Consider the following 56,288-nt stretch of genomic DNA (forward strand, 5'->3'; position numbering starts at 1 on the left):
GAGATCACGGCGAGCACCGCGCAGGCGCCCATGGCGGCCGCGAGCGCGGTCCACGGCATCTCGATGGACGTCCCCACCGAGAGCAGGCCCAGCGCGGCCCACATACCCGTCAAGTTGAGCCCGGCGGCCAGTACTCCCAGCACTCCGCCGACCGTGACCACCATCAGCGCCTCGGCGCCGACCAGCCGCAGCACCTGCCACGTGGTGGCCCCGGCCAGCCGCAGCACGGCCAGGTCGCGGACCCGGTCGGAGGTCGCCATGACCATGGTGTTGGCCAGTGAGATGCCGGTGTAGAGGAGGGCGATCCCGAGGACCAGGAAGAAGCCCGTCCGGGTGGTCCGGTCGCTCTCGGGGTACGTCTGCCGCACCCAGGCGTCCCGAGTGAGGACCTCCCCACCCGACGCCCGCACCGCCTCCCGAAGACCGGCGGCCACGGTGCCCGTACCGGCAGCGTCCACGAGACGTACGTCGACCCGGTCGACGGGCGCCGCGGGGGCGTTGCGCGGGGTGACGTAGACGCCGTTGTCGCCGGTGCCGACGGTCATGACCGCGGCGATCTTCAGGGACTTCTTCGTTCCGTCGCCGAGCCACACGTCCACCCGGTCCCCCACGGTGTGCTTCTCCCACTCCTCGTTGACGATGATCGAGTCGTCGTCCAGGTCGCTCACGTTCCCAGCCGCGAGCGGGAGACGGGCCGTTGCCACGAGCGGCCCCGGGTCGACGGCCCTGGCATCGGACCTGATGAGCGCCACGCCCTCCTCCAGGACGTACACGGCGCTGGACGAGCTCGCAAAGACCTCGGCACCGGACACGGCCGCCAGTCGGTTCAGCGTCGCGTCGTCGAAGCCGGCATCGCCCGCCGGGGTGACCACGAAGTCCGCGGCCGTCTGCTCGCGGACCTCGGTGGCCTTCGCCTCGTCGAGGGTGGCGGTGGCGCCCAGCAGCGAGCCGGCCAGCGCGACCGTGACCAGTACGGGCGCCGCGACGGCGGCGGTGCGGCGCACCCCGGCCGTGGCGTTCTCCCGAACCAACATCCCGCTGGCGCCGGGCAGTTGGGCAGGCAGCCAGGCGATCAACCGGACCAGTGGCCGCACCAGCACCGGCGCGAGCAGCGCGACCGCGGTGATCAGTAGCATCGGCCGGCTCACATAGATCTTGCGCTGCAGCAGATCGCTCGGGTTCGTCACCAGGTCCAGGACAAGCGTCACCGCGGCGGTGATCAGCAGGGCGGCGCCGAGCAGCCAACGGCCCCGGGTCATCGCCCGGGTGTCCACGGCCGCCTCGCGCAGCGCCTCGGTAAGACCGGTGCGCCCCGCCCGCCAGGACGCGGCCACCGCTCCGCACAGGGCCACGAACAGGCCCGTCCAGAACGCCATGTGGTAGGGCCAGGTGTAGTCGCCGATGCTGAACCAGCGGGGCGCGAGCCTCTCGTCGACCGCCCACTCGGCGAGCATCGGAGCCCCGTAGGAGCCGAGCACACAGCCGGCGGCCGAGGCGAGCAGACCGACCATCAGCGCCTCCGAGACGACCATGCGGCGGATCTGCGCCGGGGTCGCCCCGGCCGTGCGCAGCAGCCCGAACTCGCGGCGCCGCTGGGCCACCGCGAACGCGAAGGTCGAGGCCACCACGAACACCGACACGAATCCGGCGACGCCGCCGGCTGTGCCGAACATGGCGTTCATCGCGGTGAGCGCCTCGCTGTCCCGGTCGGGGTCGGCGTCGGCGTACCGGCGCGCGTCCCCGGTGAGGACCTGGACGCCCTCGCGGCCACGCACCGTCTCGCGCACGGCCGCCGCGTCTGCGTCGACCACGAGTTGGAGGCTGCGCGGCGACAGTGCGGCGGCTCGGGTGTCGGTGTAGAACACGGCGTTCTCGAAGCCGAGTCCGGCCACCGTGCCGACGACCCGCACGGTGCCGCCGTCGGTCCGCACCCGGGTGCCCGGACGGGCCCAGTCACCGCTGACGACGACCTCGTCCGCGGCCTCGGGCGCGCGTCCCGCGTCGAGCTCGTACGGCGCGAAGGCCGAGGTGGACCAGGGGTGGCCCACCAGATCAGCGGGCCCGCCCGCGGCCCGCACGGCGAACGACCGGTCCTCGACGACGGTCCCGAGGTCCCGCAGCTTCGCGACCGTCGCGTCGGGCACGGCACGCGGCTGCGCGAGCTTCTGCGTACGGTCGCCGATCGAGGTGGGCACCTCGAAGGTGTCCTGGCCCCTGACGACGACCGGCGCGGCGGCGAACCGCTCCGGCCCCCGGTCGGGTGCGTCCAGCGAGGACGCCAGGGCCAGCCCCATGACGGCGATCAGTGCCACGCCCAGGGTAAGGGCGACGAAGCTGCCGGCGAAGGTGACCCGGCGGGTGCGCAGCGTGTGCAGGGTCGTACTCAGCACGGCACGGCCTCCAGCTTCGTCATGCGCGCCGCGATGTCCTCGGCGGAGGCACCGATCAACTCGCCGTTGACACGGCCGTCGACGAGGAGGACGACGCGGTCGGCGCAGGAGGCGGCGACGGGGTCGTGGGTGACCATGATGATCGTCTGGCCCTCCCGGTCGACTATGCCGCGCAGCAGGGTCAGCACCTCGCGGCTGGTCCGCGAGTCGAGCGCGCCGGTCGGCTCATCGCCGAACAGCACTTCGGGCCGGGTGATCAGGGCGCGGGCCAGGGCAACCCGCTGCTGCTGGCCGCCGGACATCTCCGGCGGCCGGTGCCGCGCCCGGTCGCCGAGTCCGACCTGTTGGAGCACCTCACGCACCCGGGCCTTCTTCGGGCGGCGGCCGGCCAGCCGCAGCGGCAGGGCCACGTTCTGCTCGGCGGTCAGCGAGGGCAGCAGGTTGAACGCCTGGAACACGAAGCCGATGCGCTCGCGGCGCAGCAGGGTCAGCTTGGTCTCGCTCAGCCCGGTCAGCTCCGTGCCGCCCACGGTGACCGAGCCCGACGTGGGCCGGTCCAGGCCCGCGGCGCACTGCAGCAGGGTCGACTTGCCGGACCCGGACGGGCCCATCACGGCGGTGAACGTCCCCCTCGGGAAGGCGAGCGACACCTCGTCGAGGGCGGTGACGGACGTGCCACCCGCATCGAATCGCCTGGTCACCGATCGCAACCGGATCGCGTCGTCGGTCATGTGTCCGCCCATCGTGTGTCCCCCCACCAGCACCTGCTCCTCGGCTCGTTGGTGCCTCCACGAAACCGCGGAAGCCCCTCGTGACGCAGTACGGCCGGACCGAGACCTGGGGTAGGGCCAGGCCTACCCCCGATACGGGCTCCGGCACGATGGCACCGGCCCGTGAGGCCCCTTACCGTCATGCACATGCACCCTCGGAACGTGTGGCAGGCCATGGCCCGGCCGGGATTCCTGCTGTCGGCCTGGCCCTGGCGCTCCGCCGCGTATCTGCTCACCGGCGCGGTGACCGGCGTCGCCGCTCTTGTGGGAATCGTGACGGTGGTGGCTGTCTGCGGTGCGCTCGTCATCGTCCTGGTGGGGCTGCCGCTGCTCGTCCTGGTCGCCCTCAGCGGGATCCCGGTGGCCGGGGTGGAGCGGCGCAGGCTGCGCCTGATCGACCGCGTCCCGGTGTCCGGCCGGCGCCAGGTGCCGGCCGCGGCGGGACCATGGGCCTGGCTGATCACCCGGCTGCGCGAACAGGCGACCTGGCGGGAGCTCGGGTACGCGCTGCTGTTCGCCGGGCTGTTGTGGCCGGTCGACGCCCTGGCGCTCACGGTCGCCCTGCTCTTCCCGCTGTCCGTGGCCGCCACACCGCTGGTGATGGCCACGGTCGGCGACGGCCACGAGGCGAAGGTGCTCAAGCAGTGGACGGTCACCACCTGGCCGACCGCTTTCGCCGTCGCCGTACTGGGCCTGCTCCTGATGGGCCTGGGCGCTTACGTGCTCGGCGTCACGGCAGGCGCCCGCGCCGAGCTTACGCGGCTGCTGATCGCCTCCCGCGAGGGCGATCTCGGCGCCCAGGTGGTCGAACTGGCCCGCTCCCGCGTCCGGTTGGTGGATGCCTTCGAGGCCGAGCGGCGCCGTATCGAGCGCGATCTGCACGACGGCGCCCAACAGCGCCTTGTGGCCCTGATGATGACCCTCGGGCTGGCCCGCCTGGACGCAGCGCCCGGCCCGCTCGCCGACCAGCTCACCAAGGCCCACGAGGAGGCGGGCACGGCCCTCGCGGAGCTGCGTGAGCTCATCCGCGGCATCCACCCCAAGGTCCTCACGGACTACGGCCTTCACGCCGCGGTCGCCGACGTCGCCGACCGCTGCGTGGTCCCCGTCGACGTCGATCTCGAACTGCCGGGCCGGCCAACGCGGGCCGTCGAGTCCGCGGCGTACTTCGTGGTCTGCGAGGCGCTGGCCAACGTCGCCAGACACAGCGGGGCCGACCGTGCGCGGGTGAGCGGTGGTCATCGCGACGGACGCCTGTTCCTGGAGGTGCGCGACGACGGCCGCGGCGGCGCGGACGCCTCGGCGGGCAGTGGCCTCACCGGTCTCGCGGACCGGGTGTCGGTCCTGGATGGCAGACTTGCCCTGACCAGTCCGCCGGGTGGACCGACTCTCTTGCGTGTGGAGTTTCCTTGCGAGTTGACCGAGGCGGCCGACCGCTCCGCGTAGTGCTGGCCGAGGACAGCGTGCTGCTGCGGGAAGGGCTCATCGTCCTGCTCAGCCGCTGCGGCCACGAGGTGGTGTCGGCCGTCGGGGACGCGAAGGCACTGGTCGCCGCGGTCGAGGAGCATGCCCCGGACATCGTGGTGACGGACGTACGCATGCCGCCCGGTTTCCAGGACGAAGGCCTGCACGCGGCGGTGAGTCTGCGCGAGAAGAACCCCGCACTGCCGGTCCTGGTCCTCAGCCAGTACGTGCAACGGACGTACGCCGCCGAACTCCTGGACTCCGGCGACGGATCGGGCGTCGGCTATCTGCTCAAGGACCGCGTCGGCCAGGTCGAGGAGTTCGTCGAAGCGCTGCAGAAGGTGGCGGCCGGCGGGACGGTGATCGACCCGGAGGTGGTGCGCCAGTTGCTGCGTCGCCGCCGCGACCCGCTGGAGCAACTCACCCCCCGCGAACGCGAGGTGCTCGCACTGATCGCCGAGGGCAAGTCCAACGGCGCCATCGCCGAGGAGCTGGTGGTCTCCGAAGCCGCGATCGGCAAGCACATCGGCAACATCCTCACCAAGCTGGACCTGCCTCCCACGACCCAGACCCACCGCAGGGTCCTGGCCGTCCTCACTTACCTACGGGCCTGACCCCGATCGGGCGCTGCCGCGCCGCGGCCGGCGGCCGTGGGCTTGGTCTGCGCGATGCACCTGGAGCGCCTGCGGAGCGATCGCAAGGCGGCGATCGCGATGCTGCGCCGCTGCGTCGAGCCGGGTGTCGACCACATCGCCACGGCCCAGTTCTACGGCCACGGCTTCGTGAACGAGGTGATCCGCGAAGCCGTCCGCCCCGAGGACGATGTCATCGTGGTCAGCAAGGTCGGCGCCGAGCCCGACCCCGACGGCCCGCTTCCCCTCCGCCTCGCGCAGCGCCCCGAACAGCTGCGGGCCGGCGTCGAGGACAACCTGGCGACCCTCGGGATGGAACAGATCCCCTGGTCAACCTCCGCCGTACGGACACCGGCCCCAGGCTGCGCGCCGAAGGGGACCAGATCGTCGCCCCCGACGATCAGCTCGCCGTGATGACCGCCCTGCGCGACGAGGGCAAGATCGGCGCGATCGGCCTCAGCAGCGTCTCCCTCGACGTCCTGCGCGACGCCCTGCCCGCGGGCATCGCGTTGGCCGCCTCTCGCCACGGCGGGATTGTGCCGGTCTGTGTCACCCGCACAGAACTCACGTCCCTCGTGTGCATCGCCACACTCCAGGGCGTTCTCAAGGCACGTGTCCGACCCGTTCTGGGGCCCATCGGGCCCCCAGAACGGGATGAGTAGCGGTACTCATGCCGCTGTACCAGCGCCGCGCCAGGATGAGGGCTCCTGTCACGCTCCTGCGGCCAGGAGCGCCCTACGGCGAGGAGTCCGCCCATGTCCGCCCCGCCCCTGTCCGCACCGGCACGCTCCACCCCCTGGCGCGTTCCGCCCCTCCTGCTCGCCGGGATCGTGGTGGCCGGGATGATCGTGTCGGGCTGGGCCCCGCGCGACCGCGTCACCTGGCTGCTGGAGACCGTGTGGGTGATCGTCGGGCTGCCGATGGTCATGCTGGCCTGGCGGCGTTTCCCGCTCACCGACCTGCTGTGCTGTCTGCTCGCCGTGCACGCGCTGGTGCTGGCGACGGGCGGCCACTACACCTACGCGCAGGTGCCCCTCGGCGACTGGATCCGGGACACCTTCGGCCTCCACCGCAATCCGTACGACCGGCTGGGCCATCTGATGCAGGGCTTCGTGCCCGCGGTGCTGGTACGGGAACTGCTCAGCCGCACCTCCCCGCTGCGCGGCAGCCGCTGGCTGGCGCCGCTCACAGTGTGCGCGTGTCTCGCGTTCAGCGCGCTCTTCGAGCTGTTCGAGTGGGCGGCGGCCGTGATCGGCGGCCACGGCGCAGACGCGTTCCTCGCCACTCAGGGCGATGTGTGGGACACCCAGTGGGACATGTTCTGCGCCTTGATCGGGGCCACCGTCTCGGTGCTGGTGCTCAGCCGCTTCCACGACCGCCGGATGGCGGCACTGGAGGCCGCGGCGCGATAGCTGTATCAACGGTGCAGGTCGTGGCCGGTGCCGGGGATGCTCGTGGCCGGCCGCCACGCCTGCCGGGATCCGGTGCGGCGCGGACGCAGAGACAGACGTACGGCTGCGCATGGTCGCCGACCACTTCCGCACCGCCCTCATGCCCCTGGCCGACGGCACTTCCCCCAGCAACGAGGGCCACGCCGGAGGACGACTAACCCCCGTGCCGGATCCGACGGTGCCATCCATAAAGTGCGGCTTGGGGTGTTTAGTACGGGTTCTTACGGTCACGTGAATGGAGGCGTGGAAGACCGGCACAGCGAAAGGGCAGACCTATGACGGAGTTCCATCCCGCCACCACGACGGACTCCGGCGCGCCGGTGGAGAGTGATGAGCACTCTCTCACCCTGGGCCCGGGCGGGCCGGTCCTGCTGCAGGACGCCTACCTGATCGAGCAGATGGCCCAGTTCAACCGGGAGCGGATTCCCGAGCGCCAGCCGCATGCCAAGGGGAGCGGCGCCTTCGGCCACTTCGAGGTGATCGAGGACGTCAGCGCCTACACCATGGCAGCCGTATTCCAACCGGGCACCCGCACCGACCTGGTCATTCGCTTCTCGACGGTCGCCGGCGAGCGGGGCAGCCCCGACACCTGGCGTGACCCTCGCGGCTTCGCGGTGAAGTTCTACACCGCCGTGGGCAACTACGACATGGTCGGCAACAACACGCCGGTGTTCTTCATGAAGGACCCGATGAAGTTCCAGCATTTCATCCGCTCTCAGAAGCGCCGCGCGGACAACAACCTGCGCGACAACGACATGCAGTGGGACTTCTGGACGCTCTCGCCGGAGTCCGCACATCAGGTGACCTGGCTGATGGGAGACCGTGGCATCCCCCGCACCTGGCGCCACATGAACGGCTACACGTCCCACACCTACATGTGGCTCAACGCCAAGGGCGAGCGGTACTGGGTGAAGTACCACTTCAAGACCGACCAGGGGATCGAGTTCTTCACCCAGCACGAGGGTGACCAGATGGCCGCCGTCGACACGGACTACCACATGCGCGATCTCTTCGAGCACATCCGTGACGGCGACTTCCCCAGTTGGACGCTGTACGTGCAGGTCATGCCGTACGCGGAGGCCGCGCACTACCGCTTCAACCCGTTCGACCTCACCAAAGTGTGGCCGCATGGTGACTACCCGCTCATACCGGTCGGCCGGATGGCCCTGGACCGCAATCCGACCGACAACCACGCGGAGATCGAGCAGGCGGCGTTCCAGCCCAACAACTTCATCCCCGGGATCGGGCCGAGTCCGGACCGCATGCTGCTGGCCCGGCTGTTCTCCTACGCGGACGCCCACCGGCACCGCATCGGCGCCAACTACCAGCAGCTTCCCGTGAACGCGCCCATCGTCGACGTCCACACCTACTCGAAGGACGGGGCAATGGCGTACCGGAAGACGACTGATCCGGTGTACGCCCCGAACTCCAAGGGCGGTCCCGCCGCCGAACCTGCCCGCTTCGGCCCGCCGCCCAGCTGGGCGGCCGACGGCGAGATCACCCGTGCCGCGTACATCTCCCACGCCGAGGACGACGACTGGGGGCAGCCCGGCGCACTGGTCCGGCAGGTCCTGGACGATGCCGCCCGGGACCGTCTTGTCGACAACGTCGTCGGGCACCTCCTCAACGGGGTCAGCGAACCGGTCCTGGAGCGCGCCTTCACGTACTGGTCGAACATCGACGAGGCGATCGGCAAGCGCATTGCCGACGGCGTACGGTCCAGGGCCGCTGAGCAGGGAAGCCCCGCACGGCGCAGCATGCAGCACAAGGCATGACGTCGGGCGACTCTCCGTCCAGGACGCAGCCTTGCGGGGCTGCGTCCTGACCGAGGCCAGTGGGGCCGACCCTTATCCGTGTCCGTGTCACCGGACGGTGAAGTCGGCTGCCTCGGTGTCCAAGGTCGTGGTGCCGTTCTGCGCGGTGGCCAGGACGGCGAGGTGCCAGGCACCGCGCGGGGACGACTCGACGTCGGCACCGGTGACCTCGGCGGTGTAGGTGCAGCGCACGGTGTTCGGCCCGGAGGGCTTGCAGACGGCCGGCTCCGCGGCGGCCATGTCCTTGGCAGTCAGCCCCTTCTCGGCGAAGGACGAGCGCTGCGGCCAGGCCAGCACCTTCACGTTCGTGACACCGGAGGGCACCGTGACGTCGGTGACGAAGACCAGCGAGCCGTCGCGGTCCCCTTCGGGAGCGGAGTAGCGGGCAGTGCTGTGCGCCAGCGCCGGAGTCTGCTCCCCGGCCTGCGCGAGAGCGAAGGCACCAGCACCGCCAAGGAGAACGACACCGGCGACCACGGACAGAGCAACACGTCGGGACATGGGAATCTCCTTAACTGTCTCACCACTGGATCGGGTCGGCGCCACGCGACTACGCCGCTGCATCGATACTCGCCGCGCGAGGACTCGCCGGACATGAGCACGCATACTCAAGCCGAGCTGAGTGATGAGAAGGAAGAAAGGGCTCAGTCTCAGCAGGTGCTCAGCCCCGGCTGATCATGCCGAGGCCGATCCGTGCCACCATCTGACCAGACCGAAGCCGGCGGCTTGCATACCGCGATTCAATGCCGCCATCGTCGGTGACTCGATCAGCTGGGTGCCCGACCGAGTCCAGCACCACCGCGAGGGCCCGCGACCGCTGCACGAGCCCCTGGTAAAGCAACGCCACACATACGATCAACCCGAGCCACCACAGCCAACTCGCGCGCAGCGCCGGCGTGGTGACAAGCGCGACCACCGGCAAGAACATGTTGATGCGGATTGACGCCTCCGCAAGCAGCCGATCGTAACCAGCCCAGTTTTGGCCGCTGCTCGCCCAGTTGTCCGCGAACCCCCCCGGAAGTGTCCGTGATCGGTAACGGACGCATCCGGTGGCCGCCGCCCCTCGTCCTGCCAAGTGGTCGGAAGACGGCCAAGGATCGGCGAGGAACTGCGGGAAAGCGGGGCGGACATGGCACGGCACGGCGGCGGGCGGGGCTGGTACGGCAAGGTGGTCGGGGCGGCGCTCGGGGTGACGGTACTGGCCGCCGGTGCCTCGGTGTGGACCGCGCAGGCCGGTGCCGTGGGCGGCTCGTCGCCTCGGACGGCCGCGTCGGCCACGCCGGGCAGTGACGTCAATCCAGTGGAGGTGACCATCGCGCACGCCTCGGACAAGGGGGAGCGTGGCGTCAACATCACCATCGACGACGGCCCCGACCCCGTGTGGACCCCTCAGGTCCTCGACGTGCTGCGGGAGTACGGCGTGAAAGCCACGTTCTGCATGGTGGGGACACAGGCGCAGGCCCACCCGGACCTCGTGAAGAAGGTGGTCGCGGCCGGGCACCGGCTGTGCGACCACACGGTGTCGCACGACACCACCATGGACACCAAGTCCCAGGCCTACCAGTCGCAGCAGATACTCGACGCCGAACGCATGATCACCGAGGCGGCCGGGGGCGTTCGGCCGATGTACTACCGGGCGCCCGGCGGGGCCTTCACCCCCTACAGCCGCAAGTTGGCGGCCTCCCGGGGCATGCGCCCGCTGGGCTGGAACGTGGACTCCAAGGACTTCGAGCGGCCGGGCACGGACGCCATCGTCGCCACCGTCGAGCGGGAGGTGCCCAACGGGCCGACGCTCCTCTTCCACGACGCGGGAGGCGACCGCTCCCAGACCGTCGAGACCCTGCGCCGGATCCTCCCCTGGCTCAAAGAGCAGGGCTACTCCTGCGGCTTCCCGGTGCGCTGAGCCCCGGCCCTGGCCGGCCACGGCGTTCGAGGTCGGTGCAGCCGGAGGCAACGGCGTAGATCACCGCGGCCGACACGTCGCAGAGGCCAGTCCGTCCCCAGCAGGCGGCAGGCCACGACAGGCCACGACTCGGACGCCACCCGGGGGAAGAGCCGCTGCACCGAGGTTCACCGCTCGACCAGGCTCCGCCTGCCCGGGCCGGCAGGTGCAGGCGGACCCTGAGAAACGGCCGGTAGGCCCGGAGGCACCCGTTCTCTCGTTCGCCTGACCGGATCTCTTGAGCGCAAGCCCCGTCCTTCAGGACGGGGTTAGCTCATCCTTGGCGCGGAGCCGCGCAGCGGCGGAGTTCGCTGCGTTGTCAGTGGCGTGCACTATGTTGATCGCACCAGTCGAAGGGGGTGTTTTCATGCTGTCCGGTCGCCGCTACCTGCTCCACCTCTCGCCCGAACAAGAGGAGATGTGTGAGGAGTTCGGCGCTATCTGCCGGTCGGTGTGGAACACGGCCCTGGAGCAGCGTCGGGCATACCGGCGGCGCGGGGCGTGGATGAACTACGCGCCGCAGTGCGCCGAGCTGGCTGACGCCAAGCGTGAGCACCCGTGGTTGAAGGCGGCACCGTCGCACGCGTTGCAGCAGACGCTGAAGGATTTGGACCGGGCCTGCCGGGTTCACGGCACGTTCAGGGTGCGGTGGCGGTCGAGGGCACGGTGGTCGCCGTCGTTTAGGTTCCCCGACGCGAAGCAGATCAGTGTGGAGCGGCTGGGGCGCAAGTGGGGCCGGGTCAAGCTGCCGAAGCTGGGCTGGGTCCGCTTCCGCTGGTCCCGCCCCCTGGGTGGTGAGATCCGTTCCGCGACCGTGTCCCGCAAGGGCGGCCGGTGGTTTGTGTCGTTCCTCGTGGACGACCAGGCCGCCACTCCCGCGCAGCACGCCATGCCCGGTACCGCCGTGGGCATCGACCGGGGGGTCAAGACCGCCGTCGTCACCTCGGACGGCGACTTCCACGACCGGCCGTTCATCACGGCCGGCGAGATCGTCCGGTACCGGCGCCTGCAACAACGCCTCGCCCGGTCCAAGCGCGGCAGCGCGAACCGGCACAAGACGATCACAGCCATGGGCCGCATCATGTCCCGGGTGTCGGACCGGCGTGGAGACTTCTGCGCGCAGAGGGCCGCCCGGATCGTCGCGAAGAATGCCCTGGTGGTCCTCGAAGACCTGCGGATCAAGAACATGTCCGCCGGCGCGTGTGGCACCGTGGCCGCGCCCGGCCACAACGTCCGCCAGAAGGCCGGGCTCAACCGGGCCATCCTGGACAAGGGGTGGCACCGCCTCGAACTCGCCCTGACCAACGCCGCCCGGTACACGGGCACGCGCGTGGTGAAAGTCAACCCCGCGTACACGTCGCAGCGGTGCTCCGCCTGCGGCTTCGTCACGGAAGGAAACCGCGAGAGCCAAGCGGTCTTCCGGTGCAAAGCCCCAGGCTGCGGACACCGCGACCATGCCGACGTGAACGCCGCGAAGAACATCAAGGCCGCAGGACATGCGGTCTCAGCCTGTGGAGACCTCGGCACCAGCCGGTCCGTGAAGCAGGAACCCGTACGCCGGGCAACCGGCCGAACCCCCTCATAGGGGAATCCCCGGGCTCCTGCCCGGGGAGGAAGTCAATGGTCGCCACAGGTGACCTTCGCTGCCGCAAGGCCGATACTGCCGGTAGGAGCGCTCCGGCTTCCCCATGTCCGCCCGTCCGGGTCTCCTGATGCCGCGTCAGTAAAGTCAGCACCAAGTCAGCGTCAGTACCGCCGGACACCGCTTTCGACCGCCACGGACCGCCGAGATCAACAACAGCCCGTATGCGCCTTGCCCAGCAAAGACGCAGGTCACGGCCACACTTGTTTAGATCACCAGGAGGTACCCATGAGGATGCTCATCAACGTCGCCGAGACCGTGGTGGCGGACGCGCTGCGCGGTATGGCGGCGGCTCACCCGGAGCTGACGGTCGACGTGGAGAACCGGGTGATCGTGCGGCGGGACGCGCCCGTGGCGGGGAAGGTCGCCCTGGTCTCCGGTGGCGGATCGGGGCACGAGCCGCTGCATGGCGGGTTCGTCGGGCCCGGGATGCTCTCGGCGGCCTGTCCGGGGGAGGTCTTCACCTCGCCGGTACCGGACCAGATGCTGCGGGCGGCGGCGGCCGTGGACAGCGGGGCGGGCGTGCTGTTCATCGTGAAGAACTACACGGGCGACGTGCTCAACTTCGACATGGCGGCCGAACTCGCCGAGGACGAGGGCATCCAGATCGCGAAGGTGCTGGTCAACGATGACGTTGCGGTGACCGACAGCCTGTACACGGCGGGGCGGCGCGGCACCGGCGCGACCCTGTTCGTGGAGAAGATCGCGGGCGCCGCCGCCGACGAGGGGCAGCCGCTGGAGCGGGTGGAGTCGATCGGCCGGCAGGTCAACGAGAACTCCCGCAGCTTCGGCGTCGCGCTGAGTGCCTGCACCACCCCGGCCAAGGGCAGCCCCACCTTCGACCTGCCGGCCGGCGAGCTGGAACTCGGCATCGGCATCCACGGCGAGCCCGGCCGGGAGCGGCGGCCGATGATGACCTCGGGTGAGATCGCCGACTTCGCGGTGCACGCGATCCTGGACGACATGAGCCCGCGCAACCCCGTGCTGCTGCTGGTCAACGGCATGGGCGCGACCCCCCTGCTGGAGCTGTACGGCTTCAACGCGGAGGTGAACCGGGTGCTCGCCGAGCGCGGTGTGGCCGTCGCCCGCAGTCTGGTGGGCAACTACGTCACCTCCCTGGACATGGCCGGCGCCTCGGTCACCCTGTGCCAGATCGACGAGGAACTGCTGCGGCTGTGGGACGCGCCGGTGAGCACACCGGGCCTGCGCTGGGGCCGGTGAGTCGGCGAACCCATCGACCGTACCTACCACGCAAGGGAGATCCAGTGCTCGACGCCGACTTCTTCCGCCGCTGGATGACGGCGACCGCCGCGTCCGTGGCCCGTGAGGCGGAATGGCTCACCGCCCTCGACTCACCCATCGGGGACGCCGACCACGGCAGCAATCTTCAGCGCGGGTTCACCGCCGTGCGGGCCGCGCTGGAGAAGGAGGCTCCGCAGACGCCCGGCGCGATCCTGGTCCTCGCCGGGCGGCAGCTGATCTCGACCGTCGGCGGCGCGTCGGGGCCGCTGTACGGGACGCTGCTGCGGCGTACCGGCAAGGCGCTCGGGGACGCCGCCGAGGTGAGCGAGAAGCAGCTCGCCGAGGCGCTGCGGGCCGGGGTGGACGGGGTCATGACGCTGGGCGGGGCCGCGCCGGGCGACAAGACCATGATCGACGCGCTGGTTCCGGCGGTGGACGCGCTCGGTGACGGTTTCGCGGCGGCCCGCGCCGCCGCCGAGGCGGGTGCCGAGGCGACCACACCCCTGCTGGCCCGCAAGGGCCGGGCGAGCTATCTGGGTGAGCGCAGCATCGGGCACCAGGACCCGGGGGCCACCTCGTCCGCCCTGCTGATCGCGGCACTGGCCGACGCCACCGCGGCGGAGGCGTGACGTGAGCGGCGAGAAGGTGGTCGGGATCGTGCTGGTGTCGCACAGCGCCGAGGTGGCGTCCTCGGTGGCCGAGCTGGCGAGAGGGCTGGCGGGCGGGGCGGCGGGCGTTCCGGTGGCCGCGGCCGGCGGCCGGGAGGACGGCGGGCTGGGCACCAGTGCGGAACTGGTCTCCGCCGCGGCGGCGTCCGTGGACCGGGGTGCCGGGGTTGCCGTGCTGACCGACCTCGGCAGCGCGGTGCTCACCGTGAAGGCGCTGCTCGCCGAGGGTGACGAACTGCCCGGGGACACACGGCTGCTGGACGCCCCGTTCGTCGAGGGCGCGGTCGCCGCGGTGGTCACGGCGGCGGCGGGAGCCGACCTGGACGCCGTGGAGGCGGCGGCCTCGGAGGCGTACGGCTACCGGAAGGTGTGAGGAGCGTCCGGGGCGGTGCGGGGCGGAAGGCGCGGGTCGTCCGCCTGTGCCGTAGCCGTCCCGCCGTTCACCAGTCGGCGTGCCAGCCGCTCGCCGGTGGCCACGGCGGCCGCGTGGTCCTCGATGGCGCTGATCCGGGAGTGCTCGAAGACGATGTAGGTCACGCCGGAGCGGACCCCGCCGCCGTTGGGGTCGGCGGGGATGCCGAGGCCCCGGGCGGTGGCGTAGGAGGCCTCGCCGATGATCTCGCGTGGCCCGATGTCGCCGACGACCGCGTACTGCACGCGGTCCCGGTAGACGACGGCCGCGACCGATCCCCCGCCCACGTCGTGGGCGCGAGGGTCCCAGATGCCGCTCGGGGCGGGCAGGACGATGTATGGCAGCCGTGCGGCGTCCAGGCGGCGGCCGTTGGACTGCTCGTAGGCCGCGGTCGGGGAGAACTGCGGGTCGGTGCGGCGGTTGCAGTGGACGGTGGGCCGTCCGTCGCAGTCGATGTCCATGTCGGCCTTCCAGAAGACGGCGCCGGGCAGCCCGCACACCGGGACGGTGGCGGGCCGCCCGGCGTCGAGGCGGTAGCGGCCGCGGGAGACCCGTGTGCAGTCACGCACCCTGGCCAGCAGGTCGGCGGCCGGGACGGCGCGCTCGCCGTGCGCCGCGGGCTCCGCCCGGGTGCGCGCCGCGGGCTCCCCCCGGATGCGGTACGCGTACGGCACGGTCGGGGTCGGGAGCGTCGTGGGAGCGAGCAGGGCGGCACTCGCCGCAACGAGCGTCAGCGACTGGGCACGCACCATCGGGCCCCTCTCGTCGGGGACATTGGCAGGCATTCACCCCAAGGGGGTGAATTGAGGAGAAAACGGTCACGCGGCCCACGTTAGGGGAACGGGCGGCGCATGACCCGCACCACCCATCGGACGGCCGGGGGCCTGGATCCATGCCGAACCGGCCCCCGGGCCGCCCGTGACGACGCGGGAGGCAGCGACGACAGCTGCCCGCGCCGCAGCATGAACTCCCCTGCTGCACAGGGTGGTTCAGCCCGGAAGGAACTTCAGCATACGGAACGCCCCGCGACTGCCGCCAACCGCGGCCCCCTTGATGCGCTCCCGTCAACGCGCCATATTGGTCCGGACCATTGTCCGTGCGGCGTCCGGGCCGTCCACGCCGCCGTTCCCGGGGAGGCAGACCCGTGCGACGCGTTCCCGCTCCCGCTTCCCGCCGTCCCCGCGCGCCCGGGCGTGTCGTGGCGCTGTGCGGCGCGCTGGCGCTGCTCGCCGCCTGCGGCCGGAGTGTCGCGGACGACGGGGAGGGCGGCCGGCTGCCCGGCGCGCCGACCGGCGTCACCGCCGCCGCGGGGAGCGCCACCAGCGTGCACGTGATGTGGAACGGGCTGCCCGCGGCCTCGGACATCGGCGGGTACGAGGTGTACCGCGGCACCACGAAGGTGAAGGCCGTACCAGCCCGGGAGCACATGGTGGACGTCACCCGGCTCAGCCCGTCGACCACGTATGTCTTCACCGTACGGGCGCGGGGCACCGACGGCCGGCTCGGCCCGCGCAGCGGGTCTGTGCGGGCGACGACACCGGCCGCCGCCCCGGCCGACCACTCGGCTCCCACCCGCCCGCTCGATGTGCGCGGCCGGGCGGTGGGCAGCCGGGCCGTCCAACTGTCCTGGTCCCGCTCGACGGACGACCGGGGCGTGGTGTCCTACGACATCTACCAGGGCGGAACGAAGATCCACAGTGTCGGCGGCAGCCAGACCGCCGCGGTGGTCACCGGCCTGCGACCGGGCACCTCCTACGCGTTCACCGTGCGGGCCCGCGACGCGGCCGACAACCTCTCCCCCGCCGGCGCCACCGTCCGGCTCACCACCGCGCCGGGATCCGACGACGGCCGGGCCACCGCGCCGTCCTCCTTCCACGCCACCACCCACCAGGCGGACGGGGCGTACTACCTCGATCTGAGCTGGGTGCCGCCGCGCACCGACGGTGTGGTGACGCAGTACCAGATCCAGCTGGACGGACAGCCGGCCACGTCACTCGTCTGGGGCGGCACGGCACCGCGCGAGAAGGCCTCGTACAGCTTCTACCTGGGGCGTGAGGCCGGGGTCGGCCACCGGGTGCGGATCCGGGCAATGCTCCCGGACGGCACCTGGGGCGGCTTCTCACCCCAGCGCTCGGTGACGACCGGGAAGCCCTGAGCACCCGTCCGAGCGGCGACGAACGGGGCAGCCCCGAGCACCCGACCGAGCGGCGACGAACGGGGCAGCCCGGAGCACCCGACCACGCGGTGACGACCGGCAGCCCCGAGCACCCGACAGCGCGATAACCACCGGCCGGCCCGAAGCACCCGACCGGGCGTCGACCGGCCGGGCGGCGCCCACCCGTACGGACGCGCCCCGCATGCGGGCGGCCTCCGCGGGACGTTGGCTGGCCCCGAGGCGGCACGGGCGAATCCCCTATCTCCGGCGGCACATGGGATGGTCCGCCGACCGTGCCGCCGGAGGACAGTCCCATGAGCCACACTCAGCCACCCTCCCTTTCCGCAGCCGTCGCCGCGACGGCCGCCGTACTCGCACTCGGTCTCGCCGCCGGCCCAGCCGACGCCGCCGGTACCGGGATATCCGTCACCGCCAACGGCTCGACAGTGTCCGTGACGACCAGCGTGTGCAGCCAGGTCAGCGGCCGTTGGGGCACGGCCTCGCTGCTCACCCCGGGCCAGACGAACTTCACCCAGGGGCGTCAAGTGGCGCTCACCGGAACAGCCGGCGGCCAGTCCGCCGCCTGGCAGAGCGTGAGCCCGGGCACCTACACCGTGGCCGTCGTCTGCGCGAACAACATCATGGCGGGCACGCAGACCATCGCTGTCACCGGCGGCCGCGTCACCGCGACGGCCGCTCCCCCGTCCCGGCAGACGTACGCGCCGAATGCCGTGCCCCCGTACACGCCGAATTTGGCACCGTACGCGCCGAACATCGCGCCCACGGCCGTGCCGACCCGGGGTGTGCTGGGCGGCCTGGGCGGGGGCGTCAAGGACTACGGTCCCCTCACGCTCGCGGTCGGCGGGACCCTGGTCGGGGCGGCGGTGCTCGCCACCGGGTGGGTGCTGCGCCGCCGTTCGAAGCCGTCCCGGTTCTGACCGCCTCTCCCAGCAGCACCGGTTCCGACCGCCCCACCGGTTCCGACCGCCCTCACTCCGGGTCCTGGCCCGGCAGCTCGGTGAACTCCTCCAACGCGTGCCGGAACCACTGCGTCCAGAAGGTCTCCAGGTCGATACCGGCCCGCAGGACCAGGTGCCGCAACCGGTCCTCGGGACTGTCCTTGCCGGGCGGGAAGTCGCGCTCCTCGATCTCCCGGTACTCCGCCAACTGCCGCTCGTGCAGCTCCAGATGACGCCCGAGGTCGGCCCGAAGGCCCGCGGTGCCGACCACGGCGGCCGCGCGCAGCCGCAGCAGCAGGGCGTCGCGGTGCCGCTTCGGCTCCTGGGAGGCGGCGGTCCAGCGGGCCAGTTCCGCGCGGCCCGCCAGCAGTACCTCGTAGTCCTTCTTCTGCCCGCGGGCCGGCTCCTTCGCCGGCAGGCCGCGGATGAGGCCGTCGGCCTCCAGTCTTCCCAGCTCGCGATAGATCTGCTGATGCGTCGCCGACCAGAAGTAGCCGATCGACTTGTCGAAGCGGCGCGTCAGCTCGAGCCCCGACGACGGCTTTTCGAGCAGGGCGGTGAGGATCGCGTGCGGAAGTGACATGGGGATCATCCTAGGAACAGGAGGCGCACCCGCCCCGGCCCCGCGGGGTCGCTACGGGTTGCCTCCTACAGGGCCGCCGCCAGTTCCGTGCCCTGCTTGATGGCGCGCTTGGCGTCGAGTTCGACGGCCTCGTCCGCGCCGCCGATCAGGTGCGCGCGGCGCCCGGCGGCGACCAGCTCCTCGTACAGGTCGCGCCGCGGCTCCTGCCCGGTGCACAGCACGATCGTGTCCACCTCCAGGACCGTGCTCGTGCCGTCGACGGTGATGTGCAGGCCCCGGTCGTCGATCCGGTCGTAGCGCACACCGGGCACCATGGTGACCCCGCGATGCCTGAGTTCGGTGCGGTGGATCCAGCCGGTCGTCCTGCCCAGCCCGGCGCCGACCTTGGTGGTCCTGCGCTGGAGCAGGTGCACCGTGCGCGGCGGCGCGGGCCGCTGCGGCGCGGTGAGTCCGCCGGGCGCGCGCTGGTCCATGTCGACTCCCCAGAGCCGGAAGTACGCCGCCGGGTCCTCGCTCGCCTTGTCACCGCCGTCGGTGAGGTACTCGGCCACGTCGAAGCCGATGCCGCCGGCGCCGAGGATCGCCACCCGGTCGCCGACGGGTGCGCCGTCCCGCAGCACGTCGAGGTAGCCGAGGACGCGCGGATGGCCGACGCCGGGGATGTCGGGGGTGCGCGGGGTGACGCCGGTGGCGACGACGGTCTCGTCGTACTCCGCGAGATCGCCCGCGCTCACCCGGGTGTTCAGCCGTACGTCCACGCCGTGTGCGTCGAGTTGGTGGCGGAAGTAGCGCAGCGTCTCGCCGAACTCCTGCTTGCCGGGGACCTTGAGGGCCACGTTGAGCTGTCCGCCGATCTCGCCCGCCGCGTCGAACAGGGTGACCAGGTGGCCGCGTTCGGCGGCCGAGACCGCGCAGGCGAGCCCGGCGGGTCCGGCGCCGACCACGGCGACCCGCTTGCGCCGCCGGGTCGGGGACAGGACCAGCTCGGTCTCGTGGCAGGCGCGCGGGTTGACCAGACAGGAGGTGATCTGTCCGCTGAAGGTGTGGTCGAGGCAGGCCTGGTTGCAGCCGATGCAGGTGTTGATGGCCTCGGGGCGGCCGGCGGCGGCCTTGGCGACGAAGTCGGGGTCGGCGAGCATCGGACGAGCCACGGAGACCATGTCGGCGTACCCGTCGGCGAGCAACTGCTCGGCGACTTCAGGGGTGTTGATGCGGTTGGTGGTGACGAGGGGGACGGAGACCCGGCCCATCAGCTTCTTGGTGGCGAACGCGTAGGCGCCGCGCGGTACGGAGGTGGCGATGGTGGGGATGCGGGCCTCGTGCCAGCCGATGCCGGTGTTGATGAGGGTCGCCCCGGCGGCCTCGACGGCCCCGGCGAGCGTGACGACCTCGTCCAGGGTCGAGCCGTCGGGCACGAGATCCAGCATCGACAGCCGGTAGATGATGACGAAGTCCTCGCCGACGGCCTCGCGCACCCGGCGCACGATCTCGACCGGGAAGCGCATCCGGTTCTCGTAGGAGCCGCCCCAGCGGTCGGTGCGGTGGTTGGTCCGCGCGGCGATGAACTCGTTGACGAGGTAGCCCTCGGAGCCCATGATCTCGACGCCGTCGTAGCCGGCCCGGCGGGCGAGGCGGGCGGTGCGGGTGTAGTCGTCGATGGTCCGCTCGACGTCGGCGTCGGTGAGCTCGCGGGGCACGAACGGGCTGATCGGAGCCTTGAGGGGGCTGGGGGCGACCAGGTCGCGGTGGTAGGCGTAGCGGCCGAAGTGCAGGATCTGGAGGGCGATCCGGCCGCCCTCGCGGTGCACGGCGGCGGTGACGGTCGCGTGCCGCTCGGCCTCCTGCTCGGTGGTGAGCTTCGCGCCGCCCTCGTACGGCCGCCCTTCCTCGTTGGGGGCGATGCCGCCGGTGACGATGAGCCCCACTCCGCCGCGGGCCCGGGCGGCGTAGAACTCCGCCATCCGCTCGAATCCACGGTCGGCCTCCTCCAGGCCGACGTGCATCGAGCCCATGAGGACGCGGTTCGGCAGCGTGGTGAAGCCCAGATCGAGCGGGCGCAGCAGATGGGGGTAACGGCTCATGTCCGTAGTTGTAGAGGACCCCGAGGGGTTTATGCAACTAGTTGCATAAACCTCTCGGGGCCTCATCGGCGGCCGGCGTCAGCGGCTTTCCAGACGGACGTGGAGTTCGCGCTCCTGGTCACCGGAGGCCATGCACAGGTCCTGGACGGTGAACAGGGAGTCCAGGGTGATGCGGAAACGGTCGATCGCCCAGTAGCCGCCCTGCACGTCGGCCGTGACGGACGCATCGAGCCGACTGGGCCCGCGGTCCGCCCCGTGCTCCTCGGCCACGTCGAACGTGCCGAGCCATACGGTCGGGCGCACCTCGTCGTAGTCGCGGGGTACGTCGTCCGCGCACCGATCGGAGGAGAAGCAGGCACACAGCGCGTCGAACACGGTCCGGGCGTCTTCCTTGCTGCATCCGCTCAGCTCCACCGAGACGGATTCGGGGTGCACCGGCTCGCTCACCATCACGATCACTCCTCTCGTGGCCGGGGTACCGCACGAACTTCCCTCCGCGCGGCCCTCCACTCGCAAAAACCAGCAAAGCACCGTTTCCCGGCAGAACACCACCGGCGACTGCCGCCCGCCTGCTCACCTGCCTGCCCGTCTGCCGCGGCATCGGTCCTTCCGGCCGATTCGGCGCGAAGGAGCCCTTGCGGTGGGGGATGGTGGAGGGAAGCGACGGGCCGCCTCGGAGACGGGCGCGGGCGCGGTACGGCAGAGGCGCTGGCACCGGGGCGGCGGGCCGCGCGGACGGGCGAAGGCGGTGCGTGGGATGACTGCTTCCGGGACGCCCTCGGCCGAGGGCGAGGAGCCGGCGGTCCGTCCGGCACAGCCGAGCGGACTGCTCGACGTGCTGGGCGTCGCCTCGGTGGTCCTCGACGCCCAGGGACGCATCGTGCTGTGGAGCCCGCAGGCCGCGGAGCTCTTCGGCTACTCGGCGCAGGAGGCGCTGGGGCGGTACGCGGCCCGGCTCATGGTCCACGAGCAGCACCTCGACCTGGTGGTCGGGCTGTTCTCGGACGTGCTGCGGACCGGCCGGGGCTGGGCGGGCGCCTTTCCCGTCCGGCACAAGGACGGCAGCACCCGCCTGGTGGAGTTCCGCAACATGCGGCTGCTGGACGACCGCGGGGAGGCCTACGCACTCGGGCTCGCCGCCGACCAGTCGACCGTACGGCGGCTGGAGCGGGACGTGGCACTGTCGGAGCGGATCGTCTCGCAGTCCCCGATCGGCCTGGCCGTACTGGACAACCGGCTGCGGTACGTCTCGGTCAACCCGGCCCTGGAGCGGATCAACGGCCTGCCCGCCGAGGAGCACGTGGACCGCACGATGACCGAGTTGCTGCCCGAGGTGGACGCGGAAGCCCTGGAGTCCGCGGCGCGCCGGGTACTGGAGACCGGGCAGCCGCTCGTCGACCTGTCCACGGTCGGCCGGACCCCGGCCGATCCCGACGAGGACCACGCCTGGTCGTTGTCGATGTACCGGCTGGAGGACGCCGCCGGCACCGTGCTGGGCGTGACCGTGTCGGTCGTCGACATCACCGAGCAGTACCGGGCGGGCGTCGAGGCGGAGGCCGCGCGCCGCCGCCTGGCCCTCATCGCCGACGCCTCGGCCCGCATCGGCACCACCCTGGAGCTGGAGCGCACGGCCCGCGAGCTGACCGACGTCGCCGTGCCCGAGTTGGCCGACGTGGCCGCGGTGGACCTGCTGGATGCCGTGGTCGAGGGGCGCCGCAGCAACCTCGGACCGGCCGAACCGGCGGTGATCCGGGCCCTGGCCGTACGGGCGGACCGCGCCGCGGACGCCCTGGAGGCAGCCGATCCACCCGGGCAGATCGCCCGCTACGGCCCCGAACGCCTGGTCACGCTGTGTGTACGTACCGGCCGCCCGGTCCTGGTCGCACGCGTCAGGGACGAGGACCTGCCCAGGATCGCCCGGTCCCCGGAGGCGGCGGTGCTGCTGGGTCTCGCGGGCGTGCACTCGTATCTGGCCGTGCCGCTGATCGCGCGGGGCGAGGTGCTGGGCGCGCTGGACCTCAAGCGCACCCGCAATCCGGAGCCGTTCAGCGCGGACGACGTGCTGCTGGCCGGGGAGCTGGCCTCCCGCGCTGCCGTGCAGATCGACAACGCCCGCTGGTACCAGAACGCCCGCGACGCCGCCCTCACCCTCCAGCGCAGCCTGCTGCCCCGGCACCCGTCGGTCACCGGCGGGCTGGAGGTCGCCTCCCGCTACCAGCCGGCGGGCGCCACCGTCGAGGTGGGCGGCGACTGGTTCGACGTGATCCCGCTGGAACGCGACAGGACCGCCCTCGTCGTCGGCGACGTCATGGGCAGCGGCATCACCGCGGCGGCCACGATGGGGCGGCTGCGCACCGCGACGAAGGCGCTGGCCTCGCTCGACCTCGATCCCGCGCGGCTGCTGGAACACCTCGACCGGATCACCGAGGGCCTGGAACACTCCATCGCCACCTGCCTCTACGCCGTCCACGACCCGCACATGCGGCGGTGCCGGATCGCCAACGCCGGACACCTGCCCCCGGCCCGGATCGCGGTGGGCCGTCCCCCGGAATTGCTCGAACTGCCCACCGGGGTTCCGCTGGGCGTCGGCGGCATCCCGTTCTCCACCACGACGGTGCACCTGGAGCCGGGCGACCAGCTGGTGTTCTACACCGACGGGCTCGTCGAGACGCGCCGGGAGTCCCTGGACGAGCGCCTGGCGACGCTGCTGACGCTGCTCGGCGGCCCGGCGCGGCCCCTGGAGGAACTCTGCGACGTCCTACTGCGCACACTCCACCAGCCCGACAACCACGACGACGTGGCCCTACTCGTCGCCCGCGCCCAGGCCCTGCCGTAACCGTTCCTAAAGACTGAGCGGGAGTGAGCCCTGGTGCCAGGACTCGTGCCCGGCCACGCACGAAACCGGAACCCACCACCGGCCCCGCGCACCATGCCCGCCCGCCGGCCCGGCTCCGCCGGAGCCGGTCACGCAACGCACACGGCCACGACCGCACTACGCACCCGGAGCCCGCTGGCCGACGGGCACAGGAACCCGGCAGGCCACCGACGGGCAGCCCAGCCTGCACGGCTGGGCGCCGCGGCCGGGCGGCCCACCGGGCCGGGCGACGTCACGGTCGCGTGTCGTGGTCAGCTCTTGGTTCCTGTCACCACGTTTGCGCTGAGGTCCTCCGATACGGCCAGGTGGGCGGACAGGTCGGCTCGGGTGAAGGTGGCGAGGGCCTGCGGGGCCTGGTGTTCGCTGGTCTCGACGAGGAGGCAGCCGCCGGGGGCGAGCCAGTCGGGGGCCTCGGCGGTGACACGGCGCAGGACGTCGAGGCCGTCGGCGCCGCCGTCCAGGGCGACCAGCGGTTCGTGGTCGCGGGCCTCGGACGGCAGGAGGCCGACCTCGCCCGTGGGGACGTAGGGCACGTTGGCGGCGAGGATGTCGACACGCCCCCGCAGGCTGCCGGGGAGCGCGTCGAACAGGTCCCCCTCGTGGACCGTGCCGCCTCTGGGGACGACATTGCGCCGGGCGCAGCGCACCGCGGCCGGGTCGATGTCGGAGGCGTGCAGTTCCACCGGGCCGAGCGCGACGGCCAGCGCCACGCCCACCGCGCCCGAGCCGCAGCACAGGTCCACGACGACGGACGCCTCCGGGGACCGGGCCAGCGCCTGGTCGACCAGGAACTCGGTACGGCGCCGCGGTACGAAGACACCCGGTTCCAAGGCGATCCGCAGACCGTGGAACCCGGCCCAGCCGAGGACCTGTTCGAGGGGGAATCCGGCGACGCGCCGCTCCACCAGGGCGGCGAGTTCCCGTGGTGTGCGCGCGCCGGTGAGGATCAGTTCCGCCTCCTCCTCGGCGAACACGCAGCCGGCGGCGCGCAGCGCGGCGACCACCCCGGCACGCGGGGAACCGGCAGGCGGGGAGGCGGAAGAAGGAGACGAGGGAGGGAGTACAGGCATGGAATGCCGGGGCCTTTCGGGAGCCGAAGAGGGCGCTCCCGCGGTCACCTACCGACGGTGATCCGCGCCGTCGCGAGGGGAGAGCACCCGACCTGACACAGCGTTAATGGGTCTCACCTCCTCGGCTTCCTGCGACCGGGACCCTCCACGGCCGCAGGTCACCCTACCCCAACGCTCGGACAGCGGCCCCCTCTTCGCCGCCTCCGGTGGCCGGCCCGCATCACCCCAGATCAGTTGTACTATGCAACCGGAAGAGCAGGGGAGGCATTCGGTGACCGCAGCGACAGAACCGGACGAGAGCGCCGTCACGCGGCGGACGCCCGCCGGGGACACGGCCGTCGAGACCATCCACCGCGAGATGACGGTCTTCGCCCGCCGGGCCCGGGCCTCGGCGGGACGCATGCACCCCGAGCTGTCGCTGGTGTCGTACACGCTGCTCGGGCATCTGGAGGAGAGCGGCGGCTGCCGGGCCACCGACCTGGCCGCCCACTACGCGCTGGACAAGTCCACCGTCAGCCGGCAGGTGTCCGCCCTGGAACGCGCCGGCCTCGTCGAGCGCCGCACCGACCCCGGCGACCACCGCGTCCAGGTGCTCCACCTGACGGCCGCCGGCCGGCGCATCCTCGCCCGGGTCACCGAGAGTCGCCGTGCGGCCTTCCGCGAGCGCCTGTCCGGCTGGCCGGAGGACGACCTCGAACGGTTCGCGGGCTACCTGACCCGCTACAACGCCTGGCACGGCCGGGACGAGGACGGCGCCTGACGCGTCCGGAGGCCGCCCCCCGGAACCGCATCGGGATCGAACGCCTGGACTGACGGCGGGCCGCACCGGGGCCGTACCGTGTCACCTGATCTTCTTCGAGGATGTCCCGGCCTTCAGGCCGGGGAGGAATCGAACCCCTGCGGAGCGGGGCACGGAAAGAGGAATCGCCGTCAGGGCGATTCGTCATCTCCACCCGCATGGGTGAGGGCGACCTCAAGCAGGTGGACGATCTCAGAGTTGAGGGACCGCCGGTCTGAACGGGCCTGTTCAACCAGCCGCGCGTGCAGGTCGGTTGGGAGCCGGAGGGAGATTCTCTTCTCATCAGTCATGCTAAAATGATGCCATGGCGATGCCGCAGATAGCCAAGGATGCCGGGCACGCCCGGTACACCTACCGGCTTCGCGTGTCGTCAACCGCCCGCACCGCGCTCCTTGCCGAGTGGGACCGGTGCCGATGGGTGTGGAACGAATGCGTCGCCAAGTCCCGGCAGGTGCACGCACACAATCAGGTGCACCCCGAGGGCAAGCTGACGTGCGGTCCGGCGCAACTTGACAAGATGCTGACCGAAGCCCGCAGCAAGCTGCCGTGGCTGCGGGACGGTGCGAGCGTCCCGCAGCAGCAGATGATCCGGGATTTCGCCAAGTCCCGCTCCAAAGCGCTGAAGGACATTGAGCACCGTCTGCCGGTGAGGCAGCGCGCAGGCATGCCCCGGCACAAGCGGAAGCGCGATGCCGAGCCGACACTGAACTACACCACCCGAGGGTTCCGGCTGAAGGACGGCCGCCTGCACCTTGCGGGCGGCATCGCCGTGACCGTGGTGTGGTCGCGTGAACTGCCGTCCGCTCCGTCGTCGGTGCGGGTGTACCGGGACAGCCTCGGCCACTGGTACGCGTCGTTCGTCGTCGCCACCGAGGTGCAACCGATCCCTGAAACCGGCGCCGTTCTCGGCATCGACTGGGGCGTCAAGGAGACCGCCACCACCACATCGGACGCGCACGACCTCCCGCACGCCGAACACGGCAGGCGGGCCGCGCAGCGTCTCGCCCGGTATCAGCGAATGATGGCCCGCCGCCGGCCCGCCAAGGGGCAGGCCGCGTCCAAGGGCTACAGGAAGGCGCAACGGCAGGCCGCGCAGGTCTCCAAGAAGGTTGCACGGCAGCGGCAGGACACCGCCCGCAAGTGGGCCAAACGCGTCGTCCGCGACCACGACGCCATCGCCGTCGAGGACTTCCGGCCGAAGTTCCTCGCCAAGACCACCATGGCCCGCAAGGCGGCCGACGCCACCATTGGCGCCACCAAGACGGCCCTGATCGAGATGGGCCGCAAGCACGGGCGGGACGTCCGCCTCGTACACCCCGCGCACACCACTATGGATTGCGCATCGTGCGGAGCGAGAACCAAGCACGCACTTCCTCTTTCGGAACGTACCTACACCTGCACCGCGTGCGGAGCCGCGTCCCCCAGGGACAAGAACTCCGCCCGCGTGATGCTGGTCCGGGCTGGTCTCACCCCGGCTGGTGTTGAGGGCGTAAGACCCCTGGGGGCGCCGCTCCCGGAGGCCGCCTGAGCCAGGAATCCCCTCCCTTCAGGGAGGGGAGGATGTCAACTCCACAGTCTCTTCGCGAAGGCGGTTGTTGATGGCCCTGTTCGACCTTCCCCTCGACGAGCTCCGCGAGTACCGCAGTTCGTCCGTCGAGCCCGAGGACTTCGACGCCTTCTGGTCCAAGACGCTCCAGGAGTCCCGCGAGCATGACCTGGACGCCCGGTTCGACCTGGTGGACGCGGGACTGGCGACGGTGAAGGTGTACGACGTGACCTTCGCCGGATTCGGCGGGCACCCGGTCAAGGGCTGGCTGACGCTGCCCGCGCGGGTCGACGCGCCGCTGCCGCTGGTCGTGGAGTTCGTCGGCTACGGCGGCGGGCGTGGCCTGCCGCACGAACACCTGTTGTGGGCGTCGACGGGCAGCGCGCACTTCGTGATGGACACGCGCGGTCAGGGCAGCGCCTGGGGAGGCGGGGGCGGCACCCCCGACCCGGTCGGCGGCACGCCGGCGTACCCCGGCTTCATGACCCGCGGTCTGGACGCGCCGGAGAACTACTACTACCGCCGGGTGTTCACCGACGCGGTGCGGGCGGTCGAGGCGGCGCGCTCGCACCCGCTGACCGACGCGGGGCGGACCGTGGCGATCGGCGAGAGCCAGGGCGGCGGTATCACCATCGCGGTGGGAGGTCTGGTGCCGGACCTGGTCGCGATCGCGCCGGACGTGCCGTTCCTGTGCGACTACCCGCGCGGGACCACGCTGACCGACCGCCACCCGTACCGGGAGATCGGCCTCTACCTCAAGACCCACCGGGGCCGCACCGAGGACGCCCTGCGCACGCTGTCGTACTTCGACGGCGTGCACTTCGCCGCCCGCGGCCGCGCGCCCGCGTTCTTCTCGGCGGCCCTGGAGGACCAGACCTGCCCGCCCTCCACGGTGTTCGCCGCGTTCAACGCCTGGGCGCACGAGGACAAGCGGATCGAGGTGTACGACTTCAACGACCACGAGGGCGGCGGCCCCTACCAGGAGGCGGCCAAGCTCCGCTGGCTGCGGTCGTACGCCTGACGCACCGGGGCGTCCCTGAAACGCCGAGCCCGGCAGCCGCTGGCGGGCGGCTGCCGGGCTCGGGTGTTGCCCGCACCGTGCGTGCGGGCGCGGGACGGCTACTTGATGTAGACGAGGCCGTCCGTCGTGATGGTGGGGCGGCCGGAGGTGCCGACCACGACGATCTTCACGGTGTGCTTGGCACTGCTGGACCAGGTCTTGGTCCAGATGGCCTGCCGGTACTGCGCCGCGGAGGACTTCAGGTCCACCGTGGCGACCTTGGCGCCGTCGACGTAGACGTAGGCCTGGCCGGACGTCGAGGCGCGGGAGACCACCCAGGCGGCGGAGCGGCCGGTGAAGGTCCAGGTGAGGCTGGCGCCCTTGGAGCCGCTGGAGTACGACTTGCCGCCGAGGTAGCTGCTCGACGAGCGGGTGGTCCAGCTGCCGGACTTGGCGGCGGAGGTCTCCTGGAGGATCACGGGCGTGTACGCCGGGGACGACGTGCGGGAGTTGCCCGCGTAGTCGTTGGCGCGCATCGACCAGGTGGAGGCGGTGCCGGACTTGACGGTGCGGTTGGAGCTGGTGATGGTCGGGCCGAAGGTGGCCGTGGTCGGGGACAGCAGCTCCACGGAGCGCAGGGCCGTGTCGTCCGTGGCCTTCCAGCTGAGCGTGACCGGTACGGCGGTGGTGTTGACGGTGCCGCCGCGCAGGGCGAGCTTCGGCGTGGTGGTGAAGGTCGGGGCGGTCGCATCCGCCGTGACGTTCAGCGCCGCGGTGGTCGTGGTCTTCCCGGACTGGTGCACGGCCCGCACGGCGACGGTGTGCTTGCCCGCGGCCAGCGTGGCGGCGGCGGAAGTGGCGGTGCCGGACGTGGTGGCGACCGCATTGCCGTCCACCAGCAGCTGGAAGTTCTTGATGAGCGAGGTCGGCGTCGTGGCCGACCACTTCACGGTGATGCCGCCCTTGGTGTAGTACGTCGAGCCCGAGAGGGTCGTGCCGGTGACCGAGGCGACCTTCAGGCCCTGCACCGGACCGGCCGCCCAGGCGCGGATGGTCGGCAGCTGGGCGTAGAGGGAGTTGCCGGGGCACTCGGTGTTGTAGCCGTCGCGGTGACCGGAGATCCGGTTGAAGGTGTACTTGTTGCCCGCGACGAAGCTGGTGCCGGAGTAGTTCGTCTGGGTGGCGCCTGCGGTGAGCTGGACGGTCCCGGCGGGGTCGGCGCCGTACTGGCCGAGCTTCCAGGCCGCGATACGGGCGACCGAGGCCAGCGCGGCGTTGGAGGCGCCGGTGGTGGTGTAGGTACCGAGCACCGCGATGCCCGTGGACTCCCGGTTCGAGCCGTAGGTGTGGGCGCCGAGCACCGGCTGGTCGACACCGCCCTTACGGCCCTCGAAGATCGTGCCGCACTTGTCGACCAGGAAGTTGTAGCCGACGTCGTTCCAGGCCTCCTCGATCACGTTGCCCTTCGAGTCCTTCTTGGGGCTCGTGTGGTACAGGTAAATGCCGCGCACCTGCGCCGCCGACTGGTCGCACGTGTAGTCGACCGCCGTGTCCGTGTGGTGCACGAACACGGCCTTCACATCGTCGTTGTACTCCGACGGGTCGGGGCTGCGCGACTCGTCGGCGCCCCAGTCGGCACGCGAGACGATCGGCGGCTCGGGGACGGTGGACGGCAGAGCCGGCGGGGTGGCGGGCGGCGGCGTGGTGTCGGTGCTCGTCGGCTCGGGAGTGGTCCCGGCGACGAAGGCGGCCGGCTCGCTCCCGGTGGGGGCCTTGGTCTCGGCCTCGGTCACCACACCGGGGTCGACGAGGCTGACCGAGAGCCCCTTGGGCAGGTTGGAGCTGGTGGTGCCGTTCTTGCGGACGACCTGGACCTGGACACCGTCGGAGGGGCCGACCCACAGCGGCTCGGACGCGCCGCGCGTGGTGGCCCTTTCCTTCGGGTCCTCCAACGGGTCGGCGTTCACCTCAAGGTCCCGCCAGGCGCTCCACTCGCCGGTCTTGAGGCTGTGGGTGCGCACCTGAGCCGTACCGTGGAGCCGCTTGGTGGCACTGTCCCAGGTGACACCGAGCAGCGAGAACTGCTTGGTGTCCGTCTGCGGCAGCTCCGCCTTGCCGGTCTCGGCGCCCTTCAGCGTCAGGTCGTAGACCTTCGGCGAACGCTTGGCCTGGCCTGTGGCGCCGTGGTCGCCCGAAGGGCTGGCGACGGCATACGTCACGATGCCCCCGCCCCCGAGGACGACGGCACCGAGCGTCAGCCACGCCCGTCTCTTCATGCTCAGCGGTCGGTACGCGTGTGACGTACGACGGCTCACGGCGAATGCACCCCCACAGGGCCCGAAACGGCCCGAAGAAGAAAGTCGGAAGGCCACACCCGTCACAGGGGTGGACGGTTCTTTCAGCGCTTCGCCGTCGGCGAACGTCACGGGCAGCCGGGCGGTAGTGGCATAGATCACTAATGCCGGCGTGCGTCGGCGTGCTCTTCCGCCGGCGGAACTGTCACCGGACGTGAGCCGGGTGGTACTCTTGCGTCAGCACTTGCGTACGCCCTGTTGTGGGCGCCGGTGCTGCTCTTCATCAGTTCGCCGGGTCACCGCACCTTTCGCGGTCGGCGCGATCTGGTTCTTCTCACCCTCTCCGTGTGCGGCGCTCTCCGCCCTGCCGGGCAGCGCACCGCAGCCGAGGTGGTGTCTTCCGCCGGAGGCCGTGCTCCACGCCTCCCTGTCGCGGCTTCTCCTTCCCCTCGCACGCCCCGTGCCGTCCGTCCGCGAAAGGACCTTCATCCATGACCATCACGCTCGAACGCCCCGCCGCACCGCGACAGTCGTCCGCGGCCCCCCGCTCCGCCACCGGTGTCCTGGACATCGACGCGACCGGCAAGGGACATCTGCGCGGCGAGGACTTCCTGCCCACCCCCGCCGACCCGCGGGTCTCCCCCGCGCTGATCCGCCGCCACGGCCTGCGCAAGGGCGATGCCGTCACCGGCGCACTCGGGCAGCAGCACACCCTCACCGAGATCACCAGCGTGGGCGGCAGCTCGCCGGACGAGGCCCGGGCCCGTCGCCGCTTCCACGACCTCACTCCGCTGCACCCGCGCGAGCGGCTGCGCCTCGAACACCCCGCCGCCGGGCTCACCGGCCGCGTCGCCGACCTGATCGCGCCCGTCGGCAGGGGGCAGCGCGGGCTCGTCGTGGCGCCGCCCAAGACCGGGAAGACCGTGCTGATCCAGCAGATCGCCGCCGCCGTCGCCGGCAACCACCCCGAGTGCCGGCTGATGGTGGTGCTGCTCGACGAACGCCCCGAGGAGGTCACCGACATGCGGCGCCGCGTGCGCGGCGAGGTGTACGCCTCCACCTTCGACCGGTCCCCGAGGCAGCACATCGCGCTCGCCGAACTCGTCGTCGAGCGGGCCAAACGGCTCGTCGAGGCCGGCGAGGACGTGGTCATCCTCCTCGACTCGCTCACCCGGCTGTGCCGGGCCCACAACAACGCGGCCGCGGCGGGCGGCCGCACCCTCAGCGGCGGTGTCGACGCGGGCGCGCTCCAGGGACCCAAGCGGCTCTTCGGTGCAGCGCGGTCGGCCGAGGAGGGCGGCTCGCTCACCATCCTGGCCACCGCGCTGGTGGAGACCGGGTCCCGCGCCGACGACTTCTTCTTCGAGGAGCTGAAGGGCACCGGCAACATGGAGCTGCGGCTCAGCCGCGAACTCGCCGCCCGCCGCGTCTTCCCGGCCGTCGATATCGACCCCTCGGGCACCCGCCGTGAGGAACTCCTGTACAGCCCGGTCGAGTTGACGGCGGTTCGCGGTCTGCGACGCGCCCTGCGCAGCCGCGAGGGCAAGGCCGGTCTGGAGACACTGCTGGAACGGCTGCGCGACACGCCCGACAACGCCACGTTCCTGCGCCACGTCCAGCCGACCCTGCCCACCGGCTAGTCGAGTGCTGCGACCGGAAAGGCTCATCGGCTCTTGAACCCTCCCCCAGCTGAAGCAGGGGGATTTCTGGCTCAAGCAGCTCATTCGCTCAGCGAGCGAACGAGTCTGACGCTCTCAGCACCAGCCGGGACGGAACCTGCCCGGTTGCCCGTCAAGACAAAGGAGTTGCGCGTGCTTGGCTCTCGCAACGCACGACAGCCAGGCTACCCGACCGCCCGGGCGATCTTTCGCCTTTTGGGCGAAACTCCGCTCCCTGCCCTGCTCCGCAGGAGTCCCATTCATCCCCCGGCTGAAGCCGGGGGCGTCCTCGGAGGTTACCGGTGACGCCCGGCACGGCACTGGACCCCCCGGCCGGCCGAGCGCTCGGCACTCCCTCACCACCGCACCCGCTGCGCGTCCGTCAGGGCACGCGCTAGGACATCCGGGTGCTCGCGAACCCCGTTCGGCTCTGGGCAGCGTCCCGCCTGCACCGTTTTGTCCCTAGGTTTGCGATATGCAGATCAGATTTTCTACGCGCACCACGGTATCGAGCTGCGCACTCTGCGCCGCGACCGTCCTGGCGCTGACCTCTCCGGTCGCGGCCGTCGGCCCGACCGGCGGCGGGCCGGGCGCGATAGTGCAGCCGAAGGCGACGGTGCCGCAGCCGGGCGTGCTGGACGACGAGGGCACACAGGTCCGGCTCCGCAGCGGTGCGCCCCAGGTTCCGGACGTCTCCGCGCTGTCCTGGGTGGTGGCCGACGCCGAATCCGGCGAGGTGATGGCCGCGCACGACGCGCACCGCAGGCTTCCGCCCGCGAGCACGCTGAAGACGCTGTTCGCCCTGACCGTGCTGCCGTCCTTCCCCGGGGGCATCCGGCACACCGTCAGCGCCACGGAGCTGACGGGCATCGGCGAGGGCAGCAGCCGGGTGGGGGTCGTCGAGGGCCACACGTACCAGGTGGCCGACCTGTGGCGTGGGGTGTTCCTCAACTCCGGCAACGACGCCGTGCACGTGCTCGCCGCGCTCAACGGCGGCTGGGAGCAGACGGCCCGGCTGATGGAAGCCAAGGCCCGCTCCCTGGGCGCCCTGGACACCACGGTCGTCTCCCCCGACGGCTACGACGCCGTCGGGCAGGACTCCTCGGCGTACGACCTGGCCGTGTTCGGGCGGGCCGGGCTGCGCAACCCCGACTTCGCGCGGTACTGCTCCACCGCGCACGCCGCCTTCCCCGGCACCGGCGGAGCGTTCCAGATCGCGAACACCAACCGCCTGCTGACCGGCGCCGACGGCGTGGCGCCGTATCCGGGTCTGATCGGCATCAAGAACGGCTACACCACCAACGCGGGCAACACGCTCGTCGCCGCGGCCCACCGGGGCGGGCGCACCCTCGTGGTGACGGTGATGAACCCGCAGAAGAGTGTGGCCCACGCCGTCTACGAGGAGGCGCGCGCGCTGCTGGACTGGGGATTCGGCGCCGCCGGGCACGTCGATCCGGTGGGCTCGCTCGACGCCCTGCGGCCCGTCTCGCACGACATGTCGACCGGAGCGAAGCCCGGGACGAAGTCCGGAGCGACCGTCGTGGCATCCGCGGGGGCGCCCCAGCCGGCCGAGTCGAACTGGGTGGAAACGGGGACCATCGCGGGCGCCGTCGGCCTGGGCACGGGGGTCCTTCTGCTCGGCCTGCGGTTCAGGCGCAAGCGGGCCTCGCGCGTCTGACCGGCCGACCATCCGAGCACGGTCCGCACGACGTCGCCGTAGGCGCCCCTCAGAACACCGACAGGCCGGTGAGGGTCGTGAAGCGGTCCAGGGCCGCCACGCCGGCCACCGAGTTGCCCCGCTCGTCCAGTCCGGGGCTCCACACGCACAGCGCGCACCGGCCCGGTACGACGGCGATGATGCCGCCGCCCACACCGCTCTTGCCGGGCAGGCCCACGCGGTAGGCGAAGTCGCCGGCCGCGTCGTACGTCCCGCAGGTCAGCATGACCGCGTTGACCTGCTTGGCCTGGCTGCTGGCGAGCAGCCGGGTGCCGTCGGCTCTTATGCCGTGCCGGGCGAGGAACGTGGTGGCCAGCGCCAGGTCGGCGCAGGAGGCCGCGATCGAGCACTGGCGGAAGTACTGGTCCAGCAGGACCGGCACCGGGTTGTCGACGTTGCCGTAGGACGCCATGAAGTGGGCGAGGGCGGCGTTGCGGTCGCCGTGCGCGGTCTCGGACGCGGCGACGTCCTCGTCGAAGTCCAGCTCGGGGTTGCCGCTCTCGGCGCGCAGGAAGCCGAGCAGCTCGCCCGCCGCGTCGCCGGTACGCGTCTGGAGCCGGTCGGTGACCACCAGAGCGCCGGCGTTGATGAACGGGTTGCGCGGGATGCCGTTCTCGTACTCCAGCTGCACCAGGGAGTTGAAGGGGTTGCCGGAGGGCTCGCGGCCCACGTGCTCCCAGAGTTCGTCGCCCTCGCGCGACAGGTCGAGGGCGAGGGTGAACACCTTGGTGATGGACTGCGCGGAGAACGGCTCCTGCCAGTCCCCCACCCCGTACACCGTGCCGTCCAGCTCGGCGACGGCCATGCCGAAGGCGCGGGCGTCACGGGCCGCGAGCGCCGGGATGTAGTCGGCGGGGCGCCCGCGGCCGGGCGTGTGCTCGATCTCCTCGGCGATGCGCTCCAGGACCGGCAGGTAGGTCGGGGACGACGTCATGATCGCCATTCTGCCTCCCGGCCGGTCCCGGTACGTCGCGTCGGTGGGTCGGGCGGTGGACGCGTCAGGGCGGCGGTCCTCGGCCGCCATCCGGTGCTCAGCTGCTGAGAACACCCGTGCCGAGCAGGCCGAACAGCAGCAGGCCGATCAGGATCCGGTAGACGACGAACGCGTTGAAGGAGTGCTTGGCGACGAACTTCAGCAGCCAGGCGATGGAGGCGTAGGCGACCACGAAGGACACGACGGTGCCGACGGCCAGCGGGACGGCGCCCACGCTCGCGCCGAGGGCGTCCTTGAGCTCGTAGATGCCGGCGCCGGTCAGGGCCGGGAGGCCGAGGAAGAAGGACAGGCGGGTGGCGGCGACGCGGTCCAGGTCCAGGATGAGCGCGGTGGACATGGTGGCGCCGGATCGGGAGAAGCCGGGGAAGAGCAGGGCGAGGATCTGCGAGCTGCCGACCAGCATCGCGTCCTTGAAGGAGGTGTCGTCCTCACCGCGCTTGTGCCGGCCCATCTGGTCCGCGCACCACATCACGACGCTGCCCGCGATCAGCGAGCCGGCGACCACCCACAGGGAGCCGAGCGGCCCTTCGATGAAGGGCTTGGCGGCCAGGCCCACCACGACGATCGGCATGGTCGCGAAGATGACCCACCAGGCGAACTTGTAGTCGTGGTGGTAGCGCTCCTCCTGGTTGGCCAGCCCGCGGAACCAGGCGGACATGATCCGCACGATGTCCTTGAAGAAGTACACCAGCACGGCGGCGATGGCGCCGACCTGGATGACGGCGGAGAACGCGACGACCGACTTGTCGTCGACGGGGATGCCCATGAGCCCCTCGGTGATCTTCAGATGGCCGGTGGAGGACACGGGGAGAAACTCGGTCACCCCCTCGACGACTCCGAGGACGACGGCCTGACCGACGGAAATGGCGCTCATGGGATCCAGTTCTGGGGACGTTGGTCGACAGTGGTGTAGACACTCTTACGGTGCTGAGGTGACGGCCAGGTGACCGGCGTCGGAATCCGCGGCGACCGTCAGAGGCTTCCGGCGATCCACACTCCGGCGAAAACCGCGCCGAGGCCTGCCGCGACACTGGCGACGACGTTGGCGAGGGCGTAGGAACCCGCACCGGTCTCGGTGAGCCGCAGCGTCTCGTAGGAGAAGGTCGAGTACGTGGTCAGGGCCCCGCACAGACCGGTGCCCAGGAGCAGTTGCAGGTGCGGTCCGGCGACACCCGCGGCCGCCGCGCCGGTCAGCAGGCCGAGGATCAGGCAGCCGGTGACGTTCACCACGAAGGTGCCCCAGGGGAACACCGAGTCGTGCCGGGACTGCACCGCTCGGTCGGTGAGGTAGCGCAGGGGCGCCCCGACCGCGGCCCCGAGGACCACCAGCAGCCAGTTCACGACGGCTTCCCGCCCTTCGCGCCCGCGCCGCCGGAGCCGGCCGTACGGCCGACGTACCGGATCACCTCGCAGTCGTCGAGTATCACCAGCCCCTCGGCGACCAGTTCGTCCAGCTGCGGAAGGAACGCCCGCACCCGCTCCTCGGTGTCCACGATCACCACCGCCACCGGCAGGTCCTCGCTCATCGACAGCAGCCGCGAGGTGTGGATCAGGGAGGTCGCGCCGAACCCCTCGATACCGCGGAAGACGCTGGCGCCGGCGAGGCCCGCCGCATGGGCCCGGTGGACGATCTCGGAGTACAGGGGCCGGTGGTGCCAGGTGTCGTTCTCTCCGACGAAGACGGTCACGCGCAGCGCGCTGCCGGTGAGCCTGGTCATCGCTGCCTCCACTTCAGAACGCGGCGGGTCGCCGTCATGGCCAGCCACACCGCCGCGAGGGCCGCGCACGGGGTCGCGGCGAGGTACGCCAGCCCGGTGCGGGCGTGGCCGGAGTCCACCAGCCGCTGGATGTCGACGGCGTAGGTGGAGAAGGTGGTGAAGCCGCCGAGCACGCCGGTGCCGAAGAACGGGCGGACCAGGCGGTGGGCGCCCCACACGTCGGTGATGACCACCATGAAGACGCCGATCACCGCGCAGCCGAAGGCGTTGACCCAGAAGATGGCCCAGGGAAAACCCCCGGTCGGCGTCGGCAGCCACTGCGAGACGGCGTACCGGGCGGTGGCCCCGAGCGCTCCGCCGAGCGCCACCACCGCGACCACCGGCACCTGTGTCCGCCAGGCACGCCGCCGCACGGGACTGCTCCGCGCCCGAAGGCTGTCGGTTTCGGGGACTGTCATGCTCGTACGTCTCCTGCTCGCCGCGCCCGGACATGCCGGAGCGCTCCTGTGATGCGAGTAGGGACCGTTGGCGGCAGCACTGCCACGGTTAGGTACGGCGGGCCCCACCGCCGCGCCGCGAACCCGTCGCGGCCGGGCTACAGGCTAACCCCACCGGATCCGCACCGCACGCGACGACGGGGGTGTGTACGGCGAGGCGGGTGACGCGTCCCGGCAACCGGTCAGGATCGGAGAAGCCGCACGGTGCCTCCCCGACCTAGCGTGGAACCACCGACGCACACGTCGGCCCTTCCCGCTGCGGAACGCGAAGCCGCATACCGCCGAAATACCGAGGAGTACGCCATGGCCATGACTGCCGGCCTGCAGACGATCATCTACCCCGTCAAGGACCTCGACCGGGCGAAGGCCCTGTTCAGCGCGCTGCTGGAGGTCGAGCCGTACGCCGACGCGCCCTACTACGTCGGCTTCAAGGCCGCCGGGCAGGACGTCGGCCTCGACCCGAACGGGCACGCCAAAGGCATGACCGGACCGGTGCCGTACTGGCACGTCGACGACATCAGGGCCCGGCTGGCGGCGCTGGTGGCCGCGGGCGCCGAGGTGCTTCAGGACGTGCAGGACGTCGGCGGCGGCCGGCTGATCGCCTCCGCGAAGGACGCCGACAGCAACCTCATCGGCCTTCTCCAGGACGCCTGAGCCGGCCGCCGCCGTGGTACCGCCGACCGGCGGCCGGCCCGGCTGTTCCTCGCGGCGCCGCTCAGCCCTGCGGCCGGGCCAGCAGGTTGCGCACCCCCTCCGAGGTGAGCGTCAGACCGTGCGGCGAGCTGGCGTCTATGGTCAGCGACAGGTCGTCGGCCGGCCACTGGGAGGCGAGCGCGCCGAGCGGCACGAGGCGGTAGCGGGAGACGAAGGGCAGCAGGTCGGACATCTCCAGCTCGGAGGTGAACACGGGCACCACCGGCTCCCCGCCCGGTTGTTCGAGGACGGGCAGGGCCACCGCCGTGGGGTTGGTGGCGTCCTCCTCGCTCGCGTCGTCGGGCACGGGAACCAGCACGTCGCTGCTCGCGAGCGTGTCCAGTGCCACCGTGTCCTCGGCGTTCTCGGCAAGCACGTCCAGCGCTTGCTGGGCGGGCGTCGGGGTGTTGTCGTTCGCTGGTGTCTGCATGGCGGTTTCCCTGGTCGCGGCAGTCGAGCGGCCCGCCCGGCAGGTGACCGGCCGGGCACGGGCCCTGCACGCGTACCCGATCGCACTCGGCGCAATCGCGAGGCGCCCGGAGATTCCACGAGCCGTCCGGCCGACCGCCGTGGCCGAGGGCCGGTGACGCACCGCGCGGTGTCACCGAACGAGAGGCCCTAATAGGGGCCGCGGCGGATCGCGACGGCCGCGGCGTCGTCGCCCAGGTGGCCGTGGGTGTAGGCGACGAGGTCGTCGTGCAGTCGGCGCAGGACCAGCTCCGGCGGTTCGGCCACCCAGGCGCCGGCCCGGTCGGCGAGGGGGTAGAAGTCGCCCCGCGCGTTGCGCGCCTCCAGGACGCCGTCGGTGTGCAGGAGCAGTGTGTCGCCGGGCAGGAACGGGAACGAGGCGACCATGTAGTCCAAGGCTTCGGACAGTTCGCCCAGACCCAGCGGTGGTGCGACGACCTGCGCGGTCAGGGGATCGGCGGTTTCCGCGCCGATGAGCAGCGGGGACGGGTGGCCGCAGTTGAGGAGGTGCAGCACGGGCTCGCTGTCGGGGATGTCCACGAGCAGGGCGGTGGCGAAGGACTCGTCGATGTCGAGCATCTGCGCGGTCTGCCACTGCCGGAACTCCCAGCGCATGGCGCCGTCCAGGTGCACGGCCAGACGCGGCAGCGAGGGCCGGCGGTGCGCGGCCGCGCGGAAGGCGCCGAGCAGCAGTGCGGCATGGCTGATCGCGGGCAGTCCCTTGCCCCGCACGTCGGCGATGAGCAGCCGGGTGCTGTGTCCGGTGCGGGCGGCGGCGTAGAGGTCCCCGCCCATGGTGGCCTCGTCCTGGGCGGCGAGGTACAGGCAGGCGATCCGCAGGGGGCCGCTGCGCTCGGGCAGGGGCGGGAAGAGCACGTCCTGGACGGCCTGTGCCACGACCCGGCTCTGCTTCAGCTGGTGCTCGCGCCGGTCCCGGAACAGGCAGAACACCACGATCAGACTCGAGACGATGATCAGCGACGCGACCTGGGCCTGGAGATTCTGGGTGCCGAGCGTGCCCTGGACGCCCCCGATGCAGAGTTCGGTCCCGGCCGCCAGCGCGCCGATCAGGGCGGTGAGCCAGGGCCCGGAGAACGCGGCGGTGAACGCGGGAGCCGCGACCAGCAGTGGGCCGAGGTGCACGTCCGGCGGGGTCAGGGCGTCGACGGCGCCCACCACAGCGATCAGTACCAGGGGGATGAGGACCAGTACCCGTCCCGATGGTGAACGCCGTAGGTCCATGAGCGACACTCGTCATGTTCTCACCCCTGGCCCGGACCGGCGAGGGCGCTGGTTTCCGCAGGCCGGGGGTGCGGGACGGTGGCCGCGGTGGACGGCGCCGGGGCGCGGGCCCTCCGCGAGGCGCGGAGGACCCCGAGGGGCTCACTTCCGAACCCCGGTGTCCGGGTAACCAGCCGCCCGGGGGCGATTCGCCGGGTCCGCCCCTCCCGTGGAACCCGCTCGGCCGCCGCGCCACCCGGGCTCCCGGATCCGCGCGGCCGGTGCCGGACCAGTTCCGACGGGGCGCCCCGGGGGGCCCGTCAGCCGGTTCCGGCGGGTGGTGCGGTCGTGCCGCGCACCTCCAGGACCGGGCTGGTCAGGTCCACCGTGCGGGGCAGGTCCGGGTCGTCGATGCGGTCGAGCAGCCGCTGGGCGGCGCGCCGGCCCACGTCGTGGCTGGCGTTGTCCACGGTGGTCAGCCACACGTGGCGCAGGCGCGACAGGTAGGTGTTGTCGTAGCCGGCCAGTGAGAGGTCCCGCGGGACCCGGAGGCCGCTCTCCTCGGCGGCGGACAGCGCGCCGACGCAGGCCATGTCGTTGACCGCGAACACGGCGGTGGGCCGCGGGGTACTGCTGAGCAGCCGTACGGTGGCCCGGTAGCCGCCCTCCTCGGTGAGGTCGCCCTGCTCGACGACCGCCGTACCGGCCCGCCCGTGTGCGCGCATGGCGGCCTCGAAGCCGCGGCGGCGCAGGTCGCCGACCGCGCCCCGGCCGGCGATGTGGGCGATGTGCCGGTGGCCGAGGGCGATGAGGTGCTCGGTGGCCAGCCGGGCGCCCTGCTCGTCGTCGCCCGCGACGACGTCCACCGCGGGCAGTTCGGGTTCGCGGGCACCGGCGACGACGGTGGGCACCCGGCCGGCCGCGACGCGCAGCGCCCCCGGATCCCGCAGGGTGCCGACGGCGACCAGGCCGTCGACGCGCAGTTCGGTGAAGGTGCGAGTGAGGTCCTCCCCCAGGCGCCGGTTGAGGTGGCCGTCGGCGAGCAGCATGTGCAGACCGGAGTCGTAGAGGCGGGAGTTCAGCCCGTCGAGGAGTTCCACGAACCAGGGGTTGCGCATGTCGTTCAACAGCACGCCGACGGTGCGGGTGCGGCGCTCGCTGAGGCTGCGAGCGGCGGCGTTGGGCCGGTAGCCGAGTTCCTCGACGGCGGCGAGCACCGCCCGCCGCTTCTCGGGGCGCACGCTGCCGGAGCCGCGCAGCACCAACGAGACCAGGGACTTGGACACACCGGCGCGCGCGGCGACGTCACGGATGGTGGGCGGTCGCACGCTCTGGACCGTTCCATGAGGGCAGGCCCCTTGTAAAGAGGACGGAAGGCGGTCCGGAGGTGCCCGCAGGGTGCTTCATCCGGTGGCTTGACACCCGGCGGGAGGCGGCCTCATCGTGAGCCACCAGGTTTTGGATCGGTCCAAACGAGGGGCTTTCATGGTGCCTACGCTCGGCGTCGCCGTCGTCGGATTCGGCTGGATGGGACGGGTGCACACCCAGGCGTACGCCCGCGTGCCCCACCACTTCCCCGGGCTCGCGGTACGTCCGCACCTGGTCGCCGTCGCCGACGAGGTGCCCGGCCGGGCCGAGGAGGCAGCCGGGCGGTACGGCTTCGACTCCGCCACCCGCGACTGGCGGGAGATCGCCGCCGACCCCCGGGTGCGGGCGGTCAGCATCACCGCCCCGAACTTCCTGCACCGCGAGATCGGTCTCGCCATGGCCGAGGCGGGCAAGCACATCTGGATCGAGAAGCCGGTGGGCCTGAGCGCCGACGACGCCCGCGCGGTCGCCGACGCCGCCGCCGGGGCCGGTGTGCGGGGCACGGTCGGCTTCAACTACCGCAACGCCCCCGCCGTCGCCGCCGCCCGCGAGATGATCGCGGCCGGTGAGATCGGCAGGGTCACCCATGTCCGCATCCGGCTGTTCAGCGACTACGCGGCCCACCCGGAGGGTGCCCTGACCTGGCGCTACGAGCGTGAACGCGGCGGCAGCGGAGTGCTGGGCGACCTGGCTTCCCACGGGGTCGACCTGGCCCGCCATCTGCTCGGCGAGATCGAGTCGCTGGCCGCCGACACCGCCGTGTTCGTACCCGAGCGGGCCCGGCCCGCCGGCGCCACCGCCGGTCACACCCGGGCGGCGGGCGGTGAACTCGGTCCGGTCGAGAACGACGACTACGTCAGCTGCCTGCTGCGTTTCGCCTCCGGCGCGCGCGGCGTCCTGGAGGCGTGCCGGGTCTCGGTGGGCGAGCAGAACAACTACGGCTTCGAGATCCACGGCACCAGGGGCGCCCTCTGGTGGGACTTCCGGCGCATGGGCGAACTCGGCGTCAGCCGCGGCACCGGGTACCAGGACCAGCCCGTCAGCACGGTCTACGTGGGACCCGGCCACGGCGAGTACGAGGCCTTCCAGCCGGGTGCGGCCAACGCCATGGGCTACGACGACCTCAAGGTCATCGAGGCGTACCACTTCCTGCGCTCGGTCACGGAGGGCGGGGTCCACGGCGCCACCCTCGACGACGCGCTGGCCGCCGCGGTGGCTCTGGACGCGATGGCCCGCTCCGCCGAGGAGCACCGGTGGGTGAGCCTCGGCTGAAGCGTGCCGCCTCACCCCGGCGTCAGGTCCGTGCGCGGGGTGATCGCCCAGTGGTTGGTGCGCAGCACCCGGCCGGCGAACGCCACCTCGCGCTCGGCGACGAACCGGAAGCCGAGCGAGCGGCAGATGCCGTTCGAGGCCGCATTGGTGGTGGCCGGGAAGGCGTGCACCACTCCCCAGCGGTCCTCGTCCCGCGCCCGTTCCAGCAGTGCGCGGGCAGCGCGCCCGCCGAGACCGCGGCCCTGGTACCGCGGCAGCACCATCCAGCCGATCTCCGACATCGGGCTGCCGTCGCCGTCGTGGGTCCAGATGGTCACCGTCCCGGCCACCTCCTCGGGGGTGCCCGGGTCAGGGACGATCATCTTGATCCAGGCGAGGCCTGCCGCCGCCTGCCGGGCGTCCCGGCGCACCTTGTCCGCCATGCCGCCGGCCGGCAGGGGACCGCCGAGCTCGGCCATCATGACCGGGTCGCAGCGCATCCGGACGTACGCGTCCACGTCGCCCGGGGTGACGTCACGCAAGAGCACGGGGCCTCCTGACGGCAGGTGGGTGTAGGTGCCAAGTATGGGCTGGGTCATGATGGGGCTGCCCGGCCGATGCGGCGCGAGAGACCCGTGCCTGCTCGGCTTTCCTGTGAACAGCCCGAGGAGAAGCACCCGTTGAACATCGGCGCCCCGGTTCCCGACAGCTACTACGAGCGCATCGACGAGCACCGCTTCAAGCCCACCGCACACGCCGGTGGCGCCTGGGACGTGCATGAGCAGCACTTCAGCCCGCTGGGCGGGCTGGTCGTCCACGCGGTCGAGGACCATCTGGCCGCGCGTGGGGGCAGCGCGCTGATACCGGCCCGGATCAGCTACGACATCCTGGGCCGCCCGGCCCTGGACGAATGCGAGATCGAGGTGGAGACCCTCCGCCCCGGCCGCACCATCGAACTCCTGGAAGCCGTCGTGCGCATCGCCGGCCGCCCGGTGGTCCGGGCCCGCGTCTGGCTGCTGTCGGCGCAGGACACCGCGGCCGTCGCCGGGGGCGCCGGCGGCCGGCTCACCCCGCCCGACCGGCTCGAAACCTGGGCGATGAGCGGGTTCTGGCCGGGCGGTTTCATCGCGTCCCTGGACGTGCGTCCGCTCGCCCCACCGAGCCCCGGCCGCACCACCGCCTGGGTCTCCACCCCGCTCACCCTGGTCGCCGGCGAGCCCAGCAGCCCGCTCGCCTCCTACCTGTCCCTCGTCGACACCGCGAACGGCATCGCCGTACGCCAGTCGCCCACCGCGTGGATGTTCCCCAACGTCGACCTGACCGTGCATCTGCACCGCCGCCCGGAGGGCCCCTGGACCGGTCTGGACACCACCGTGGCCTTCGGCCCGACCGGCGTGGGCCTGACCAGCACGGTCCTGCACGATCTGCACGGCCCGGTCGGCCACGCCCAGCAGATCCTGACCGTGCGCCCCATGCCGGGCGGCTGACGGTGGCCGGGCCCTTCGCGGGCCCGCCGCCCGTCCCGTACGGCGCGCGCGATCGGCGCGGAGCTGATGTCCTGGTTGCGGGGACCGTCGTACCCGCTTCCGGGAGAGACAGATGAGTACCTACACAGTCGCGCAGGTGACCACCGCCGGCGGTCCGTTCGAGATCGTCGAGCGTGAGGCGGCGGAGCCGGGCCGTGGCCAGGTCGCAATCGCCGTGGAGGCGTGCGGAGTCTGCCACAGCGACAGCTTCTTCGTGGACGCCCTGATGCCCGGGGTCACTTTCCCGGTGGTTGCCGGGCACGAGATCGCCGGGCGGATCGAGCAGCTCGGCGAGGGGACGCAGGACCAGGGCTGGCAGGTGGGCGACCGGGTGACGGTGGGCTGGTTCGGCGGCAGCTGCCACCACTGCACCCCGTGCCGGCAGGGCGACTTCATCGTGTGCCCGAATCTGAAGGTCCCCGGCTGGTCCTACGACGGCGGCTTCGCCGAGCGGGTGATCGCGCCGGTCGACGCGCTGGCCCGGATCCCCGACGCGCTGGCGGCGACCGACGCCGGACCGATGGCGTGCGCGGGCGTGACCACGTTCAACGGACTGCGGCGCAGCTCCGCGCAGCCGGGTGATCTGGTGGCCGTGCTCGGCATCGGAGGCCTGGGGCATCTGGGGGTGCAGTACGCGGTGGCCATGGGCTTCGAGACGGTGGCGATCGCGCGCGGGGCCGACAAGGCCGACTTCGCCAAGCAACTCGGCGCGCACCACTACGTCGACAGCACGACGGACACCCCCGTCGCCGCCGCGCTGCAATCGCTGGGCGGCGCCAAGGTCGTGCTGGCCACGGCCGGCAGCTCCGAGGCGATCGCGGCGACCGTCGACGGACTGTCGCACCGCGGTGAGCTGGTGGTGATCGGGGCGACGCCCGAGCCGCTGGGGATCAGCCCCCTCCAGTTGATCACGGGCGCCCGGATCATCCGCGGCCACCCGTCGGGCACCGCGCAGGACGTGCAGGACACGATGGCGTTCAGCGCCCTGCACGGGATCCGTCCGATGACCGAGGCGGTGCCGCTGGACCAGGCCGGCGAGGCGTACCGGAAGATGCTCGCCGGCACCGCCCGGTTCCGCATGGTGCTCACGACCGGATGACCAACCGGCGCGGGACCACGGCCGGTTGTCCCGCACCGGTTGGAGCGCTCAGGCCTTCCGGGCCAGAAGGCAGGCGTGCTGCCGCGTCAGCCGCCCGGCGGGCTCCTGTACCAGGCGGGCCGTGACGGCCAGCCCGGCCCGCTCCAGGAGTTCGGCTACCCGCTCCACGGGGAGGAGGTACCACTCGTAGGACACGGGATGGCCGTATCCCCGGGCGGGCCGCCGGTGTTCGTCGCCGACATGGCACCCCCACAACAGGAGTCCTCCCGGGGCGAGTGTGCGGTGGAACTCGGCGAAGACGTCCGGCAGCAGCGTGGGGGGCGTGTGGTGCGTGGAGTACCAGGCGAGGATGCCGCCGAGCACGTCGTCGGCCAGACCCAGCGCGGTCATCGAACTCTGGGCGAACGCCAGGTCCGGGTGGGCACACCGGGCCTGCCGCACCATGCCGGCCGACAGGTCGACGCCGATCGCGCGCACCCCCGACTCGCGCAGGTGGGCGGTGACATGGCCGGGCCCGCAGCCCAGATCCGCGACCGGTCCCAGTCCCGCCTGCTGCACCTGCTCGGCGAACGCCGCCAGCATCCCGCGCGACAGCGGGTCCAACTCGGCCGGTTTCGGGACTTGTTCGGCGTAGGCGGCGGCGACGGTGTCGTACGACTCGCGGATCGCCGTGAGCGTGAGGCTGGTGGGTTCGGTCACACGGGCAGACGTTAGCGAAAAGGCGACCGGTCGGGACCCGGAGCGCCGAAGAGCACGTCACACGCGGCATGGAGAGCGGTTCACGTGTCGAGGGGACACGTCGATCTTCACATTCTCTCCACCTCCCTGTCACCGGGCTCTTACTTCTTGTGTATGCTCCTGAGGCTCCATTGGCACCACTGAGGGGGGAACCTCGTGCGTATACGCTCCGCGCTGGCCGTGGCCGCCACGGCCGGGACGGTCGCCGTCATCGCCGCCGCACCGGCGCAGGCCGCCGAATACTCGTCCGCGCTGAAGGTCAAGGGCGTCCAGTACGACGCGCCCGGACCGGACTCCAACAACTGCCGTACCGGCAACACCAAGGACGAGTACCTGACGATCAAGAACTACTCGCGCACCGCGACCGTCAACCTCAAGGGCTATGTGGTCAAGGACGCCTCCGGCAACCGGTTCACGTTCCGCGCCAGCCACAAACTCGAGCCCGGCGACTACGTGAAGCTGCGCGGGGGCAAGGGCACGGACTCCGACGCCAAGAACGTCGTCTACCGCCAGAACTGCAACTTCATCTGGAACAACGACAAGGACACCATTTACCTGCTCAAGCCCTCCGGTGCCCGCGCCGACGTCCACTCCTACACCAAGGCCCGCGACGACCGCGACGGCGACGGCTACATCAGCTACCACGGCTGAGCCCGCGCCGATCCGGCCGGCCGCCGGGAAGCCCACCGCGGCCGGCCCTCGTACCGGACCCAGGGGGGACCATGAACCGGCACCACCAGCCGCGGCGACCGCGCGGCAGATCCGGCATCCGGCCGTCGCACCGGCGCGGACTCGTGCGGGCGGCGGGCATCGCCCTGCTCGCGATGGGAGCCTTCGGCTGCGGCCAGTCCGCCGAAGGCGCCGCGAAGCCGCAGCCCAGCGTGACCGTCACGGCCACGGCCACAGTCACGGCCACGGCCACGGCGACCGAGACCGTCACACCCGAGCCCACCGCGACGGTCACCGCGACCGAAACCGTCAAGACGCCCGGTCCGACGGTCACCGTCACCAAGGCGGCCGCCGCCGCCGGAACCGGCACCAGCCGCAGCGGTGGCGGCAGCGGCGGCAGCGGCGGCGGCAACAGTGCGAGCGGCACATGCTCGATCGTCTCCAACGCGGGCAACTGCTACCAGGCGGGGCAGTTCTGCCGCAACAGCGACCACGGAGCCCGGACCACCACCGCGGGCGGCACGCCGATCACGTGTTCGTTCCGCTCCAACGCCTGGCGCTGGACGTACTCCTGACGGGAAGTCAATAGCGTGCCGCCGCCGGGCGGCGGGCTGTGCGCACCCGTCCGGCGACGGCGGCTACGTGTCGCTCTCCTCGGTCGGGCGGGTGCGTCCGGGCTCCGGGAGCCGGCCCTCCTGGGCCCGGATGTGCAGTACGTCGCCGACGAACAGGTCGTACACCAGGACACCGACGACCCCGCCGACGAGCGGTCCGACGATCGGGATCCACCAGTAATGGCTGAACGACCCGGCCAGGCTGCCGGGCAGAGCCAGGTCTCCCCACCCGGCGAAGAACGTGAACAGGCGCGGACCGAAGTCACGGGCCGGGTTGATGGCGTACCCGGCGTTCGCTCCGTAGGAGATGCCGATGGCGGCCACCACGAAGCCGATGACCAGCGGCCCGAGGTTGGCCTTCACGGCGGTGTTGCGCAGGTCGAGGACCGCCACGATCAGCATGACCAGGAACGAGGTGCCGACGATCTGGTCCACGAGCGGCCCCCAGTAACCGCCGTGGAAGTAGGGCGCCGGGAAGGTGGCGAAGATCGAGAACGAGGCGACGGTGTGCCCGTGCGTCTTCGGTCCCTTCATCGCCTGGTCGAAGGTGTTGATCGCGTCGTGATAGACCGCGTACACCACCGCGGCGCCGACGAAGGCGCCCGCCACCTGTGAGATCCAGTACGGAACCACCTTCACCCAGGGGAACTTGCGGCGCATCGCGAACGCCAGTGTCACCGCCGGGTTGATGTGCGCCCCGCTGACGCCTCCGGCGACGTACACGCCGAAGGCCACCCCGAAGGCCCAGCCCCAGCCGACCAGCAGCCAGTCACCGGCGCTGATGAAGAACGTCGTGGGCCCCTCGGTGCGTCCCGAGCCGGGCAGCGCCGCCACCGCCATGGCCACCGAGCCGCATCCGAAGGCGATGAGGACCAGCGTCCCGAGGAACTCCGCCATGCATTCGCCCCAGAGCCCGCCACGGCGCCTGAGCCGTGAGGGGCTCAGCAGGGGCGGGATTTCCACGGCCATTTCGGCCCCCTCGACGAACGGTCCGGCGACCGGCCGGCACAGCCCTGAACAGGACGGCCTCGCGTTGCCGCCCAGCCCCAGCGGCCCCGCCTCACTGCACAGTCTGCGCGCGGGGCCGGACCGAGGCCACTCGGCCCGGCCCGGGACACCGCCGGCCCACCGCCACGCGGTACCGTTCCTTCCCCCCGTACCCGTGCGAACGCGCGTTCCACGCCGCGTCGGCCACCGCGCCGATACGCCCCCGCGGCGCGCCGGATCCCTCCAGAAGGTGAACCCCCATACGGGTGAGATTACTCAGGCCGTCGGCGCGAAGAGCCGAGGAATAGAGGCGCGTCGAACGTTCCGGTTCCCTCGGCGCGAGTGAATCCGAGTGGCATCTGAGCGGCGACCGAACAAGACTGATCAGTGGTTTCGTGATCAGGCGAAAACGCACGGTCCCGGAGACCGGGCACCGTTGGCCGATGGTTTTCGACCTATCCTTCAGGGAGCTCGCATGGTGGAGAAGTCTGCCGACATCTTGATGCCCGGGCCTGACGAACCCGTGATCGCCGGGCATGCAGGCTCCCTCCCGACGGCGGCGGACACCGAGAGGGAACTCGCCGGAATCCTGGCGGACGTCGTACACGCCGAACACGTTCCGCCCGAAAGTCATTTCTTCGATGACCTGGGCGCCAACTCCCTGGTCATGGCGCAATTCTGTGCGCGGGTCCGGAAGCGATCCGACCTGCCGCCGGTGTCCATGAAGGACATCTACCGCAACCCCACGGTCCGCAGCCTGGCTGCGAACCTCGTTCCACCACCCGCCGCCGCACCCGCGCCGGCGGCCCCGGTGGCACCCGCGGGCGGGACGCCGGAACGGGCCGGGACGGCACCGAGCACGGCTCGCTACGTGCTGTGCGGAGCCGCCCAGTTGCTCATCTTCCTCGGATATTCGTTCGTCGCCGGAATGGCCACCGCCCGGGCCTACGAGTGGATCGGCTCGGCATCGGGCGTCGTCGACATCTATCTCCGGTCCCTGGTGTTCGGGACCGGCGGTTTTCTCCTGCTGTGCGCCTTCCCGGTCGCGGCGAAGTGGATTCTCGTCGGCCGCTGGAAGCCGGGCGAGTTCCCGGTGTGGGGTGCGGCCTATCTCCGCTTCTGGATCGTCAAGGTGCTCCTGCACGCGAATCCGATGATCCTCTTCATCGGAAATCCTGTGTACGTGATGTACCTGCGGGCCCTGGGCGCGCGGATCGGCAAGGACGTCACGATCCTCTCCCACTCCGTGCCGGTCTGCACCGACCTGCTCACCATCGGCTCGGGCACGGTGATCCGCAAGGACGCGTTCTTCCAGTGCTACCGGGCGCACGCCGGGCACATCCAGACCGGCCGGATCGACATCGGCCGGGACGCCTTCGTCGGCGAGAAGTCGGTGCTCGACATCGACACCTCGATGGGCGACGGCTCACAGCTCGGCCACGCCTCCGCCCTGTACCGGGGCCAGCACGTGCCGGCCGGCGAACGCTGGCACGGCTCCCCGGCGCAGCCCACGTCGGTCGACCACATCAGGGTCGAGCCGACCCGGTGCGGCACGCTGCGGCGGGCCGTCTTCGGGGTGTCCTCCCTGCTCCAGCTCTTCCTGCTGTACCTGCCGTTCGCCGTCGGCGGCATCTACATGCTGTTCGCGGAGGTCCCGGCGCTGCGCGGCCGGCTGGACGCGGGGACGACCCTGTCCACGGTGCCGGAGTTCCTCACCGACACCCTGGTCGTGTCCGCCGTGCTGTTCTTCGGCGGGATCGTCGTGGGCCTGGCCCTGATGTTCGCGGTGCCCCGGCTGCTGAGCCTGGCCGTCAAGCCCGACCGGGTTTACCCGCTCTACGGCTTCCAGTACGCGATGCACCGGGCCGTGGCCGGCCTGACGAACATCAAGTTCTTCCCCTGGCTCGTCGGCGACAGCTCCTACATCGTCCCCTATCTGCGCCGGCTCGGATACGACCTGTCCCAGGTGGAGCAGACCGGCTCGAACTTCGGCACCGAGGTGCAGCACGAGACGCCGTTCCTGGTGTCCGTCGGCAGCGGGACGATGGTGGCCGACGGGCTCTCCGTCATCAATGCCGACTACTCCAGCACCTCCTTCAAGGTGAGCCGGGCGACGATCGGGGCGCGCAACTTCCTCGGCAACAACATCGCCTATCCGGCGGGAGCCAGAACGGGCGACAACTGCCTGCTCGCGACGAAGGTGATGGTGCCCCTCGACGGCGAACTGCGCGAAGGGGTCGGGCTGCTCGGCTCACCGTGCTTCGAGATCCCCCGTTCGGTGGAGCGTGACACTCGCTTCGACCACCTCAGGACGGGCGACGCCCTGCGCCGCAACCTCGCTGCCAAGAACCGCTACAACCTCCGCTCGATGGCGCTCTTCCTGCTGCTGCGCTGGGTGCTCGCCGCGGTGCTCACGGGAATCGGTCTGGCCTGCGTCGACCTGTACGGCACGCTGGGCCATGTGGTGATCGCCGGCTACCTGGCCCTCACCGTCGCCATCACGGCCGGCTTCTTCATCCTGGTGGAGCGGGCCATCGCCGCCTTCCGCTCCCTGCGCCCCCGCCTGTGCTCCATCTACGACCCGTACTTCTGGTGGCACGAGCGGCTGTGGAAGGTGCCGGACGAGTGGCTCGAGCTGTTCAACGGGACCCCGTTCAAGACCCTGGTCTGGCGCCTGATGGGCGTGCGCATCGGCCGCAGGGTCTTCGACGACGGCTGCTACATCACGGAGCGGACGCTCACCGTCATCGGGGACGACTGCACGCTGAACGCGGGCAGCAAGATCCAGTGCCACTCGCAGGAGGACGGCACCTTCAAGTCGGACCGCACCAGGCTCGGCTCCGACTGCACCCTCGGGGTCGGCGCGCACGTGCACTACGGCGTGACGGTGGGCGACGGGGCCGTACTGGCGCCCGATTCCTTCCTCATGAAGGGCGAGGAAGTCCCCGCGAAGGCGGAATGGGGCGGAAATCCCGCCGCGCCGACGGCGAAGTGAGGAAGGGCCATTCAATGGGAGCGCGCGTGGCAGCGGACAGGGAGTTCTGGAGCGAGGTGCTCACCGCCGGCGGCTTCACCGCCGTTCCGCGGTGGGCACCCGAGCCGGTGGCCGGTGACGCCGAGCACGAGGAGACCGTGCCGACCGGGACGGCGCGGGCGGTGCGCGCCCTCGCGGCGGAGCTGGGGGTGCCGTCCAGCGCGGTCCTGCTGGCCGCGCACGCCAAGGTGCTGGCCGCGCTGTCGGGTGAGCAGGACGTGGTGACGGGCTGGGTCACGGGCCCGGACGCCGGCCCGCTGCCCTGCCGGCCTGCCGTCGCGCCGGGATCCTGGCGCCGGCTGGTGCTCGACGCCCACCGTGTCGCGGTGGACCTGATCGCGCACCGGGACTTCCCCGTGGACAAGCTGCGCCGGGAGCTGGGACTCTCGGAACCGTTGTTCGAGGCCGTCTTCGACCCGGCGGACACCGGGAGCGGCGCCCTGCCCGCCGAGGCGGTGCTGCGGATGGCCTTCGGCGAGCGGGACGGGCTGCTGACGGCACGCTTGCGGTACCGCACGGACGCGCTGGACGCCGAGGCCGCGGCCCGGGTCTGCGGTTACCACCTGACCGCGCTGCGGCTGATGACCGCCGACGTGGACGCCGAGCACACCGGGCAGAGCCTGCTGTCGCCGGAGGAGACGCGCGACCAGCTGGAGGGGCTGGCCGGACCCCACCGGGAGCTGCCGTCCGCGCGGGCGCACGAGCTCTTCGAGGAGCGGGTACGGGCCCACCCCGAGGCGGTGGCCGCGGTGCACGGCAACCGCTCGTGGACGTACGGGGAGCTGAACGCGCGGGCCAACCGGTTGGCCCGCGCACTGCTGGCGCGCGGTCTGGGCCAGGAGGACGTGGTGGCCGTGGTCACCGAGCGCAACCTCGACTGGCTGGCGGCGGTGCTGGCGGTGTTCAAGGCCGGCGGTGCCTATCTGCCGATCGAGCCGCACTTCCCGGCCGGGCGCATCGCGGCGACGCTCGCCCGGGCCGGCTGCCGGCTGGTGCTGACCGAGCCGGGCAGCACCGCCACCCTGGACGAGGCGTCGGCCGCGCTGCCGCCGGGGACCGAGAAGCTGCTGATCGAAACGGCGTACGCGGAGGAGCACGCGGACGACGACCTCCGGATGGAGGTCTCCCCGGGCCAGTTGGCGTACATCTACTTCACCTCCGGCTCCACCGGCGAGCCCAAGGGAGCGATGTGCGAGCACGCCGGCATGCTCAACCACCTGTACGCCAAGATCGACGATCTGGAGATCGGTCCCGGGCGGGTGGTGGCGCAGACGGCTCCGCAGTGCTTCGACATCTCGCTGTGGCAGTTGCTGGCCGCGCTGCTGGTGGGCGGGCGGACCCTGCTGGTCGAGCAGGAAGCCGTCGTGGACGTGGAGCGGTTCGTCGACACGCTGGTGCGCGGCCGGGTCGCCGTGGCGCAGGTCGTGCCCTCCTATCTGGAGGTGGTGGCCTCGTACCTGGAGCGGCACCCCCGCGAACTGCCCGACCTGGCCTTTGTGTCGGTGACCGGCGAGGCGCTGAAGCGGGAACTCGTCCAGCGCTGGTTCGCCCTCCAGCCCGGTATCAAGCTGGTCAACGCCTACGGATTGACGGAGACTTCGGACGACACCAACCACGAGGTCATGGACGCGGTTCCGGAACGGGTGCTGCTGGGGCGCCCGGTCGGCAACGTGCGCGTCTACGTGGTCGACGAGCACCTTTCGCCGGTGCCGCTCGGCGCCCCCGGGCTGATCGCCTTCTCCGGCGTGTGCGTGGGACGCGGATACGTCAACGACCCCGAGCGGACCCGTGAGGCCTACCGCGAGGACCCGCACCGGCCGGGCGAGCGGCTGTATCTGGCGGGCGACTGGGGCCGCTGGCACCCTGGCGGGAAGCTGGAGTTCCTCGGCCGCCGGGACAGCCAGGTCAAGATCCGCGGGTTCCGCATCGAGATCGGGGAGATCGAGAACACCCTGCTGCGCGTTCCCGGGGTCCGGGACGGCGCGGTGGTCGTCGCCGAACTCGCGGGCCGCAGCACGCATCTGATCGCCTTCCACACCGGTCGGCGACTCGAACCGGAGGAGTTGCGCGACGCTCTCGGTGCGGTGCTCCCCGCGTACATGGTCCCGTCGGCCTTCCACTGGCAGGACGGGCTGCCGCTGACCGCCAACGGCAAGATCGACCGCAAGGCGCTGACCGCGCTGGCCGAACGCGGCGCGCCGACGGCGGAGGAAGCCGGTTCCGGCGAGTCCGACGACGCCCCGCGCACCCCGACCGAGCGGAGGCTGGCGGCCGCCTGGGCGGAACTGCTGGGCCTGCCCGGGCAGACGATCGGCCGGCGGGACCACTTCTTCGACCTCGGCGCGACCTCCCTGTCGGCGGTGAAGCTCACCATCGCCCTGAACCGCGCGGTGTCCCTCAAGGACATCACCCGGCACCCGGTGCTCGCCGAACTCGCGGCGTGCCTCGACGGCCCGGCCCGGCAGCGGCCGGAGCTGCTCCAGCCGCTGTCGGCGGACGAGGATTCCTCCGAGTACGCGCTGGTGTGCTTCCCCCACGCCGGCGGCAACGCGGTCAACTTCCAGCCCCTGGCGAGCGCCCTGGCCGGCAGCGGCGTCGCCGTCCACGCGGTGGACCTGCCCGGCCACGACCTGGCCGCCGGGGAGGAGCCGTTCGCGCCGCTGGAACAGGTGGTGAAGCGGGTCGCCGCGGAGATCGCCGGGCGCGGCCTGAAGCGGGTCATGCTCTGGGGCCACTCCTCCGGCACCGCGCCCGCCCTGCTGACCGCCCGAAGGCTCTCCGCGCTCGGAGTGGAGGTGACTCGGGTGTTCCTCGGCGCGCAGTTGCTCGGCACGGCCGCCGAACGACGCGCCGCTGCCACCGAGTTGACCGAACGCAGCGATGCCGAGATCGCCGCCCGGCTCGGTACGGACGGCGGCCACCTGGAGCTCGGCGAGCTGAACGCGGAGCACGCCGAGCGCGTCGGAGCCGCCTACCGGCACGACTGCGTGGCGGCGCACCGCTGCTTCGCCGACGCCCTCGACAGCCCGCCGGCGGTGAGACTGGCCGCGCCGGTCACCGTGGTCGTCGCCGCCGACGACCCGAGCACCGCGGGCTTCCAGGACCACTGGCGGGACTGGGAGTTCCTCGCCGAACAGGTGGACCTGCGTGAACTCAGCGACGGCGGCCACTACTTCCCCCGCAACCGACCGGCCGCGGTGGCGGCGGCCGTACTGGACGCCGCCGACCTGCTGGCCTCCTCCTGAACACCGCTGAGGCCCCCCGGCCTCGTTGGTGACGAACGAAAGGAAACCGAGATGTCGTTCTCGTCCCCGGCTTCGGTACTGGAGGTGGAGCTGCGACCGGGCAGACCGCCCGTCCTGCGTGTCGAGACCCCTGCGGACGCGACCGGATGGGCGGCCGAGCACCGCGAGGCACTGCGGGCCCGGGTCGCCGAGCACGGAGCCGTGCTCGTACGCGGCCTGGGACTGCGGGAGCCCGAGCAGATCTCCGCCGTCTTCACGGAACTGGCCGGCCCGCTGATGCCGGAACGGGAGGCCTTCGCCCCACGCGAGGCCTACGGCCCCGGTCTGTACTCCTCCACCGCCTGGCCCGCCAACCAGCCCATGTGCATGCACCACGAGCTGAGTTACGCGCTGAAGGTGCCCGGTCTGATCCTGTTCGCGTGCCCGACCGCGCCCACCGAGGGCGGGGCGACCGCGGTCGCCGACGCGGAGGCGGTGCTGAACGCGCTGCCCGCGGGGCTGACCGAGCGCTTCGAGCGCGAGGGCTGGCTGCTCACCCGCAGCTACAACGACGAGATCGGGGCGTCCCTGGCGGAGTCGTTCGGCACCGACGACCGCGAGACCGTCGAGAACTACTGCCGCGCCCACGCCATCGAGTTCGCCTGGCAGCCCGACGGCGGCCTGCGCACCCGCCAGCGGCGCTGCGCCGTGGTGCAGCACCCGGACACCGGCCGGCGCTGCTGGTTCAACCAGATCGCCTTCCTCAACGAGTGGACGCTGGCCCCGGAGGTGCGCGAGTTCCTGGTGGACGAGTACGGCGAGGACGGGCTGCCGTTCAACACCCGCTTCGGCGACGGCGCACCGATCGGCGAGGAGGTCGTGCAGCTGCTCAACGAGACGTACGAGGCGCACACCCGACGCGAGCCCTGGCAGTCCGGCGACCTGATGCTGGTCGACAACATCCGCACCGCGCACAGCAGGGAGGCCTTCACCGGTGACCGGCAGGTGCTCGTCGCCATGGCCGAGCCCCAGCGCCTTGCCGAGTACGGCCCGACCCCGAAGGGAAGCCGGCGATGACCCCCGTGACCTCCCCCGCCACCGACCCGACCACCTCCCGGCCCGCCCCGGTGCCGACCTTCGCCGTGATCTCCGGTGCCCAGGTCCGGCAAGCGCTCGAAGGGCGCGAGAAGCAGCTCACGGAGCTGGTCGAGGCGACGTACCGGCTGCACGGCTCGGGCAGCACGGTGAACCCGCCGTCGTACTTCCTGCGCTTCCCCGACCGTCCCACGGCGCGGATCATCGCGCTGCCGGCCTCCGTCGGCGGGTCGGTCGGCGTGGACGGCCTGAAGTGGATCTCCAGCTTCCCGGCCAACGTCGACGCCGGCCTGCCCCGGGCCTCGGCGGTCCTGGTCCTCAACGACCACGACACCGGCTACCCGTTCGCCTGCATGGAGAGCTCCATCATCAGCGCCACCAGGACCGCCGCGTCCGCGGCGCTTGCCGCCGACTGGCTCACCCGCAACCGGCCCCGCCCCACCCGGGTCGGCTTCTTCGGCACCGGCCTGATCGCACGCTACATCCACACCTTCCTGACCGGCACCGGCTTCAGTTTCGACAGCGTCGGCGTGTACGACGTGTCCGCCGACAGCTCCGCCGGGTTCTGCGGCTACCTGCGCCAGAGCGGTGCCGCCGGGCACGCCCCGGAGGTCACTGTCCACGAGAGCGCCGAGGACCTGATCCGCTCCAGCGACCTGGTGGTCTTCGCGACGATCGCCGGCGAGCCGCACGTCACCGACCCGGCCTGGTTCACCCACCATCCGGTCGTCCTGCACGTGTCGCTGCGCGACCTCGCCCCGCAGGTGCTGCTCTCCGCCGCCAACTTCGTCGACGACGTCGAGCACTGCCTGAAGGCCGGCACCTCGCCGCACCTGACCGAGCAGCTCACCGGCGGCCGGGACTTCCTGCACGGCACCCTCGACGACGTCATGACCGGGCGGGTGGATCCGCCCGCCGACCGGCCGGTGATCTTCTCGCCGTTCGGCCTGGGGGTCCTCGACCTCGCCGTCGGCAAATACGTCTACGACGAGGTGGCCCGCGCCAAAAACCTGCACGTCATCGACGACTTCTTCCATGAGCTGCGCCGGTACGGCTGAACGTTCCTACCCTCGGCCCAGGCATCAGGAGGCCAGCGTGCCCGTCATCTCAGCCCCCCACGCCTTCAACGAAGGCCAACTCTATGTTGATCTCCGGCCGATATTCGGGCGCTCGCTCTACCTGAAGTGCGAGGGCTTCAACTTCGCCGGCTCGATCAAGATGAAGGCCGCGACAGAGATGGTGGAGGCCGCGGAACGGGACGGCCTTCTGACGCCCCGCTCGATCCTCATCGAGTCCTCGTCGGGCAACCTCGGTGTGGCGCTCAGCATGATCGCCGCCAGCAAGGGCTACCGGTTCCTCTGCGTGACGGACTCCCGCTGCAACCTGTCCGCCAGGCTGCTGATGGAGGCGCTGGGCAGCGAGGTGCACGTCATCGCCGACCTGGACGCCAACGGCGGCTTCCTCGGCGCGCGGATCGACTACGTCCGCGCGCTGTGCGCCTCCGACGAGCGGTACGTCTGGCTCAGCCAGTACACCAACCCGAACAACTGGGGGGCCCACTACCGCAGGACCGCGCCGGAGATCGCCCGCCAGTTCCCCCGACTCGACGTGCTGTTCGTCGGCTCGGGCACCACGGGCACGCTGATGGGCTGCGCCCGCTTCTTCCGCGAGTGGCACCGGCCGGTGCGGATCGTCGCGGTGGACACCGTCGGCTCGGTGGCCTTCGGCGGCAAGCCGGGCCGGCGGATGATCCCCGGACTGGGCATGAGCATGCGCCCACCGCTGCTCGACGAGTCCTTCGTCGACGAGGTGGTTCAGGTCGAGGAGGCGGACACCATCCGCGCCTGCCATCGGCTGGCCCGGCGCGGCTTCCTGTTCGGCGGCTCCACCGGGACGGTGGTCAGCGGCGCGATGGACTGGCTGTCGCG

At 71.6% G+C, this 56,288-nt stretch carries 50 protein-coding genes and 1 pseudogene (2 of these 51 cut by a window edge); 29 read left to right on the forward strand and 22 right to left on the reverse strand.

Translation table 11 applies throughout. The features are described 5' to 3' along the window. Together ACIQFZ_RS27665 and ACIQFZ_RS27670 are read right to left on the reverse strand one after the other, a co-directional pair. On the reverse strand, positions 1-2,390 hold the 5' portion of the coding sequence (locus ACIQFZ_RS27665; RefSeq protein ID WP_402692400.1) for an FtsX-like permease family protein. It extends 67 nt beyond the left edge of the window; the window shows 2,390 of its 2,457 coding nt (coding positions 1-2,390); the start codon lies at positions 2,388-2,390; its stop codon lies beyond the left edge, outside the window. Continuing rightward, positions 2,384-3,121, reverse strand: a complete 738-nt coding sequence (locus ACIQFZ_RS27670) for an ABC transporter ATP-binding protein (RefSeq protein WP_402692401.1) — start codon at positions 3,119-3,121, stop codon at positions 2,384-2,386. Before ACIQFZ_RS27670 ends, ACIQFZ_RS27665 begins: the two co-directional genes overlap by 7 nt. A 186-nt stretch (positions 3,122-3,307) precedes the next feature. On the opposite strand from ACIQFZ_RS27670, the gene ACIQFZ_RS27675 reads away from it, so the two are divergent. The 5 genes and pseudogenes from ACIQFZ_RS27675 (at position 3,308) to ACIQFZ_RS27695 (ending at position 8,482) form a co-directional block, all read left to right on the forward strand. Then, a complete protein-coding gene (locus ACIQFZ_RS27675; RefSeq protein WP_402692402.1) occupies positions 3,308-4,606 on the forward strand; it encodes a sensor histidine kinase in 1,299 nt (432 codons plus the stop codon). After that, positions 4,606-5,238: a response regulator gene (locus ACIQFZ_RS27680; protein WP_376653999.1), complete on the forward strand. Its 633-nt coding sequence runs from the start codon at positions 4,606-4,608 to the stop codon at positions 5,236-5,238. The genes ACIQFZ_RS27675 and ACIQFZ_RS27680 overlap by 1 nt, the downstream gene beginning before the upstream one ends. 54 nt (positions 5,239-5,292) lie before the next feature. After that, a pseudogene (locus ACIQFZ_RS27685) lies at positions 5,293-5,765 on the forward strand (aldo/keto reductase); the annotation flags it as partial. 246 nt (positions 5,766-6,011) lie between these two features. Next, positions 6,012-6,668, forward strand: a complete 657-nt coding sequence (locus tag ACIQFZ_RS27690) for a DUF2238 domain-containing protein (RefSeq protein WP_402692403.1) — start codon at positions 6,012-6,014, stop codon at positions 6,666-6,668. Between the two features lie 314 nt (positions 6,669-6,982). After that, positions 6,983-8,482 (forward strand): catalase, encoded by a 1,500-nt coding sequence (locus tag ACIQFZ_RS27695; RefSeq protein ID WP_402692404.1) that lies wholly within the window; start codon positions 6,983-6,985, stop codon positions 8,480-8,482. Between the two features lie 87 nt (positions 8,483-8,569). On the opposite strand, the gene ACIQFZ_RS27700 is transcribed toward ACIQFZ_RS27695, so the two are convergent. Both ACIQFZ_RS27700 and ACIQFZ_RS27705 read right to left on the reverse strand, forming a co-directional pair. After that, positions 8,570-9,022 (reverse strand): DUF5707 domain-containing protein, encoded by a 453-nt coding sequence (locus ACIQFZ_RS27700; RefSeq protein ID WP_402692405.1) that lies wholly within the window; start codon positions 9,020-9,022, stop codon positions 8,570-8,572. A 160-nt stretch (positions 9,023-9,182) separates the two neighbouring features. Continuing rightward, positions 9,183-9,449 (reverse strand): hypothetical protein, encoded by a 267-nt coding sequence (locus ACIQFZ_RS27705; RefSeq protein ID WP_402692406.1) that lies wholly within the window; start codon positions 9,447-9,449, stop codon positions 9,183-9,185. Between the two features lie 201 nt (positions 9,450-9,650). On the opposite strand from ACIQFZ_RS27705, the gene ACIQFZ_RS27710 reads away from it, so the two are divergent. From ACIQFZ_RS27710 to ACIQFZ_RS27730, 5 genes are all read left to right on the forward strand, one after another. Then, positions 9,651-10,424 carry a polysaccharide deacetylase family protein gene (locus tag ACIQFZ_RS27710; RefSeq protein ID WP_383059889.1) on the forward strand — a complete coding sequence of 258 codons (774 nt, stop codon included), beginning with the start codon at positions 9,651-9,653 and terminating at the stop codon, positions 10,422-10,424. Positions 10,425-10,830: 406 nt separating this feature from the next. Beyond that, on the forward strand, positions 10,831-12,048 hold the full coding sequence (locus ACIQFZ_RS27715) for an RNA-guided endonuclease InsQ/TnpB family protein (protein ID WP_402692407.1): 1,218 nt from the start codon (positions 10,831-10,833) through the stop codon (positions 12,046-12,048). A 285-nt stretch (positions 12,049-12,333) separates the two neighbouring features. After that, positions 12,334-13,326 carry a dihydroxyacetone kinase subunit DhaK gene (gene dhaK, locus ACIQFZ_RS27720; protein WP_383063112.1) on the forward strand — a complete coding sequence of 331 codons (993 nt, stop codon included), beginning with the start codon at positions 12,334-12,336 and terminating at the stop codon, positions 13,324-13,326. A gap of 44 nt (positions 13,327-13,370) precedes the next feature. Then, positions 13,371-13,976 carry a dihydroxyacetone kinase subunit DhaL gene (gene dhaL / locus ACIQFZ_RS27725; protein WP_376654005.1) on the forward strand — a complete coding sequence of 202 codons (606 nt, stop codon included), beginning with the start codon at positions 13,371-13,373 and terminating at the stop codon, positions 13,974-13,976. Position 13,977: 1 nt separating this feature from the next. Beyond that, on the forward strand, positions 13,978-14,388 hold the full coding sequence (locus ACIQFZ_RS27730; RefSeq protein WP_376654006.1) for a PTS-dependent dihydroxyacetone kinase phosphotransferase subunit DhaM: 411 nt from the start codon (positions 13,978-13,980) through the stop codon (positions 14,386-14,388). Here ACIQFZ_RS27730 and ACIQFZ_RS27735 read toward each other — a convergent pair. Next, positions 14,373-15,176 carry a glycoside hydrolase family 75 protein gene (locus ACIQFZ_RS27735; protein ID WP_402692425.1) on the reverse strand — a complete coding sequence of 268 codons (804 nt, stop codon included), beginning with the start codon at positions 15,174-15,176 and terminating at the stop codon, positions 14,373-14,375. The two genes, ACIQFZ_RS27730 and ACIQFZ_RS27735, sit on opposite strands and share 16 nt — an antisense overlap. 395 nt (positions 15,177-15,571) lie before the next feature. Between ACIQFZ_RS27735 and ACIQFZ_RS27740 the strand changes: the two genes are divergently transcribed. Then, positions 15,572-16,582, forward strand: a complete 1,011-nt coding sequence (locus tag ACIQFZ_RS27740) for a fibronectin type III domain-containing protein (RefSeq protein ID WP_383063104.1) — start codon at positions 15,572-15,574, stop codon at positions 16,580-16,582. A 314-nt stretch (positions 16,583-16,896) separates the two neighbouring features. Continuing rightward, entirely contained in the window at positions 16,897-17,520 is a 624-nt protein-coding gene (locus ACIQFZ_RS27745) for a hypothetical protein (RefSeq protein WP_402692408.1), read from the forward strand. A gap of 52 nt (positions 17,521-17,572) precedes the next feature. Here the strand turns inward: ACIQFZ_RS27745 and ACIQFZ_RS27750 are convergent, their stop codons facing one another. The 3 genes from ACIQFZ_RS27750 to ACIQFZ_RS27760 all read right to left on the reverse strand — a co-directional run bounded on the left by ACIQFZ_RS27750 (position 17,573) and on the right by ACIQFZ_RS27760 (position 20,655). Next, entirely contained in the window at positions 17,573-18,124 is a 552-nt protein-coding gene (locus ACIQFZ_RS27750) for a PadR family transcriptional regulator (RefSeq protein WP_402692409.1), read from the reverse strand. A gap of 65 nt (positions 18,125-18,189) precedes the next feature. Further along, a complete protein-coding gene (locus ACIQFZ_RS27755) occupies positions 18,190-20,205 on the reverse strand; it encodes an NADPH-dependent 2,4-dienoyl-CoA reductase (RefSeq protein ID WP_365435414.1) in 2,016 nt (671 codons plus the stop codon). A 78-nt stretch (positions 20,206-20,283) separates the two neighbouring features. Continuing rightward, positions 20,284-20,655, reverse strand: coding sequence for a hypothetical protein (locus tag ACIQFZ_RS27760; protein WP_365434561.1), 372 nt, complete (start codon positions 20,653-20,655; stop codon positions 20,284-20,286). 307 nt (positions 20,656-20,962) lie between these two features. Here ACIQFZ_RS27760 and ACIQFZ_RS27765 point away from each other — a divergent pair, with 307 nt between their 5' ends. Beyond that, on the forward strand, positions 20,963-23,041 hold the full coding sequence (locus ACIQFZ_RS27765) for a SpoIIE family protein phosphatase (protein WP_376654008.1): 2,079 nt from the start codon (positions 20,963-20,965) through the stop codon (positions 23,039-23,041). A gap of 290 nt (positions 23,042-23,331) precedes the next feature. Here ACIQFZ_RS27765 and ACIQFZ_RS27770 read toward each other — a convergent pair whose 3' ends face one another. Then, positions 23,332-24,150 (reverse strand): putative protein N(5)-glutamine methyltransferase, encoded by an 819-nt coding sequence (locus tag ACIQFZ_RS27770; RefSeq protein ID WP_402692410.1) that lies wholly within the window; start codon positions 24,148-24,150, stop codon positions 23,332-23,334. A gap of 271 nt (positions 24,151-24,421) precedes the next feature. Here ACIQFZ_RS27770 and ACIQFZ_RS27775 point away from each other — a divergent pair, with 271 nt between their 5' ends. Then, positions 24,422-24,910, forward strand: coding sequence for a MarR family winged helix-turn-helix transcriptional regulator (locus ACIQFZ_RS27775; RefSeq protein ID WP_383063097.1), 489 nt, complete (start codon positions 24,422-24,424; stop codon positions 24,908-24,910). Positions 24,911-25,080: 170 nt separating this feature from the next. Here the strand turns inward: ACIQFZ_RS27775 and ACIQFZ_RS27780 are convergent, their stop codons facing one another. Continuing rightward, positions 25,081-25,239, reverse strand: a complete 159-nt coding sequence (locus ACIQFZ_RS27780) for an Arc family DNA-binding protein (RefSeq protein WP_365779207.1) — start codon at positions 25,237-25,239, stop codon at positions 25,081-25,083. A 14-nt stretch (positions 25,240-25,253) separates the two neighbouring features. Here ACIQFZ_RS27780 and ACIQFZ_RS27785 point away from each other — a divergent pair, with 14 nt between their 5' ends. Continuing rightward, the gene (locus ACIQFZ_RS27785; protein ID WP_402692411.1) at positions 25,254-26,477 is read left to right on the forward strand and encodes an RNA-guided endonuclease InsQ/TnpB family protein; all 1,224 of its coding nucleotides are present in this window, start codon (positions 25,254-25,256) and stop codon (positions 26,475-26,477) included. Positions 26,478-26,547: 70 nt separating this feature from the next. Beyond that, a complete protein-coding gene (locus tag ACIQFZ_RS27790; RefSeq protein WP_402692412.1) occupies positions 26,548-27,516 on the forward strand; it encodes an acetylxylan esterase in 969 nt (322 codons plus the stop codon). A 98-nt stretch (positions 27,517-27,614) separates the two neighbouring features. Here the strand turns inward: ACIQFZ_RS27790 and ACIQFZ_RS27795 are convergent, their stop codons facing one another. Next, complete coding sequence (locus ACIQFZ_RS27795) at positions 27,615-29,771, reverse strand: peptidoglycan recognition protein (protein WP_365430043.1); 2,157 nt, start codon at positions 29,769-29,771, stop codon at positions 27,615-27,617. Positions 29,772-30,280: 509 nt separating this feature from the next. On the opposite strand from ACIQFZ_RS27795, the gene rho reads away from it, so the two are divergent. Both rho and ACIQFZ_RS27805 read left to right on the forward strand, forming a co-directional pair. Then, complete coding sequence (rho, locus tag ACIQFZ_RS27800) at positions 30,281-31,429, forward strand: transcription termination factor Rho (RefSeq protein WP_402692413.1); 1,149 nt, start codon at positions 30,281-30,283, stop codon at positions 31,427-31,429. 493 nt (positions 31,430-31,922) lie between these two features. Beyond that, positions 31,923-33,125: a D-alanyl-D-alanine carboxypeptidase family protein gene (locus ACIQFZ_RS27805; RefSeq protein WP_402692414.1), complete on the forward strand. Its 1,203-nt coding sequence runs from the start codon at positions 31,923-31,925 to the stop codon at positions 33,123-33,125. 49 nt (positions 33,126-33,174) lie between these two features. On the opposite strand, the gene ACIQFZ_RS27810 is transcribed toward ACIQFZ_RS27805, so the two are convergent. The 5 genes from ACIQFZ_RS27810 to crcB (ACIQFZ_RS27830) all read right to left on the reverse strand — a co-directional run bounded on the left by ACIQFZ_RS27810 (position 33,175) and on the right by crcB (ACIQFZ_RS27830) (position 36,334). Then, positions 33,175-34,107 carry a glutaminase gene (locus tag ACIQFZ_RS27810; RefSeq protein ID WP_365430049.1) on the reverse strand — a complete coding sequence of 311 codons (933 nt, stop codon included), beginning with the start codon at positions 34,105-34,107 and terminating at the stop codon, positions 33,175-33,177. A gap of 88 nt (positions 34,108-34,195) precedes the next feature. Continuing rightward, the gene (locus ACIQFZ_RS27815) at positions 34,196-35,032 is read right to left on the reverse strand and encodes an undecaprenyl-diphosphate phosphatase (protein ID WP_383062351.1); all 837 of its coding nucleotides are present in this window, start codon (positions 35,030-35,032) and stop codon (positions 34,196-34,198) included. A gap of 98 nt (positions 35,033-35,130) precedes the next feature. Continuing rightward, entirely contained in the window at positions 35,131-35,499 is a 369-nt protein-coding gene (gene crcB, locus ACIQFZ_RS27820) for a fluoride efflux transporter CrcB (RefSeq protein WP_383062348.1), read from the reverse strand. Continuing rightward, positions 35,496-35,876, reverse strand: coding sequence for a DUF190 domain-containing protein (locus ACIQFZ_RS27825; RefSeq protein ID WP_365430054.1), 381 nt, complete (start codon positions 35,874-35,876; stop codon positions 35,496-35,498). The genes crcB (ACIQFZ_RS27820) and ACIQFZ_RS27825 overlap by 4 nt, the downstream gene beginning before the upstream one ends. Then, positions 35,873-36,334: a fluoride efflux transporter CrcB gene (crcB, locus tag ACIQFZ_RS27830; protein WP_365430056.1), complete on the reverse strand. Its 462-nt coding sequence runs from the start codon at positions 36,332-36,334 to the stop codon at positions 35,873-35,875. The genes ACIQFZ_RS27825 and crcB (ACIQFZ_RS27830) overlap by 4 nt, the downstream gene beginning before the upstream one ends. Positions 36,335-36,682: 348 nt before the next feature. Between crcB (ACIQFZ_RS27830) and ACIQFZ_RS27835 the strand changes: the two genes are divergently transcribed. Further along, positions 36,683-37,027 carry a VOC family protein gene (locus ACIQFZ_RS27835; protein WP_402692426.1) on the forward strand — a complete coding sequence of 115 codons (345 nt, stop codon included), beginning with the start codon at positions 36,683-36,685 and terminating at the stop codon, positions 37,025-37,027. 61 nt (positions 37,028-37,088) lie between these two features. On the opposite strand, the gene ACIQFZ_RS27840 is transcribed toward ACIQFZ_RS27835, so the two are convergent. The 3 genes from ACIQFZ_RS27840 to ACIQFZ_RS27850 all read right to left on the reverse strand — a co-directional run bounded on the left by ACIQFZ_RS27840 (position 37,089) and on the right by ACIQFZ_RS27850 (position 40,083). After that, on the reverse strand, positions 37,089-37,496 hold the full coding sequence (locus tag ACIQFZ_RS27840) for an SseB family protein (RefSeq protein ID WP_141364137.1): 408 nt from the start codon (positions 37,494-37,496) through the stop codon (positions 37,089-37,091). 188 nt (positions 37,497-37,684) lie between these two features. Next, positions 37,685-38,776 (reverse strand): PP2C family protein-serine/threonine phosphatase, encoded by a 1,092-nt coding sequence (locus ACIQFZ_RS27845; RefSeq protein ID WP_365431743.1) that lies wholly within the window; start codon positions 38,774-38,776, stop codon positions 37,685-37,687. Positions 38,777-39,075: 299 nt separating this feature from the next. After that, positions 39,076-40,083, reverse strand: coding sequence for a LacI family DNA-binding transcriptional regulator (locus ACIQFZ_RS27850; RefSeq protein ID WP_402692415.1), 1,008 nt, complete (start codon positions 40,081-40,083; stop codon positions 39,076-39,078). Between the two features lie 157 nt (positions 40,084-40,240). On the opposite strand from ACIQFZ_RS27850, the gene ACIQFZ_RS27855 reads away from it, so the two are divergent. Continuing rightward, positions 40,241-41,395 (forward strand): Gfo/Idh/MocA family protein, encoded by a 1,155-nt coding sequence (locus ACIQFZ_RS27855; protein WP_402692416.1) that lies wholly within the window; start codon positions 40,241-40,243, stop codon positions 41,393-41,395. A gap of 11 nt (positions 41,396-41,406) precedes the next feature. Here the strand turns inward: ACIQFZ_RS27855 and ACIQFZ_RS27860 are convergent, their stop codons facing one another. Beyond that, positions 41,407-41,922, reverse strand: coding sequence for a GNAT family N-acetyltransferase (locus ACIQFZ_RS27860; protein WP_365431752.1), 516 nt, complete (start codon positions 41,920-41,922; stop codon positions 41,407-41,409). A gap of 132 nt (positions 41,923-42,054) precedes the next feature. Between ACIQFZ_RS27860 and ACIQFZ_RS27865 the strand changes: the two genes are divergently transcribed. Both ACIQFZ_RS27865 and ACIQFZ_RS27870 read left to right on the forward strand, forming a co-directional pair. Then, positions 42,055-42,861 (forward strand): thioesterase family protein, encoded by an 807-nt coding sequence (locus tag ACIQFZ_RS27865; protein ID WP_365431754.1) that lies wholly within the window; start codon positions 42,055-42,057, stop codon positions 42,859-42,861. A 112-nt stretch (positions 42,862-42,973) separates the two neighbouring features. Next, positions 42,974-43,999, forward strand: a complete 1,026-nt coding sequence (locus ACIQFZ_RS27870; RefSeq protein WP_365431757.1) for an alcohol dehydrogenase — start codon at positions 42,974-42,976, stop codon at positions 43,997-43,999. 48 nt (positions 44,000-44,047) lie between these two features. Here ACIQFZ_RS27870 and ACIQFZ_RS27875 read toward each other — a convergent pair whose 3' ends face one another. Next, positions 44,048-44,698: a class I SAM-dependent DNA methyltransferase gene (locus tag ACIQFZ_RS27875; RefSeq protein ID WP_402692417.1), complete on the reverse strand. Its 651-nt coding sequence runs from the start codon at positions 44,696-44,698 to the stop codon at positions 44,048-44,050. A gap of 195 nt (positions 44,699-44,893) precedes the next feature. Here ACIQFZ_RS27875 and ACIQFZ_RS27880 point away from each other — a divergent pair, with 195 nt between their 5' ends. Continuing rightward, on the forward strand, positions 44,894-45,388 hold the full coding sequence (locus ACIQFZ_RS27880) for a lamin tail domain-containing protein (RefSeq protein WP_383062328.1): 495 nt from the start codon (positions 44,894-44,896) through the stop codon (positions 45,386-45,388). Positions 45,389-45,459: 71 nt separating this feature from the next. Continuing rightward, positions 45,460-45,981: a hypothetical protein gene (locus tag ACIQFZ_RS27885; RefSeq protein WP_402692418.1), complete on the forward strand. Its 522-nt coding sequence runs from the start codon at positions 45,460-45,462 to the stop codon at positions 45,979-45,981. 63 nt (positions 45,982-46,044) lie between these two features. On the opposite strand, the gene ACIQFZ_RS27890 is transcribed toward ACIQFZ_RS27885, so the two are convergent. Further along, complete coding sequence (locus tag ACIQFZ_RS27890; protein ID WP_402692419.1) at positions 46,045-46,989, reverse strand: MIP/aquaporin family protein; 945 nt, start codon at positions 46,987-46,989, stop codon at positions 46,045-46,047. A gap of 493 nt (positions 46,990-47,482) precedes the next feature. On the opposite strand from ACIQFZ_RS27890, the gene ACIQFZ_RS27895 reads away from it, so the two are divergent. The 5 genes in view from ACIQFZ_RS27895 to sbnA are tightly spaced (at most 51 nt apart) and all read left to right on the forward strand, a layout consistent with a single transcriptional unit that may run on beyond the window. Beyond that, a complete protein-coding gene (locus tag ACIQFZ_RS27895) occupies positions 47,483-50,002 on the forward strand; it encodes a Pls/PosA family non-ribosomal peptide synthetase (RefSeq protein ID WP_402692420.1) in 2,520 nt (839 codons plus the stop codon). 14 nt (positions 50,003-50,016) lie between these two features. Further along, positions 50,017-53,286 (forward strand): amino acid adenylation domain-containing protein, encoded by a 3,270-nt coding sequence (locus tag ACIQFZ_RS27900; protein ID WP_402692421.1) that lies wholly within the window; start codon positions 50,017-50,019, stop codon positions 53,284-53,286. A gap of 51 nt (positions 53,287-53,337) precedes the next feature. Then, on the forward strand, positions 53,338-54,342 hold the full coding sequence (locus ACIQFZ_RS27905; RefSeq protein WP_402692422.1) for a TauD/TfdA family dioxygenase: 1,005 nt from the start codon (positions 53,338-53,340) through the stop codon (positions 54,340-54,342). Next, positions 54,339-55,418: a 2,3-diaminopropionate biosynthesis protein SbnB gene (sbnB, locus tag ACIQFZ_RS27910; RefSeq protein ID WP_365429148.1), complete on the forward strand. Its 1,080-nt coding sequence runs from the start codon at positions 54,339-54,341 to the stop codon at positions 55,416-55,418. The genes ACIQFZ_RS27905 and sbnB overlap by 4 nt, the downstream gene beginning before the upstream one ends. A gap of 37 nt (positions 55,419-55,455) precedes the next feature. Then, positions 55,456-56,288, forward strand: the 5' portion of a protein-coding gene (gene sbnA / locus ACIQFZ_RS27915) for a 2,3-diaminopropionate biosynthesis protein SbnA (protein ID WP_383062697.1). Its footprint extends 220 nt past the window's final position; 833 of the gene's 1,053 nt are visible here — the first part of the coding sequence; the start codon lies at positions 55,456-55,458; the stop codon falls past the right edge of the window.

This window comes from Streptomyces sp. NPDC093064 (assembly GCF_044754605.1).
Lineage (GTDB): Bacteria > Actinomycetota > Actinomycetes > Streptomycetales > Streptomycetaceae > Streptomyces.

Bases quoted from the DNA above. Each gene is read 5' to 3' on its own strand.
- ACIQFZ_RS27670 (WP_402692401.1), bottom strand. From the start codon at position 3,121: ATGACCGACGACGCGATCCGGTTGCGATCGGTGACCAGGCGATTCGAT.
- ACIQFZ_RS27675 (WP_402692402.1), top strand. From the start codon at position 3,308: ATGCACCCTCGGAACGTGTGGCAGGCCATGGCCCGGCCGGGATTCCTG.
- ACIQFZ_RS27690 (WP_402692403.1), top strand. From the start codon at position 6,012: ATGTCCGCCCCGCCCCTGTCCGCACCGGCACGCTCCACCCCCTGGCGC.
- ACIQFZ_RS27695 (WP_402692404.1), top strand. From the start codon at position 6,983: ATGACGGAGTTCCATCCCGCCACCACGACGGACTCCGGCGCGCCGGTG.
- ACIQFZ_RS27700 (WP_402692405.1), bottom strand. From the start codon at position 9,022: ATGTCCCGACGTGTTGCTCTGTCCGTGGTCGCCGGTGTCGTTCTCCTT.
- ACIQFZ_RS27705 (WP_402692406.1), bottom strand. From the start codon at position 9,449: ATGTTCTTGCCGGTGGTCGCGCTTGTCACCACGCCGGCGCTGCGCGCG.
- ACIQFZ_RS27710 (WP_383059889.1), top strand. From the start codon at position 9,651: ATGGCACGGCACGGCGGCGGGCGGGGCTGGTACGGCAAGGTGGTCGGG.
- ACIQFZ_RS27715 (WP_402692407.1), top strand. From the start codon at position 10,831: ATGCTGTCCGGTCGCCGCTACCTGCTCCACCTCTCGCCCGAACAAGAG.
- dhaK (WP_383063112.1), top strand. From the start codon at position 12,334: ATGAGGATGCTCATCAACGTCGCCGAGACCGTGGTGGCGGACGCGCTG.
- ACIQFZ_RS27745 (WP_402692408.1), top strand. From the start codon at position 16,897: ATGAGCCACACTCAGCCACCCTCCCTTTCCGCAGCCGTCGCCGCGACG.
- ACIQFZ_RS27750 (WP_402692409.1), bottom strand. From the start codon at position 18,124: ATGTCACTTCCGCACGCGATCCTCACCGCCCTGCTCGAAAAGCCGTCG.
- ACIQFZ_RS27755 (WP_365435414.1), bottom strand. From the start codon at position 20,205: ATGAGCCGTTACCCCCATCTGCTGCGCCCGCTCGATCTGGGCTTCACC.
- ACIQFZ_RS27760 (WP_365434561.1), bottom strand. From the start codon at position 20,655: ATGGTGAGCGAGCCGGTGCACCCCGAATCCGTCTCGGTGGAGCTGAGC.
- ACIQFZ_RS27765 (WP_376654008.1), top strand. From the start codon at position 20,963: ATGACTGCTTCCGGGACGCCCTCGGCCGAGGGCGAGGAGCCGGCGGTC.
- ACIQFZ_RS27770 (WP_402692410.1), bottom strand. From the start codon at position 24,150: ATGCCTGTACTCCCTCCCTCGTCTCCTTCTTCCGCCTCCCCGCCTGCC.
- ACIQFZ_RS27780 (WP_365779207.1), bottom strand. From the start codon at position 25,239: ATGACTGATGAGAAGAGAATCTCCCTCCGGCTCCCAACCGACCTGCAC.
- ACIQFZ_RS27785 (WP_402692411.1), top strand. From the start codon at position 25,254: ATGGCGATGCCGCAGATAGCCAAGGATGCCGGGCACGCCCGGTACACC.
- ACIQFZ_RS27790 (WP_402692412.1), top strand. From the start codon at position 26,548: ATGGCCCTGTTCGACCTTCCCCTCGACGAGCTCCGCGAGTACCGCAGT.
- ACIQFZ_RS27795 (WP_365430043.1), bottom strand. From the start codon at position 29,771: ATGAAGAGACGGGCGTGGCTGACGCTCGGTGCCGTCGTCCTCGGGGGC.
- rho (WP_402692413.1), top strand. From the start codon at position 30,281: ATGACCATCACGCTCGAACGCCCCGCCGCACCGCGACAGTCGTCCGCG.
- ACIQFZ_RS27805 (WP_402692414.1), top strand. From the start codon at position 31,923: ATGCAGATCAGATTTTCTACGCGCACCACGGTATCGAGCTGCGCACTC.
- ACIQFZ_RS27810 (WP_365430049.1), bottom strand. From the start codon at position 34,107: ATGGCGATCATGACGTCGTCCCCGACCTACCTGCCGGTCCTGGAGCGC.
- ACIQFZ_RS27815 (WP_383062351.1), bottom strand. From the start codon at position 35,032: ATGAGCGCCATTTCCGTCGGTCAGGCCGTCGTCCTCGGAGTCGTCGAG.
- ACIQFZ_RS27825 (WP_365430054.1), bottom strand. From the start codon at position 35,876: ATGACCAGGCTCACCGGCAGCGCGCTGCGCGTGACCGTCTTCGTCGGA.
- crcB (WP_365430056.1), bottom strand. From the start codon at position 36,334: ATGACAGTCCCCGAAACCGACAGCCTTCGGGCGCGGAGCAGTCCCGTG.
- ACIQFZ_RS27835 (WP_402692426.1), top strand. From the start codon at position 36,683: ATGACTGCCGGCCTGCAGACGATCATCTACCCCGTCAAGGACCTCGAC.
- ACIQFZ_RS27840 (WP_141364137.1), bottom strand. From the start codon at position 37,496: ATGCAGACACCAGCGAACGACAACACCCCGACGCCCGCCCAGCAAGCG.
- ACIQFZ_RS27845 (WP_365431743.1), bottom strand. From the start codon at position 38,776: ATGGACCTACGGCGTTCACCATCGGGACGGGTACTGGTCCTCATCCCC.
- ACIQFZ_RS27855 (WP_402692416.1), top strand. From the start codon at position 40,241: ATGGTGCCTACGCTCGGCGTCGCCGTCGTCGGATTCGGCTGGATGGGA.
- ACIQFZ_RS27870 (WP_365431757.1), top strand. From the start codon at position 42,974: ATGAGTACCTACACAGTCGCGCAGGTGACCACCGCCGGCGGTCCGTTC.
- ACIQFZ_RS27885 (WP_402692418.1), top strand. From the start codon at position 45,460: ATGAACCGGCACCACCAGCCGCGGCGACCGCGCGGCAGATCCGGCATC.
- ACIQFZ_RS27890 (WP_402692419.1), bottom strand. From the start codon at position 46,989: ATGGCCGTGGAAATCCCGCCCCTGCTGAGCCCCTCACGGCTCAGGCGC.
- ACIQFZ_RS27895 (WP_402692420.1), top strand. From the start codon at position 47,483: ATGGTGGAGAAGTCTGCCGACATCTTGATGCCCGGGCCTGACGAACCC.
- ACIQFZ_RS27900 (WP_402692421.1), top strand. From the start codon at position 50,017: ATGGGAGCGCGCGTGGCAGCGGACAGGGAGTTCTGGAGCGAGGTGCTC.
- ACIQFZ_RS27905 (WP_402692422.1), top strand. From the start codon at position 53,338: ATGTCGTTCTCGTCCCCGGCTTCGGTACTGGAGGTGGAGCTGCGACCG.
- sbnB (WP_365429148.1), top strand. From the start codon at position 54,339: ATGACCCCCGTGACCTCCCCCGCCACCGACCCGACCACCTCCCGGCCC.